We start from the raw sequence: 57,267 nt of genomic DNA on the forward strand, positions 1-57,267 counted from the left end.
GTACGTCCAGTACGGGGGCATCCGGCCGGCACGCCGAGAGCACGCACCGGACACCGCTCCTTCACCACGGACCTCCGTCAGACACCCCCTAGGCCACCGGCTCGGGAACCGGCGCCGGCTCCTGCGCGTCGGCCCCCTCGTGCTTGCCGTACCAGGCCACCGCCACCGCGCCGGTGACGGCCAGGACGAAGCCGAAGGCCGCCAGCCAGGCCAGGCCCGGGCGGGAGGCGTCGCCGAGCCAGAGCACGCCGATCGCACCCGGCAGGACCGTCTCGCCGACGACCAGGGCGGCGGTCGCGCCGTTCACCGAACCGATCTGGAGGGCGACCGTGTGCAGGTACATGCCGCCGAAGCCCGCCACGAGGATCGCGTACAGGGCCGGGTCGGTCAGGAAGGTGCCCAGGTCGAACGGGTCGACGCCGTCCAGGATCCGCACGCCGACGCCCAGCGCGCCGAAGCCCAGGCCCGACAGCAGGCCCGCCAGGATCGCCGCGCCCCCGCCGAGGAGGCGTACGGCCACCGTGCCGCCCACCATCAGCAGCAGGGTGATCCCCAGCAGCCACCAGTGCGTGGACATCGGGGCGTGGTGGCCGCCCTCGTGGCCCGCGGCCGTCGCCAGCAGCACCAGTGCCGTGCAGACGACGCCGATGGAGGTCCACTCCTTGCGGCTCAGCCGGATGCCCAGCATCTTGACGCTCAGCACGGCCGTGATCACCAGGTTGGCGCTGATCACCGTCTGGGACAGGAACAGCGGGAGCAGGCGGGCGGCCAGCGCGCCCAGCCCGAAGCCCACGAAGTCCAGGATCGTCCCGACGATGAACTCCCAGGTCATCGCCGCTTTCGCGGTGGACGCCAGGTTGGGGCCGCCGTGCGCCGTCACCCCGGCGGCGGACGGGGACATCCGGGCGGCGCGGCGCGATCCGACGGCTTGCAGGACAGATCCCGTCCCGTAGCAGATGGACGCCGCGACAGCGGTCAGCAGGCCTATGAGCACCGAAGGCTCCGTTCACGTCTGGCAGGTTTTGCGTACCTCTGCCAGACGTCGGAACGGGCCGGGAAGTTGCCTCCCGCCGTCAGGCCATTGCCAGGAGTGCGTCCGGGACCTCGTCCACCGAGTCCACCAGGGCGATCCGGGACTCCATGGCCCGGCCGCGCGCCAGCGCCTGGAGCAGGGGCCAGGCGGGCAGGTGCCCGGTCCAGTGCGCCCGGCCGACCAGGACCATCGGCGCGGGCTCGCCGCGTGAGGCGTAGTAGTTCGGCGTCGCGCTGTCGAAGACCTCCTGGACGGTGCCCGCCGCACCCGGCAGGAACACCACGCCCGCCGTGGAACGGGCCAGGAGCCCGTCCTCCCGGGTGGCGTTCGCGAAGTACTTGCCGATGTGCGCCGCGAAGGCGTTCGGCGGTTCGTGCCCGTAGAACCAGGTCGGGATGCCCACCGAGTCGCCGCCACCGGGCCACCGCTCCCGTACGGCGAAGGCCGCGCGCGCCCAGTCGGACACCGACGGGGCGAAGGACGGGGCCTTGGCCAGCAGCTCCACGGCTTCCGCGAGGGCCTCGTCGGGGGCGGGCGCCAGGTAGGCACCGAGGTTGGCGGCCTCCATCGCGCCGGGTCCGCCGCCGGTGGCCACCGTGAGCCCCGACCGGGTCAGCGCCCGGCCCAGCTCCGCCGCCCGGCGGTACTCCGTACCGCCGCGGGACAGGGCGTGGCCGCCCATGACGCCGACCACCCGGGCACCCTCCAGGTGCTCGTCGAGGGCGTCGGAGACGGCGTCGTCGTGGATGGAGCGGAGCATCGAGGAGAGTATGTCCCCGTCGGCCTTGGTCTCCTGGAACCAGGCGTACGTCCGGGCGTCCGGGGTGGCCTCGTATCCGTCGGGCAGCCCGGTGAACAGCTCCTCGGGCGTGTAGAGCAGGCCCCGGTACGGGTTGAACGGCAGGTCGGGCACCGGCGGGAAGACCAGCGCGCCGTCGGCGCGGACCTTCACCGAGGCGTCGGGCTCCATCGCGCAGCCCAGGAACACGGCGTCCGAGGTGTCGGCGGACAGCAGCGCGAAGGTCCGCTCCAGCAGGTTGACCGACTGGATGCGGTATCCGCTGAGCGAGCCGCGGGCCACGACCTGGTCGAATTCGGCGAGCGTCTCGATCTCGATGTCTGCGTTGACCATTCGGCCCACCCTAAGGGCTGCCCGCGTCAGCGGGTCAGGGCCAGTGACGTCAGCTGCGCCACACCCCAGCTGAGGGGTACGCACACGGCCACCAGCGCCGTGGCCCGCAAACTCGCCGCCGTCCGCAGGACCTTGGCCGGAGCCCCGAGATCGGCCAGGGCCTCGCGGCCGGCGGCGCGCACCTGGCGTGCCTCCACGGCGGATGTGAGAAGGGTCGCTGCGGCGCACCCGGCGACCAGGGCCGCGGCCGGTCCGGTCAGGGGTCCGAGCGGGAGGGGCGCACCGCCGCTGTCCCGCAGGGCGAGCGCCGTCAGGGCGGCTGCCCCGACGGCGCAGAGCACCCCCAGCGGCGGGCCGATCCGTGGCGCCTCCTCCTGGAGGGCCCGTCCGGCCAGCAGGCGCAGCGCCCCGGGGCGTACGGCCTGGACCAGCGTGCCGCAGGCGTAGGCCAGGCCGGGGCCGGCCAGTGCCAGGCCGACGGCGGTGAGCGACCAGCCGGCGAGCATCCCGGGCCCGCCCCGCCCGGCGTGGGCCTCGACCGCGAGTCCGCAGGCGGTGATGGCGATGCCCCAGGGCAGCCCGGTCTGCGGGGCAAGCGGCTTGCGGCGGGGCAGGGTCAGGACAGCGGCCGAGGCGGTCAGCGGGACCAGGACCAGGAGGGTGAGCGCGGCCGCCACGGGCAGCGGCTGGTCCGCGTGCAGCAGCCGGGCCCCGGCTCCGTCGAAGGGCAGCCCGGCCAGGTCCCCGCGCAGGTGGAGGAAGGCGGCGAGGGCCAGTGCGCTGCCCAGGGTGCACGCCACGGCGGTGGAGACCGCCGCGACCAGGCCGAGCCGTACGGCTCCCAGCCCGGCGGCGTCCAGCCCTGCGCGGGGCCGGGTGGCCGGATCGGCACGGGCCACGGCGACGGCGAACTGGACGGTGGCGGCCAGCGGCGCCAGCGCCCACAGCAGGCGGGGGAACGATCCGCCGGGGCTGGCCACCGCCCCGGCGAGCACGTAGAGGAGGAGGAAGCCGGTGCCGGCCGAGGCGGCGGCGACGAGCAGCCGCCGCAGCTGGACCAGCGGGCGGGCGCCGCGGGCTAGGCGGAGAGCGAGCACGCGGCCTGCCCCTCCGTGGTCTCGCCGGCCGGGGGCCCCGGCGGGTCCTCGGTGGCCCCGGCGGTGGCGGCGGGCCGTCCGTCGAGCAGGGCCAGTCGCCGGTCGGCGGCGGCCGCGGTCTCCTCGTCGTGGGTGGCCAGCACCACGGTGATCCCGTGCGAGCGGGCCGCAGTGGTGAGGGTGCGCAGCAGCAGGGCGCGCTCGGCGCGGTGCAGGGGGGCGGTGGGCTCGTCGCCGAAGATCACCGCGGGCTCGTTGACCAGCGCCCGGGCCAGCGCCACCCGCTGGGACTCGGCCCTGGTGAGGGCGCCGGGGCGCTTGCGGGCGAAAGCGCCGATGTCCAGGCGCTCCAGCCATTCGCAGGCGGCGTGCTTGGCACGGCGGTGCGAGGCTCCGGCGAGCAGCAGCGGCAGGGCCGCGTTCTCCCACACCTTCAGCTCGGGCAGCAGCTGCGGCTCGGGTCCGATCCAGCCGAACCGGTCGCGGCGCAGCCGTTCGCGGCCCAGGGCGCCCATGGTGTGCACGGGGACGCTGTTGAACCAGACCTCGCCCTGCTCGGGGCGCAGCTGTCCGGAGAGGCAGCGCAGCAGCGTGGTCTTGCCGCTGCCACGCGGGCCGGTGAGGGCGAGGATCTCGCCTTGGCGGACCCCTACGGAGACGCCGACGAGGCCGGGGGAGCCTCCTGCGGACTTCGTCCGGGGGGACTTCCCGTGGGAGTAGTGAAGGGACCGTGCCCACAGAACGTCGTTGTCGGGTGGGGCCGTGTCGGGTGGAGCCACCATGGCGTACACCTCCGTCCGGGGGAACGAAGCGGAACCGGTTCGGTCACTGGCGCCGCACTGAGATGTAAAGAGATGAACGTCTTGGATGGGGACAGCACGCGGCCCGGACACCCGAGTTCTCACTCGAACGGGGTATCCGGGCCGTGTGGTTGGCCTATTGCAGCGTTGGACGATTTACAGCTTGGTCCACGCCTCGGTGAGCACGGAGCGCAGGATGCCCTCGATCTCGTCGAAGGTCCCCTGGTCGGCGATCAGCGGCGGGGCCAGCTGGATGACCGGGTCGCCGCGGTCGTCGGCCCGGCAGTACAGGCCGTTCTCGAAGAGCGCCTTGGAGAGGAAGCCGTAGAGCACGCGCTCCGTCTCCTCGTCCGTGAAGGACTCCTTGGTGACCTTGTCCTTGACGAGCTCGATGCCGTAGAAGAAGCCGTTGCCGCGGACGTCGCCGACGATGGGCAGGTCGTGCAGCTTCTTCAGCGTCGAGAAGAAGGCGTCCTCGTTGTCCAGCACGTGCTGGTTGAGGCCTTCCTTGTCGAAGATGTCGAGGTTGGCCAGCGCGACCGCCGAGGAGACCGGGTGGCCGCCGAAGGTGTAGCCGTGCAGGAAGGTGTTGTCACCCTTGTAGAACGGCTCCGCGATGCGGTCCGAGACGATGCAGGCGCCGATCGGGGAGTAGCCCGAGGTCATGCCCTTGGCGCAGGTGATCATGTCCGGGACGTAGCCGAACTTGTCGCAGGCGAACATCGTGCCCAGGCGGCCGAAGGCGCAGATCGTCTCGTCGGAGACGAGCAGCACGTCGTACTCGTCGCAGATCTCGCGGACGCGCTGGAAGTACCCGGGCGGCGGCGGGAAGCAGCCGCCGGCGTTCTGCACCGGCTCCAGGAAGACGGCCGCGACGGTGTCGGCGCCCTCGAAGAGGATCTCCTGCTCGATCTGGTCGGCGCACCAGCGGCCGAAGGCCTCGGGGTCGTCGCCGTAGATCGGGGCGCGGTAGATGTTGGTGTTCGGCACCTTGTGCGCGCCGGGGACCAGCGGCTCGAAGGGGGCCTTCAGGGCCGGCAGGCCGGTGATGGACAGGGCGCCCTGCGGGGTGCCGTGGTAGGCGACCGCACGCGAGATGACCTTGTACTTGGTGTGCTTGCCCTGCAGCTTGTAGTACTGCTTGGCGAGCTTCCAGGCGGTCTCGACGGCCTCGCCGCCGCCGGTGGTGAAGAAGACCTTGTTCAGGTCGCCCGGGGCGTAGTCGGCCAGGCGCTCGGCCAGCTCGACGGCCTGGGGGTGCGCGTACGACCAGATGGGGAAGAACGCGAGTTCCTGTGCCTGCTTGTAGGCGACCTCGGCCAGCTCCTTGCGGCCGTGACCGGCGTTGACCACGAACAGGCCCGCGAGGCCGTCGAGGTAGCGCTTGCCCTTGTCGTCGAAGATGTAGGTGCCCTCACCACGCACGATGGTGGGCACGGGTGCGTTCTCGTAGGACGACATGCGGGTGAAGTGCATCCACAGGTGGTCGTACGCGGTTTTGGAGAGGTCCTGGCTCACGGGTTATCGAGTTCCCCACATGTAGGTCTGCTTCTTCAGCTTCAGGTAAACGAAGCTTTCGGTTGATCGCACGCCGGGGAGCGCGCGGATCTTCTTGTTGATCGTTTCGAGCAGGTGGTCGTCGTCCTCGCAGACGATCTCCACCATCAGGTCGAACGACCCTGCGGTCATCACCACGTACTCGCACTCGGCCATGGCGGTCAGGGCGTCCGCCACCGGGTCGAGGTCTCCCTCGACGTTGATGCCGACCATGGCCTGGCGCCGCAGGCCCACGGTGAGCGGGTCGGTGACGGCCACGATCTGCATGACGCCCTGGTCGAGCAGCTTCTGCACGCGCTGGCGCACAGCCGCCTCCGACAGGCCGACGGCCTTGCCGATCGCTGCGTAGGGACGGCGCCCGTCCTCCTGCAGTTGCTCGATGATCGCCAGGGACACAGCATCGACCGAAGGGGACGGTTGTCTGTTCCTGGAATCTGCGCTTCGACTGACCACGACCACACTGTGCACGAGGAGTCGTCTGTTCCGCAAGACGGAATCGATGAAATCCGTTGTTTGGCGACTCGGATCTCACTGATTTCGTAGGTGGTGGTGTCTGGCTCTGTCGAAAGCGTCCGCCGAGGGGCTACTCTTGGGAATCGTCTCAATCGTTGGACATGTGATCAGGAGAGTGGCTGTAGTGACCACCGAACTGCGTCGTCTGCGCAACTACATCGGCGGGGAGTTCAAGGACGCCGCCGACGGCCGGACCACCGAGGTGGTGAACCCGGCCACCGGCGATGCGTACGCCACCGCACCGCTCTCGGGTCAGGCCGATGTCGACGCCGCCATGGCCGCGGCCGCGGCCGCCTTCCCGGGCTGGCGCGACACCACGCCCGCCGAGCGCCAGAAGGCGCTGCTGAAGATCGCGGACGCCTTCGAGGCGCGCGCGGAGGAGCTCGTCGCCGCCGAGTCGGAGAACACCGGCAAGCCGCTGGGCCTCACGGCCAGCGAGGAGCTGCCGCCGATGGTGGACCAGATCCGCTTCTTCGCCGGCGCCGCCCGGCTGCTCGAGGGCCGCTCGGCCGGCGAGTACATGGAGGGCATGACCTCCATCATCCGTCGCGAGCCGGTGGGCGTCTGTGCCCAGGTCGCGCCGTGGAACTACCCGATGATGATGGCCGTGTGGAAGTTCGCCCCGGCCATCGCCGCGGGCAACACCGTGGTGCTCAAGCCCTCGGACACCACCCCGGCCTCCACCGTCCTGATGGCGGAGATCATCGACTCGATCCTGCCCAAGGGCGTCTTCAACGTCATCTGCGGTGATCGCGAGACCGGCAAGGCCATGGTCGAGCACTCCACCCCGGCGATGGCCTCCATCACCGGCTCGGTGCGCGCGGGCATGCAGGTGGCCGAGAGCGCCTCGAAGGACGTCAAGCGCGTCCACCTGGAGCTCGGCGGCAAGGCCCCGGTCGTGGTCTTCCAGGACGCCGACATCGCCAAGGCCGTCGAGGACATCGCGGTCGCCGGCTACTTCAACGCCGGCCAGGACTGCACCGCCGCCACCCGCGTGCTCGTGCACGAGTCGATCCACGACGAGTTCGTGTCCGCGCTCGCCAAGGCCGCCGCGGACACCAAGACCGGTCAGCCGGACGACGAGGACGTGCTCTACGGCCCGCTGAACAACCCGAACCAGCTCAAGCAGGTCGCGGGCTTCATCGAGCGCCTCCCCGCCCATGCCAAGGTCGAGGCGGGCGGCCACCAGGTCGGCGAGAAGGGCTACTTCTACGCCCCGACCGTGGTCTCCGGCCTCAAGCAGGACGACGAGATCATCCAGAACGAGGTCTTCGGCCCCGTCATCACCGTCCAGTCCTTCACGGACGAGGCCCAGGCCGTGGAGTACGCGAACGGCGTCGAGTTCGCCCTCGCCTCCTCCGTGTGGACCAAGGACCACGGCCGCGCGATGCGGATGTCCAAGAACCTTGACTTCGGCTGCGTGTGGATCAACACCCACATCCCGCTCGTCGCCGAGATGCCGCACGGCGGATTCAAGAAGTCCGGCTACGGCAAGGACCTCTCCGCCTACGGCTTCGAGGACTACACGCGCATCAAGCACGTGATGACCTCGCTCGACGGCTGACCGGTCGCACCGGTCGCAGGCTGTCGCAGGCTTTTGACGGGGCGGGCCGTGGACACCATGTCCATGGCCCGCCCCTTCGCGTTCGCCGAGGCCGAGCGCAGGTGGAACGCGATCGCCGGCATTGGATCACGGTCCGGACACGGAATTGAACATGTTCAGCAATATGGCTGAACGTGTTCAGAAAGCTGCGTACGCTTCTTTCCATGAGCGAGAGAAGCGCCCTTCAGCGGCGGATCCGTGCCTGGTTGATCCTGTTCCTCGTCTGTCTCGTGCTCAGCGGGCTCACCGCCTTTCCGCTGGTCAGCGAACTCCGATGGGCCAATGCCCTGATGGACAACGCATGGCTGCGGCGGGTGGGCGACGGGCTGGACCGGGCCGACGCCGAATACCCCTTCCTCCTCTACGGCACCGATTGGCTCGCCTTCGCGCACCTGGTCATCGCCGTCTTCTTCTACGGCGTATACCGCGACCCGGTGCGCAACGTATGGCTCGTCGAAGCCGGCATGATCGCCTGCGCCGGCATCATCCCGCTGGCCCTGATCTGCGGCCCGATCCGCGGGATCCCCTTCGGGTGGAGCGTCATCGACATGTCCTTCGGCGTCTTCGGAGTGATCCCCCTCCTGGTGCTCCGCCGCAAGATCAAGCGCCTCGAGGCCATGCCGGCCTAGCGAAGGGCGGCCGTCACGAGGGCGAGGCCACCCGGTTCGGGTCCTGCCCCTCGGCGTGGGTGGAGTAGGCCGCGCCCCGCGCCCCACGGCCGGACCCGGCCCGGGGCAGCACCCGGCCGGGTATCACCGGCCGAGCTCGGCGCGCACGGCGCTCAGCACGTCCACCCGGTTCGTGGTGACCGAGTCGACCCCGGCCCTGAGCAGCTTCCGCATCGTGCGCCTGGTGTCCGCGGTCCAGGCCGACACCAGCAGGCCGTCACGGTGCACGGCGTCCGTCAACTCCCGGCTGACCAGGCCGAAGCGGTAGTTGAGCCAGCGCGGGGCCACCGCGTCGATCAGCACCCGGCGCGGCGGCGACAGAGTGGTCCAGGTCAGCGCGATCTCCGCACCCGGATCGGCGGCGCGGACCGCCAGCATGGTGTTCGGCCCCGCGCAGTAGGAGGTGCGCTCGCGCGCCCCGCACTCGCGGACCTGGCCCACGACGGTCCGCACCGCCTCGTACGAGGCACCCGGCAGGTCGATCATCAGCGTTCCCGCCCCGGCCGCCGCCACCGCCTCGCGCAGGGTCGGAACCCCGCCCCCCGTCAGCTCCTTGAGCTGCGGGGCCGTGACGGCGTCGAGCCGCACGTCATGGCCCCACAACCGCTCGAGCGTTTCGTCGTGGAGCAGGACCGGCACCCCGTCGCGGGTCAGCCGTACGTCGATCTCGACCGCGTCCGCCCCGCGCGCGAACGCGGAGCGGATCGAGGCCAGGGTGTTCTCACGGACACGGTAGGGATCGCCGCGGTGGCCGACGGCAGTCAGGGTGCGCATGGTCCCCATTCTCAGGGCCCGGCGCGATCATCGGGAGGTCAGCGCGCGAGCCACTCGGCCGTGTAGGCGTCGATCTCCGCGCTCAGCTTCGCCTTGCCGGCCTCGTCCAGGAAGGAGGCCTCGACGGCGTTCTTGGCGAGCCCGGCCAGGCCGCGCTCGTCGAGGTCGAGGAGGCGCGCCGCCACCGCGTACTCGTTGTTGAGGTCGGAGCCGAACATCGGCGGGTCGTCGCTGTTGATGGTGACGAGCACGCCCGCGGCGACCATCTCCTTGACCGGGTGCAGGTCCAGCTCGGTCACCGCGCGGGTGGCGATGTTGGAGGTCGGGCAGACCTCCAGCGCGATGCGGTGCTCGGCCAGGTACGCGAGGAGCTCGGGGTCCTGGGTGGAGCTGGTGCCGTGGCCGATGCGCTCGGCGCGCAGCTCGCGGATGGCGTCCCAGACCGTCTCGGGGCCGGTGGTCTCGCCGGCGTGCGGCACGCTGTGCAGGCCGGCGGCGCGGGCCCGGTCGAAGTAGGGCTTGAACTGGGGGCGCGGGACGCCGATTTCGGGGCCGCCGAGGCCGAAGGAGACCAGGCCCTCGGGGCGCAGGTCGACGGCGAGGCGGGCGGTCTCGGCGGCGGCCTCCAAGCCGGCTTCGCCGGGGATGTCGAAGCACCAGCGCAGGATGACGCCGAGCTCGGTCTCGGCGGCCTTGCGGGCGTCCTCGATGGCCTCCATGAAGGCCTTCTCCTCGATGCCGCGACGGGTGGAGGAGTAAGGGGTGATGGTCAGTTCGGCGTAGCGGATGTTCTGCCGGGCCATGTCGCGGGCCACCTCGAAGGTGAGGTGGCGTACGTCGTCGGGGGTGCGGACGAGGTCCACGACCGACAGGTAGACCTCGATGAAGTGCGCGAAGTCGGTGAAGGTGAAGTAGTCGGCGAGCGCCTCGGGATCGGTCGGCACCTTCGAGTCGGGGTGCCGGGAGGCGAGCTCGGCCACGATGCGCGGTGACGCCGAGCCGACGTGGTGGACGTGGAGTTCCGCCTTGGGCAGCCCCGCGATGAAGGGGTGCAGGTCGGTCATGAAGGTGCCTCCGGGAGGGCGCGCATGCGATCAGGTCGGGCTTCATCGTAGGCACCCCGGTCACTGTCGGTGGCAGCGCTTAGCATGGCCGTACGAGAGGGGGGTGCCGCATGACCGACCAGAGCCCTGAGCCGAGGGACCCGTGGGCACCGCCGGAGCGCCCGGCGGTGGACCTGGGCAAGCAGCAGGCCGCGCCGGGAGTGCCGGGTCCGCCGTCCGTGCACGACCAGCAGACGGTCGCCGGGATGCCAGGGGCCGGTGCCGCAATCCCGCAGCCCGCCGCGACGCCTGCGCCGGCCCAGGTGCCGGCTTCCCCCGCCCCGCCGGCATACGGGTACGGGGCCCCGCCGGCCCCGGGCGGTTATGGGCATCCCACCGGCCAGGCCCCCCTCCCGGGCTACGGGTACCCCGGCGACGCGGGGTACCCCGGATACCCGGGATATCCCGGATACCCGGGCGCCGCCGCCTACCCGCCCTACGCGGCGCCCCCGAGCAACGGCTTCGGCATCACCGCCCTCGTCCTCGGCATCCTGTCCGTCGTCGGGTGCATCACCAGCTTCCTGGCCATCGGGATCGGGATCGCCGCGGTCGTCTTCGGCGCCCTCGGCAAGGGCAAGGCGACCCGGGGCGAGGCCGACAACGGCGGGATGGCGCTGGCCGGCATCATCCTGGGCGCGATCGGCATCGTGCTGGGAGCCCTGATGCTGGTCGCCATGTTCTCCCCGGTCCTGGACGGATGGGACGACGACTCCCGCTACGACAGCCCTTACTCGAACTCCCGGGAGCGCGAGAAGATATGAGCCCCGGGCCCAGGCCCGGAGCTCGTGTCCACGCTCGTCCGAGTGCTCGTCCCCGCGCTCAGGCGGGGGAGGCCCAGGGCCAGTCGGCGTCCTGGCCGCGCTCGATCAGGGACACCATGCGGAAGGCCGCGTCGCCGAGCCCGCCGAAGACGTGCCGGTGCGCGGAACCGGAGGGCGCGTGGCCCACCCGGTAGCCCGCCAGGTTCCAGGTGTAGACCGGCACCGTCTGCGGGACCTCGGCCGTCGGGTCACCGCCGTGGCCGTACGAGGCGCACTGCTCGTCGGTGACGATCAGCACCCGGTCGTGACCGCGGTAGTGCTGCCTGACGGCCTGGGCCGTGTGCGTCCCCCCGAGGTCGCCGAACCGCTCCAGCACCCTCAGTACGGACTCCCCCCGCACGTACGGGACCACCGCACTGGTCGTCCCGAACTGGACGAGGTCCGCCTGCTCGGCGCGCAGTGCGAGCGCCGCCCCGAACACCGCCGCCGCGTCCGCACGGTTGAGCTGCGAGCGGTCCGACAGCGGGGACCACATCGACCCCGACCGGTCCACGAGAACCAGCGTACGGCCCGGCAGCGCCGGTACGTTGGCCAGCGAGTGCCCGAGAGCCTGCTCGAGCGGGTACGCCCAGCGCAGCGAGGGCGCGTGCTGGTAGGCGGCCAGGTAGCGGAAGGGGAACTGCCGCGCCCGGGCGACGGTCTGCGGATCGGAGATCTTCGCCGCTACCGCCGCGGCCACCTCGTCCGACACCCCGGCCTGGTCGAAGTTGCGCAGGTTGCGCAGCAGGGCCATCGCACCCATGGACGGGATGACCGCCTCCCAGGCGGCCGCGTCCAGGGGCCCCTGCAGCCAGCCGGCCAGCGCCTCCCAGGTCATGCCCGCCCGGGCGAGGCGTTCGGCGCCGTCCGGTGCGGTGACCACGCCGCGCCGCTCGGACACCGGCAGCGCCATCAGCTCCCGGTGCGCGGCGAGGGTCCGGTCGCCGGCGGGGAGCTCGGCGTGCTCCGGGTGGTGCCGGCGGTCCAGCGCGTAGCGGAACAGCTCGCCCTGCCAGGGCTTGGCCGGGTCGGGGGAGGCGTGCACGAGGTTGAGGACGTCACCGAAGCGGTAGCTCTTGGAGTCGGTGTCGTACTTCAGGAGGGAGCTGCCGGAGTAGAGGCGGCGCACGGCGTCGGCGATGCCGCGCTTGACGGGCTTGGGCACGTTCCGCCCGTACGTCGCCGTCCAGTAGGCCAGCAGCTCACCGGGCTCGTCGGCGCGCTGCAGGACGCAGTCCACGACCTGGCGGTTCGCAGGACCGTCGGTGGCGCCCGCCTCGAGGCGTGCCTTCACGTACTCGGCGGCGCCGACGAGCGAGGCGGTGCGCATGTGGGCCTCCCCGCGGAGCCAGCCCAGCAGGCCGGCCGTCCACGCGGGGTCCTCGACCGCGAGGCGCCGCACGAGCGCCGCGAAGCGGTCGTCGCGGGCCTCGCCGCTCTCGTACGCGGTGCGCTGGGTCACGAAGTTGGCGACCGCGAGCAGGAACAGCTCGGAGCGCGGGTCGCGCAGGTGGCCGGCGCCGCCCTGGTGGGTGCGGCCGCGGCCGGCCGAGCGTACGGGCGACGTGGGCGGTACGGGCGCCGCCTTGGACGCGCGCAGGTTGAAACGAGCCATGTGAATCCCCCCGAATTCAAAGGAAAGCGGGGGAGGCGTGACATGGGGGACGCCCGAGATCAGAAGTCGGCGACGGACTGTGCCCGGCGAGCTACCACGCTGCTCCACCGGCCCGTTCCCTTGCGGGTGACGGGCCGGGTGGGATTCGAACCCACGACCTCCGGGTCCGGAAGGAGCCGTAGCCTGCGCACCGGGCGCCCCCCACGCGTGCCTCCCGAGATCAAGTCGGCGGCGGCCTGGTGTCTTTGGGAAAGAAGGAGCCGCAGCCCGCGCACCGGGAGGTGCGTGACGTAGGTGTCCAGAGATCGAGTTCGGCGAAACCACGTGGTGCTCTATCCGCTGAGCTACACCGGCCGAAGCCGATGACGGGATTCGAACCCGCGACCGCCCCATTAACAGTGGAAGTATGTCTCGCCTGCGCACCTGGACGAGGATCACGTTAGGCGCCGGGCCCGGGCTCCGCCAGGCAATTACTCGGCAGCGTCGGCACCATGACCGACTCGCCGGGTGCCACGTCCCCGCGGAAGCAGGGGCCGCGGTGCCGCTCGGACACCATGAGTACGCAGCCGTCCCGGATGATCACGGCGGCGACCCGGCGCCGCTCCGTCACGCCGGGCCCTGCCGCAGCCGCTCGCGGGCTTCCATCAGGGCGAACCCCAGCAGGTTCAGGCCCCGCCAGCGGGCCGGGTCCAGGGCGCGTTCGTCGTCGGCCGCCAGGCCGATGCCCCAGACGCGGTCCAGGGGGCTCGCCTCCACCAGGACCCGGTCCCCGGTGGTCAGCAGGTAGGAGCGCAGCGCGGGATCGGAGCCGAACTTGTGCACGCTGCCTTCCACGACCAGGGCGAACCGCTCCCGCTCCCATATCGCGTCGTCGAAGCCGCGCACGAGCCGTCCGGCCTTCTTCGCCTCGGCCGGGGTCCGGGCCGCAAGGGCCGCCCGCTCCGCCTCCGCGTCCCCGAACAGCCGCGCCTTCCCGGCCATCATCCAGTGCTCCGCCGTCGCGTACCGGACGTCACCCACCGTGAACTCGGACGGCCACCACTGGCTCAGGCAGCTCGGACCGAGGGTCCCGTCCGGCCTCGGGCGGTGCCCCCAGAACGGCAGGAACTTCACCCGCTCACCCCGGCTGACCTGCTTGATCAGTGCGTCGATCATCTCCATGCATGCGAGTGTGGCACCCGCCACGGACAACTCGTACGGGATTTCGGGCGCGCCTCGACACTTGGTCGACCGAATCCGTCGCGTAATCAAAAGGCAACAACGGAATCACTTGGACAGGGGGCATCCCTCTGTCAGGATCGGCACTCAATTCGAGCTGTAGCTCGAACTGTAGCTACGGAGAGCGTGAGAGCGTGATGGGCAACCGCTTCCAGGTCAAGGACCGCTTCGCAGACGGCGCGCAGTACATCGACGGGCAGCTCAGGTCCGGCACCTCGGGCAGGTCACACACCGTGGTCGACCCGGCCACCGGGGACGAGGTCCTCACCTACGAGCTCGCGGGCACGGCGGACGTGGACGAGGCCGTCGCCGCCGCCAAGCGGGCCTTCCCGGGCTGGGCGGGCGCCACCCCCGGGGAGCGGTCGGACGCGCTGCACCGGCTGGCCGCCGTACTGGCCGAGCAGGCCGAGGAGTTCGCGTACGCCGAGTCCCTCCAGTGCGGCAAGCCGATCAAGCTGTCCACGGAGTTCGACGTGCCGGGGACCATCGACAACACGGCCTTCTTCGCGGGGGCCGCGCGCCACCTCCAGGGGCAGGCGGCCGCCGAGTACTCCGGCGACCACACCTCCTGCGTGCGCCGCGAGGCCATCGGCGTGGTCGGCTCCATCGCCCCGTGGAACTATCCGCTCCAGATGGCCGCGTGGAAGATCCTCCCGGCCATCGCCGCGGGCAACACCATCGTCCTCAAGCCCGCCGAGCTGACCCCGCTGACCTCCCTGATGTTCGCGCAGGCCGCCAAGGACGCGGGCCTGCCCGACGGCGTGATCAACATCGTCACGGGCGCCGGCCGCGACGCCGGCGAGCACCTGGTCGGCCACCCCGACGTGGTCATGACCTCCTTCACCGGCTCCACCGCCGTGGGCAGGCGGGTCGCCGAGATCGCCACCGCCACCGTCAAGCGGCTCCACCTGGAGCTCGGCGGCAAGGCCCCCTTCCTGGTCTTCGACGACGCCGACCTGGAGGCCGCCGCGCACGGCGCCGTAGCCGCCTCCCTCATCAACACGGGCCAGGACTGCACCGCCGCCACCCGCGCCTACGTCCAGCGCCCCCTCCACGACGCCTTCGTCGCCCGCGTCGCGGAGCTGATGGAGACCGTCCGCCTCGGCGACCCCTTCGCCCCCACCACCGACCTCGGCCCGCTCGTCTCGCACGCCCAGCGCGACCGGGTCGCCGGTTTCGTCGAGCGGGCCCGTGCCTACGCCACCGTCGTCACCGGTGGGGAGGTCCCCGGCGGGGAGCTCGCCGACGGCGCGTACTACCGGCCCACCCTCATCACCGGCGCCGCCCAGGACAGCGAGGTGGTCCAGTCCGAGATCTTCGGGCCGGTGCTCGTCGTCCTTCCGTTCGACACCGACGACGAGGGCATCGCGCTGGCCAACGACACCCCCTACGGCCTCGCCGCCTCCGCCTGGAGCCGCGACGTCTACCGGGCGAACCGTGCCACCCGCGAGATCAAGGCGGGCTGCGTCTGGGTCAACGACCACATCCCGATCATCAGCGAGATGCCCCACGGCGGCTACAAGGCCAGCGGCTTCGGAAAGGACATGTCGGCCTACTCCTTCGAGGAGTACACGCAGGTCAAGCACGTGATGTACGACAACACCGCGGTGGCCGCGAAGGACTGGCACCGCACGATCTTCGGGGACCGATAAGAAATCCACCGCCTGACCAGCGGTACACCTCCCGAAAGGGCACAGCGCATGGAGCAGTTCGAGCCCGACCGCCTCTCGGCGGCGCAACTCGCCGCGATGCGGCGCAGCCTCACCAGCGGGCGCGGCGCCCTCACCCGCCGCTCGCTGCTGCGCGGATCCGGAGTCGGAGCGCTCACCCTCGCAGGCCTGTCCACCCTCGCCGGGTGCGGGATCCCGCCCGCCAAGCGCGAGGGCGACTCGGCGGTGGCCTCCGACGACCACTCGGCACAGGAGAAGGAGATCAACTTCTCCAACTGGACCGAGTACATGGACACCAGCGACGACGAAAAGACCCGGCCCACCCTGGAGGAGTTCACCAAGCGGACCGGGATCGAGGTCAAGTACACCGAGGACATCAACGACAACGTCGAGTTCTTCGGCAAGATCCGCCCGCAGCTCGCCGCCGGCCAGGACACCGGCCGCGACCTGATCGTCGTCACCGACTGGCTCGCCGCGCGCATCATCCGCCTCGGCTGGGCGCAGAAGCTGGACCCCACCCACCTGCCGCACGCCTACGCCAACCTGATCCCGCAGTTCCGCACCCCCGACTGGGACCCGGGCCGCGCGTACAGCTACCCGTGGACCGGCATCGACACCGTCATCGCCTACAACACCAAGGCCACCGACGGGAAGAAGGTCGACTCCGTCACGCAGATGCTCGACGACCCCACCCTCAAGGGCCGCGTCGGCTTCCTCACCGAGATGCGCGACAGCGTGGGCATGACCCTGCTCGACCAGGGCAAGGACCCGGCGAACTTCACCACCGCCGACTTCGACGGCGCGATCGGCCGCCTCCAGAAGGGCGTGGACTCCAAGCAGATCCGCCGCTTCACCGGCAACGACTACACCGCCGACCTCGACAAGGGCGACCTCGCCGCCTGTCTGGCCTGGGCGGGTGACGTGATCCAGCTCCAGGCGGGCAACCCGGACATCCAGTACGCCATCCCCGCCCCCGGCTACCTCACCTCCAGCGACAACCTGCTGGTCCCCGCCAAGGCCCGGCACAAGGCCAACGCGGAGAAGCTCATCGACTACTACTACGAGCCCCCGGTCGCCGCCCAGCTGGCCGCCTTCATCAGCTACGTCTGCCCGGTCGAGGGCGTCAAGGACGAACTCGCCAAGATCGACCCCGCGCTCGCGGACAACCCGCTGATCGTCCCGGACAAGGCCATGGCCGCCAAGGCCCACGCCTTCCGCTCGCTGACCAGCGAAGAAGAGACGGCGTACGAGGAGAAGTTCGCCAAGCTCATCGGAGCCTGACGCCTCGCGGCGAGCCGTGGAGGACCGGGACACCGCCCGCCGGACGACACCGGCGGCCGTGCACCCCGGCCGGCTCCGCCCAGCCCCTTGACCCTTCCCCGCACCCAACCCCGGGACCCACCCATGACTGACAAGACCGCGGGCGGCGACGTCCGCCTCGCCGGGATCAGCAAGCACTACGGCACCTTCACCGCCGTGCACCCGCTGGACCTCACCATTCCCCAGGGCTCCTTCTTCGCCCTGCTCGGCGCCTCGGGCTGCGGGAAGACCACCACCCTGCGCATGATCGCCGGCCTGGAGGAGCCCTCCACCGGCACGGTCAGCCTCGGCGACCGGGAGGTCACCGACCTGCCGCCGTACAAGCGCCCGGTCAACACGGTCTTCCAGAGCTACGCCCTCTTCCCGCACCTGAACATCTACGAGAACGTCGCCTTCGGCCTGCGCCGGCGCGGCATCAAGTCGGTCAAGAAGCAGGTCGACGACATGCTGGAGCTGGTCCAGCTCGGCGAGCAGGCCGGCAAGAAGCCCCACCAGCTGTCGGGCGGCCAGCAGCAGCGCGTCGCCGTCGCCCGCGCCCTGATCAACCACCCCCAGGTGCTCCTCCTCGACGAGCCGCTCGGCGCCCTCGACCTCAAGCTGCGCCGCCAGATGCAGCTGGAGCTCAAGCGCATCCAGACCGAGGTGGGGATCACCTTCGTGCACGTCACGCACGACCAGGAGGAGGCCATGACCATGGCCGACACGGTCGCCGTGATGAACGGCGGGCGCGTCGAGCAGCTGGGCGCCCCGGCCGAGCTGTACGAGAACCCGGGCACCACCTTCGTCGCCAACTTCCTCGGAACCTCCAACCTCATCGAGGCCGCGGTGGAGTCCGCCGGGTCCGAGGTGGCCGTCTCCGCCTCCGGCACCACGCTCCGGCTGCCCGCGGCCCGCTGCGCGACCACGCCCCGCAGCGGCGGGAAGCTGCTGGTCGGGGTGCGCCCGGAGAAGATCTCCCTGGTCCACGCCGACGAGGAGCACACCATCGCGGCCGGCCGCAACACGGTCCGCGGCCGCATCGCCGACTCCTCCTTCATCGGCGTCTCCACGCAGTACGTCATCGACAGCCCGGTCTGCTCCGAGCTGGAGGTGTACGCGCAGAACATCGAGCGGGACGGCCGCCTGGTCCCCGGCGCCGAGGTGGTCCTGCACTGGAACCCGGAGCACACCTTCGGACTGGACGCCGCCCAGGACATCGACGCGGGCATCGAGACGGTCGAGGAGAGCGCATGACCGCCCCGGCCGCGCTGCCGGAGGCCGCCGCCCCCGCCGAACCCCCGGTCCACAAGCCGTCCGCGCGCAAACGGCTGATCCCGTACTGGCTGCTGCTCCCCGGCATCCTGTGGCTGCTGGTCTTCTTCGTCCTGCCGATGGTCTACCAGGCCTCCACCTCGGTGCAGACCGGCTCGCTCGAAGAGGGCTTCGAGGTCACCTGGCACTTCGCGACCTACTGGGACGCCTTCACCGAGTACTACCCGCAGTTCCTGCGCTCCCTGCTCTACGCGGCCACCGCCACCGCGCTGTGCCTGCTGCTCGGGTACCCGCTGGCCTACCTGATCGCCTTCAAGGCGGGCCGGTGGCGCAACCTGCTGCTGGTCCTGGTCATCGCGCCGTTCTTCACCAGCTTCCTGATCCGCACGCTGGCCTGGAAGACGATCCTGGCCGACGGCGGCCCGGTGGTCGCGGTGCTCAACGGCATCGGCTTCCTCGACGTCACCAGCTGGATCGGCCTCACCGAGGGGGAGCGGGTGCTGGCCACGCCGCTCGCGGTGGTCTGCGGTCTGACCTACAACTTCCTCCCCTTCATGATCCTGCCGCTGTACACCTCGCTGGAGCGCATCGACACCCGCCTCCACGAGGCCGCCGGGGACCTGTACGCGCGCCCCGCGACGGTCTTCCGGAAGGTGACCTTCCCGCTCTCCATGCCGGGCGTGGTCTCCGGGACCCTGCTGACCTTCATCCCGGCGAGCGGCGACTACGTGAACGCCGAACTGCTCGGCTCCACGGACACCCGGATGATCGGCAACGTCATCCAGTCGCAGTACCTGCGGATCCTCGACTACCCGACGGCGGCCGCGCTGTCCTTCATCCTCATGGCCATCGTGCTGATCATGGTCACCATCTACATCCGCCGAGCGGGGACGGAGGACCTGGTCTGATGCGTTGGCTCCGCCGCAACCTCGTGGTGATCGCCGGTCTCGGCACGCTCGCCTACATGATCCTGCCGAACGTGGTCGTCACCGTCTTCTCCTTCAACAACCCCACCGGGCGGTTCAACTACGCCTGGCAGGAGTTCTCGCTCGACGCCTGGAAGGACCCCTGCGGGGTCGCCGACCTGTGCGGCTCCCTCGCGCTCTCGCTCCAGATCGCCCTGTGGGCCACCCTCGGGGCCACCGTCCTCGGTACGGCGATCGCCTTCGCACTCGTCCGCTACCGCTTCCGGGCGCGGGGCGCGGTCAACTCGCTGATCTTCCTGCCCATGGCCATGCCCGAGATCGTGATGGCGGCCTCGCTGCTCGCGCTCTTCCTCAACATGGGCATCCAGCTGGGCTTCTGGACGATCCTGATCGCCCACGTCATGTTCTGCCTCAGCTTCGTCGTCGCCGCCGTCAAGGCGCGGGTCCTGTCCATGGACCCGCGGCTGGAGGAGGCCGCCCGCGACCTCTACGCGGGCCCGGTGCAGACCTTCGTGCGGGTCACCCTGCCGATCGCGGCACCCGGCATCGCGGCGGGTGCGCTGCTCTCCTTCGCGCTCTCCTTCGACGACTTCATCATCACCAACTTCAACTCGGGCAACACCGTCACCTTCCCCATGTTCGTGTGGGGATCGGCCCAGCGCGGAACGCCCGTGCAGATCAACGTCATCGGCACGGCGATGTTCGTCATCGCCGTCCTGGTGGTCCTCGCCGGCCAGATGGCCGGCAACCGCCGCAAGAAGGCACAGCCGAAGTAGACCCCTGTAGGGAGTTGGAAGCCATGGCCCCAGTCGCCATGCGGAGTGTTGCGAAATCCCTTTCGGAAGCGAAGCCGGTCTCGTACTGGCTGGACGACCCCGGCAAGCCCGCCGCGCAGCCGGCGCTCACCACCGACGAGCGGTGCGACCTGCTGGTCATCGGCGGCGGTTACAGCGGGCTGTGGACCGCGCTGCTCGCCAAGGAGCGTGACCCCGGCCGGGACGTGGTCCTGATCGAGAGCAAGGAGGCGGGCTGGGCCGCCTCCGGCCGCAACGGCGGCTTCTGCGCCGCCTCGCTCACCCACGGGCTCGCCAACGGGCTGGCCCGCTGGCCCGGTGAGCTGGCCAAGCTGGAGGAGCTGGGCGCCCGCAACCTCGACGCCATCGAGGAGGCGGTCGCCCGCTACGGCATCGACTGCGACTTCGAGCGCACCGGCGAGATCGACGTGGCCACCGAGCCCCACCAGGTCGAGGAGCTGCGCGAACTCCATGAGGAGGCCCAGCGGCTCGGCCTCGCGGGCAGCTCCCAGTGGCTCGACGGGGAGGCGCTGCGCGCCGAGATCGACTCGCCGACCTTCCTCGCGGGCCTCTGGGACCGCGACGGCGTCGCCATGCTCCACCCGGCGAAGCTGGCCTGGGGCCTCAAGCGGGCCTGCCTGGACCTCGGGGTGCGGATCTACGAGAACACCCGCGGCCTGAAGCTGGCCCCGGCGGGCCGGGGGATGACCGTCCAGACCCCCTACGGCACGATCCTCGCGCGCCGGGTCGCCCTGGGCACGAACATCTTCCCTTCGCTGGTCCGCCGCATCCGCCCGTTCACCGTGCCGGTCTACGACTACGCGCTGATGAGCGAGCCGCTGGACGGGGCGCAGCTCGCCGCGATCGGCTGGAAGAACCGGCAGGGGCTGGGTGACAGCGCGAACCAGTTCCACTACTTCCGGATCACCAAGGACCACCGGATCCTGTGGGGCGGCTACGACGCGATCTACCCCTACCGCGGGAAGCTCGACTCCGAGTACGACCACCGTCCCGAGACCTACCTCAGGCTCGCGGAGCACTTCTTCACCGCCTTCCCGCAGCTGGAGGGGCTGAAGTTCAGCCACGCCTGGGGCGGCGCGATCGACACCTGCTCGCGCTTCTCCGCCTTCTTCGGCACCGCGCACTCCGGGAAGGTGGCCTACGCGGCCGGATACACCGGGCTCGGGGTGGGCGCCACCCGCTTCGGCGCGGACGTGATGCTCGACCTGCTCGACGGGGTCTCCACCGAGCGCACCCGGCTGGAGATGGTGAAGTCCAAGCCGATGCCGTTCCCGCCCGAGCCCTTCGCCTGGACCGGCATCACCCTCACCAAGTGGTCACTGGCCCGCGCCGACAGCCGCGGCGGCCACCGCAACCTCTGGCTGCGAACGCTCGACCGCCTCGGTCTCGGCTTCGACAGCTGACCGGCCGCGGGACGGCAGCACTCTCCTGCTCGAGGGACTCCGCGCACGCTCCGGCGCACCCCGCCGGTCGCCGCGTGGCGCGCTTCACCTCCATGGAGTAACGCAACCCGCGTCATAGCCGCGCCCGGCCGCGCTCTCTCCCGGTGAGAACCCTTCACCGCACGAGAGGAACGGAGGCCGGGCGATGACGACGCCGGCGGACAAGACGGCAGTGGAATGGCTCGTATCGGTGGCGCCGGACCCCGACGCCTGCCGGTGGGAGTGGGAGCGCAACCCCCTCGGGGTCGTGCTCCTGCCCGCCGGCCGGCGCTGGGACGTGCTGATCCTGCCCGGGGAGCTGGGGCAGGCCACCCTCGACGTACTGAACCTGCTCCTGGAGCGGCCCGGCCCGGTGCTCGCCGATTTCGGCGACGCGCGGCTGGGCTTCTTCGTGCCTGCGGGCACGGCCTCCCGCTGGATCGGCACGGGCGTGCGCGGAGCGGGCCGCGGGACCTGGATCGTGGTCCCGTACCCCGGCCGGGCGACCGGCGGGGTGCGCTGGCTGGTGCTCCCCGACGGGGAGGGGACGCTCAACGATCCGGCCGTGCTGGAGCTCGCGATGCACGAGGCGGCCGCGCGCGTGGTGGCGGGGGAGGGCCGCACGCCTTGACAAGAGGATGGGTCTGGACCACCTGGGCGCGCCGCTGACCCCCTCCATCCCCCCTGCCCGGAGGCAGTTGTACGAGACCTGGTCGATCCACTGGGACCGCTTCGGCGGAGGGGAGTTCAGCCGGAACGTCGACGCGTACGTCGCGGGCGCGGCCGGCTGACCCACCGCACGCCGAGCAGCAGCGGTGTGCACATCAGCAGGCTGGCCAGCACGTCCAGCGGCCAGTGCCACCCCCGCAGGACCAGCCCGGCGGCCGTCGCCGCCGTGAGGACGAGGGCGGCGGCCGTCGGCCATGCCCGGCGGGTGTACGGGCGCACGAGCAGGGCCGCGCCGAGGTACGCGACGGCCGCGGTGGCCGTGTGGCCCGAGGGGAAGTAGCCGGCGGCCCAGGGCTCCAGGGGGCCGGGGCGGGCGGTCCACTGCTTGAACGGGATGACCAGGGCCGGCACCAGCGCCATCGCCAGTGCGGCCGCACCGGCCGCGAGGCGCCGGCCGCGCCGGGCGGCGTAGGCCGCGGCCAGCAGCAGGACGGGCACGGCGACCGGGACGTTGCCCAGGTCCGCCAGGCGCTCGGTGACGGAGTCCGGGACCGAGCGCAGCAGGGCGCGGCTCAGCGCGTGATCCGGGGTCAGCAGCGGGCCGGAGACCAGCACCTGCCAGGTGATCAGGGAGAAGAGGAGGCCGCAGACGGCGGCGATCAGGAGCTCAGTGGCCGGCCGTCCCGGAACAGGGGGGATGGTTCCGGGACGGCCGCCCGGATCGGGTTGCCGCTCGCCCCGGGGGGTTTGGGGCGGTCGGCCGTCCGATCGGTGAGGAGTGTGCGCGAACGCATGCCCAATACGGCGCTGGGGAAGCCCGGTACTGGAATCGCCCCCGGTCGCCCGGGAGCGGGCTGTCTCACTCATCTGCAGAAACCGTACGGCAGCGAGAGGGGGGCCGACAGCAGGAACGCGCACCCGCCATCGGCCCCCCACACCTTCTTCACAGCCTCCGACCGTTACCGGCGGTAGAGGCCGGGCGCTGCGCTCGCACGTTCTAGCCCTTCGATCAGATGCCCGCGAAAGCGGCCTCGAGGATGTCCAGGCCCTCGTTCAGCAGGTCCTCGCCGATGACGATCGGCGGGAGGAAGCGCAGCACGTTGCCGTAGGTGCCGCAGGTGAGGACGAGCAGGCCCTCGGCGTGGCAGGCCTTGGCGAGCGCACCGGCCGCCTCCGGGAACGGGGTCTTGGACGCGGGGTCCTTGACCAGCTCGATCGCGATCATGGCGCCGCGGCCGCGGATGTCGCCGATGATCTCGTACTTCTCCTGCATGGCCGTCAGGCGGGCCTTCATGACGGACTCGATCTTCTTCGCCGCGGCGTTGAGGTCGAGCTCCTTCATGGTCTCGATGGAGCCGAGCGCACCGGCGCAGGCCACCGGGTTGCCGCCGTAGGTGCCGCCCAGGCCGCCCGCGTGTGCGGCGTCCATGATCTCGGCGCGGCCGGTCACGGCGGCGAGCGGCAGACCGCCCGCGATGCCCTTGGCGGTGGTGATCAGGTCCGGGACGATGCCCTCGTCCTCGCACGCGAACCACTGGCCGGTGCGGCAGAAGCCGGACTGGATCTCGTCGGCGACGAAGACGATGCCGTTGTCGTTGGCGAACTTCACGATCGCCGGGAGGAAGCCCTTCGCCGGCTCGATGAAGCCGCCCTCGCCGAGCACCGGCTCGATGATGATCGCGGCGACGTTGTCGGCGCCGATCTGCTTGGTGATCTGGTCGATCGCCTGGGCGGCGGCCTCGGGGCCGCAGTTCTCGGCGCCGGTGGGCCAGCGGTAGCCGTAGGCGACCGGGACGCGGTAGACCTCGGGGGCGAACGGACCGAAGCCCTGCTTGTACGGCATGTTCTTCGAGGTCAGCGCCATCGTGAGGTTCGTACGGCCGTGGTAGCCGTGGTCGAAGACGACGACGGCCTGGCGCTTGGTGTACGAACGGGCGATCTTGACGGCGTTCTCGACGGCCTCGGCGCCGGAGTTGAACAGCGCCGACTTCTTCGCGTGGTCACCGGGGGTGAGCTCGGCGAGGGCCTCGCAGACCTCCACGTAGCCCTCGTAGGGGGTGACCATGAAACAGGTGTGGGTGAAGTCCGCGAGCTGCGCGGAGGCGCGGCGCACCACGGCCTCGGCGGAGGCGCCGACCGAGGTCACGGCGATGCCGGAGCCGAAGTCGATCAGGCGGTTGCCGTCGACGTCCTCGATGATGCCGCCGCCCGCGCGGGCCGTGAAGACGGGGAGCACGGAGCCCACGCCGCCGGCCACCGTCTCGAGGCGGCGGGCCTGCAGCTCCTGCGACTTGGGGCCGGGGATCGCGGTGACGATGCGGCGCTCCTGCGGGACAGCGGTCATAGAGGGCTCCTGGGGGGTGTTTTCGGACGCACTTGTGTCTTTGTCCGCAGGCTAGGCCCGGCGGAGGGGGTACTGCATGCTCCGTTCGGGAGTGGTGCCCGCGTGTCCTTGTCCGTGACGGCCATAGGAAGGACCGAGGGGGAACACCGCAGGACTCCGCCGGGAGCCCGCCGGACGGCACGGCGAAACCCCGTGCGGGTACGGGCCGGTACGGGCCCATGGCCGCCGCCCGGCAACTACATTGAGCGGCGCAGCGCAGGAACGGTCAGGGGGCAGGGGTTTCATGGACACCGACGGCACGCACGAGACGCGCCCGCCCGGGACCGGGCAGATCCCCCGGCCGGCCGGCCCGCCGCCCCCGGGCCTTCCGCCCATGCCCTCCCACGCCCCCGCGGCCGGGCCGTCGCTGGGCGAATGGCTGCGCGTGCCGCGCGCCTCGGACGGGCCCGGCGTCTGGACGTACGGGCACGTACCGCGGGCCGCCGAGGAGCCCGAGGAAACCCCGACCCGCCAACTGGTCAGCGGAGCCCTGATCGCCCTGCTGGCCGGGCTGCTCCTGTGGTCCCTGCTGTGGAACGGCTACCTCGGCGGCTTCTGGCTCTGGCCCCTCTACATGTTCACGCCCGACTCGTGGGCCGGGACCCTCCCCTCGGTCGTGGCCGCGTACGTCTGGTACGCCGTCGTCGCCGGCATCCTGGCGACGGGCTTCGGCCGGCTCGGCCGCTGGGGAGAGCTGGCCCGCCGGATCCTCACCAGCCGCCCGGTCCGCGCCGTGCACGCGGTCGCCCCGGCCCGCCCCGAGGCGGGCGGCCCGGACGACCCCGCGCGCTGGCCGCAGCTGCGGGCGGCCGGGCTCGACGAGGCCGCCGACCGGCTCGAGGGAGAGGCCGGGGCCGGGCGGATGAACGACGTCGACTACACGCGGATCCGGCGGGCCTGGGACTCCGTGCGGGCCGACCCCTCCCGGCTGCGCGCCTTCGCCGAGGCCGTGCGGGACAAGGGCGCCGGGGCCTGCGCGCACCCGTCCGGGGCCCGGGACCTGCCGGTGCGCGCCGCCCGGCACGACCTGCTGGCCCGGCAGGTGCGGCTCGGCACCGTCGAGGACGGCCCGCGCAACCCCTACGTCCGCCGCGGCACGTCGCTCGCCCTGGACCCCGGCGTACTGGGCACCTCGCTGCTCGCCGTCGGGCCCTCGGGCTCGGGCAAGACCCGGCGACTGGTCCGGCCCGTCGTCGAGTCCCTCGCACTCCAGGCGCTCGCCGGCCAGGCCGCCGTCGTCGCCGTCGGCGCGGCCGGCGCCCAGCTCGGCCCCGACGCCGCCTACGACGTCGTGGTCCGCATCGGCGACCCCGCGTCCGTCTACGACCTCGACCTGTACGGCGGCACCACCGACCCCGACGAGGCCGCCACCCTCCTCGCCGAGGCCTTCGTCGGGGACGTCCCCGGTATGGAGGTGCGCCGGGCGGCGACCGCGCTCGCCCAGCTCCTCGGCCCGTTCCGGGCGGCGTACGGCCGCTTCCCCGCCGTGCCCGAGCTGCGCGAACTGCTCGACCCGCTCCCCGACGCCTTCGACGCGCTGCGCCGGGAGCTGGCCGACGCCGGACATCACGCGATGCTCCGCGAGCTCGACGCCCGGCAGCGGCAGCACCGGGCCCCCGGCGACCCCGGGCCGCTGCTGGCGGACCGGGTGGCGCTGCTCGACCGGCCCGCCTTCGCCCCCTTCTTCGACACCACCGGCCAAAGCCGGCCGTTCTCCCTGCGCACCCTCGAGCACCCGATCCGCGTCCGCGTCGACCTGCCCGAGCGCGGCCACGCCGACGCCTCCCGGATGCTGGCCAGGCTGCTGCTCGCCCAGTTCGGCGCCGCCGCGGCCGCCCGCAGCGACCGCTCCCTCTTCGCCTTCCTGGCCTTCGACGACGCCTCGCACACCCTGACCCCGCAGACCGTCCGGGGCGTACAGCGGCTGCGCTCGGCGAACGCCGGAGTCCTGCTCACGCTGCGCACGCTGGACGACGTACCGGAAGAGCTGCGGACGCCGCTGCTCGGCGCGGTCGGCTGCCGCATGGCGTTCTCCGGGGTCACCACCTGGGACGGCAGGCGCTTCGCCGAGGCCTGGGGCACCGAGTGGGTGGAGACGCGCGACGTCACCCACCGCACGGTCTTCGCCGACCAGCCGCTGACCCGGCTGATCCACGCCTTCCGCAAGCTCGTCACCGGCAAGGCCGTCACCACCGACGCGGTCACCGTGCGGCAGGTGGAGCGCGAGCGGTGGTCCGCCTCGGACCTGGCGCACGCGGTGCCGCCGGGCCACGCGGTGCTGTCGCTGACCTCCGTGCAGGGGGAGCGGGCGGCTCCGCTGCTGGTCCGGCTCGGGGGAACGGCCTGAGCGGACCCGTACGAGGTGGCAGAATCGAGGGGAGCCGTTCATACGACACGGCGAAATCGGGTGCGGCTCCCCTGATGCCCTGGTGCCGCACCTCCCGCCGTCCCGCCGTCCCGCCGTCCCCTCCGCTAAGGCCCCGGTAACCGATGCCGCTCACCCTCGCCTCGCTCGTCCAGCACTCGGCGCTCAAGCTCAGCGTCCGGGCGGGGGAGAGCCGCCTCGACACCCCCGTGCGCTGGGCCCACGTCAGCGAGCTCGCCGACCCCGTGCCCTACATGGAGGGCGGGGAGCTGCTCCTGATCACCGCGATGAAGCTGGACGCGCAGGACCCGCAGGAGATGGGCCGCTACGTGCGCCGCCTCGCCGCCGCCGGGGTCGTCGGCATCGGCTTCGCGGTCGGTGTCAACTACGAGGCGATCCCCGAGGCGCTGGTCGAGGCCGCCCGCAAGGAGGACATGCCGCTGCTGGAGGTGCCGCGGCGCACCCCCTTCCTCGCCATCAGCAAGGCCGTCTCCGCCGCCCTCGCCGCCGACCAGTACCGGGCCGTGACCGCCGGGTTCGAGGCGCAGCGGGAGCTGACGCGGGCCGCGCTCTCCGCCGACGGGCCCGCCGAGCTGCTGGCGAAGCTGGCGGCGCACGTGCACGGCTGGGCCGCGCTGTACGACGCCTCGGGCTCGGTCGTCGCGGCCGCCCCCGACTGGGCCGCCCGGCGCGCCGCCCGGCTCACCCCGGACGTGGAGCGGCTGCGGGAGCGGCCCGCGCCCGCGAGCGCCGTCGTCGGCGGCTCGGAGGACCGGGTCGAACTGCAGTCCCTGGGCACGGGCCGACGGGCGCGCGGCGCCCTGGCCGTGGGCACCGGGGCGCCTCTGGGCACGGCCGAGCGGTACGCCGTGCACTCCGCGGTCGCCCTGCTCACCCTCACCACCGAGCGCTCGCGCTCGCTGCACGACGCCGAGTCCCGGCTGGGGGCGGCGGTCCTGCGGATGCTGCTCGCCGGGGAGGCGGAGCACGCGCGGGCCGTCGCCGGGGACCTGTACGGGGCGCTGCTGGAGGTGCCGTTCCGGCTGATCACGGCCGAGGCGGCGCTGCCGGGCACCGCCCAGCCGGAGGGGCTGGCCCTGCTGGCCGACACGGTGGAGTCGGCGGCGTCCCGCACCGGGGAGCCGCTGCTGGTGGTCCCGGAGCCGGGCCGGCTCGTGGTCCTGGCCACCGACGGGGGAGCGGCCGTGCAGGCCTGCATGGACCACGCGGAGGCGCTGGAGGCCCGCCGCGGCCGGGACGCGGCCGGCCCGGAGCCCGACGAACTCGTGGTCGGCCTGTCCGCGCCGGCCGGTCCGGGCACCGTCGCAGCCGCCCTGAAACAGGCCGACCAGGCCCTGGCCGTGGCCCGGCGGCGGGGGCGGCCGATGGTGGAGCACGAGGAGATGGCCGCCGGCTCGGTCCTGCCGCTGCTGGCCGACGACGCCGTACGGGCCTTCGCGGACGGCACCCTGCGCGCGCTGCGGGAGCACGACGCGACCGGGCGCGGAGACCTGGTGGCCTCGTTGCAGGCCTGGCTCTCCCGGCACGGCCAGTGGGACGCGGCCGCCGCCGACCTCGGCGTGCACCGGCACACCCTGCGCTACCGGATGAAGCGGGTCGAGGAGATCCTCGGCCGCTCCCTGGACGACCCGGACGTCCGCATGGAGCTCTGGCTCGCCCTCAAGGCCTCCCCGCCTCCGTCGTAGCCGGTGCCGGTGCCCGTGCATGTGCCGAACGGGATGCCGGAGCGGAGCCCCAGCAGCGGACCCGCAGGGTGCGACAGTGACAAAGCGGCGCGCCCCGGACAGCGGGTACTACACCCCGGATAAACCACGAAACCCCGACGGAGTCCTACGGTGGTGGGGACAGGACCCACCGCACACATTCGAAGGGCCGGGATTCGCATGACTTCCACCCACGCCTTCTGGCTCGCCGGCCGCCTGGCCACCGGCGACGACAGCTTCGACGTCCACTCCCCGTGGGACGGCCGCCTGGTCGGCACGGTCAGCGTGCCCACCGACGCCCAGGTCGAAGAGGCCGTGGCCGCGGCGTACGCCGTGACGGCGGAGTTCTCGGCGACCCCCGCCCATGTGCGCGCCGCCGCCCTGGACCACGTGTCCAAGCGGCTCGCCGAGCGCACCGAGGAGATCGCCCAGCTGATCTCCGCCGAGAACGGCAAGCCGGTCAAGTGGGCGCGCGGTGAGGTCGGCCGTGCGGTGTCCGTGTTCCGCTTCGCCGCCGAAGAGGCCCGCCGCTTCAACGGCGGAGAGGCCCAGCGCCTGGACACCGACGCCGGTGGCGTCGGCCGTCTCGCGCTGACCCGCCGCTTCGTCAAGGGCCCCGTCCTCGGGATCGCGCCGTTCAACTTCCCGCTGAACCTGTGCGCCCACAAGGTGGCCCCGGCCATCGCCGTCGGCGCGCCGATCATCCTGAAGCCCGCCCCGGCCACGCCCCTGTCCGGGCTGATCCTGGGTGAGCTGCTCGCCGAGACCGACCTCCCGGCCGGTTCCTGGTCGGTGCTGCCGGTCGCGAACGAGAAGATGCCCGCCCTGGTCAAGGACGAGCGCCTCCCCGTCATCTCCTTCACCGGCTCCGACACCGTCGGCTACGCGATCCAGCAGTCGGTGCCCCACAAGCACTGCACGCTGGAGCTCGGCGGCAACGCCGCGGCCGTGGTCCTCGCCGACTGGTCCTCCGAGGCCGACCTCGACTGGGCCGCGACCCGCATCGCGACCTTCTCGAACTACCAGGCCGGCCAGTCCTGCATCTCCGTGCAGCGCGTGATCGCCGACGCCTCCGTCTACGACCGCCTCGTCGAGAAGGTCGTCGCGCAGGTCCAGGCCCAGGTCACCGGCGACCCCTCCGACTCCGCCACCGACGTCGGCCCCCTCGTCTCCGAGGACGCCGCCAAGCGCGTCGAGTCCTGGGTCGAGGAGGCCGTCTCCGCCGGGGCCAAGCTCCTCACCGGCGGCAAGCGCGAGGGCGCCTCGTACGAGCCGACCGTGCTCGCGGACGTCCCGGCGGGCGTCAAGCTCGCCACCGAAGAGGTCTTCGGGCCGGTCCTCACCCTCACGAAGGCGGAGGGCACCGACGAGGCCTTCGCCGCGGTGAACGACTCGAAGTTCGGTCTGCAGACCGGCGTCTTCACCCGCGACATCCAGGTCGCCTTCCGCGCCCACCGCGAGCTCGAGGTCGGCGGCGTGGTCATCGGCGACGCGCCGTCCTACCGCGCCGACCAGATGCCCTACGGCGGCGTCAAGCAGTCCGGTGTGGGCCGCGAGGGTGTCCGCTACGCGATGGACGACTACACGTACGAGCGGGTCCTGGTCCTGACCGGCCTCGACATCTGATCTCGTACGGCCCACAAGCCGACGGCCGGAGCCTACTGTGCGGGGGCTCCGGCCGTCCTTCTTTTCACCCCTGTGACCTGCGGAAACAGTCAGATCTTGGCTGGCTCCCGGGAGTAACGGGAACACGGGGTCCGCTCTCGCGGCCATGATGGGCTCAGGCAGCCAGCGCCCCAGTACCGACGGCGAACTCCCGAAGCCCCGCACTCGCGCGGACCCGTTCAGCAGATCCGACGTCAGCGCCCGCAGCGCTGGACGTCGCACCTCAACGGGGGACCGTCAAGCGGCTCACCATGCCGTGAGGAGCTCCTCGGGTGTGAGGTGGGTGACGCCGTCGGCGGTGCAGCCGCTGCGGGCGATCGCGAGTAGGGGAGTGTCATCGTCCGCGCCTGGGAGCTGGGAGCGGTGGGTGATCAGACGGGCCAGGTCTCGGTGGTCGAAGGGCTTGTTCTCCAGCCACTTGATCGACCCGACGACGGTGATCTTCTTGGCGATGGGTGCGCGGTCGGCACCGATGATGTCGATCTCCGGGTCGTTCGTACGGGTCCAGTAGCCACCGACGACGTCGGTTCCCTCCGGGAGACGGTCGTCGGCCAGCCGCCACAAGCTCTCGCGGATGACCGGTTCGATGGCTCTGCCGCGCCAGGACGTCCAGCTGGCACGGATGGAGTCCAGGACCCGGTCACCACGGCCTCGTTCGACGGCCGGGATACCAGGGCCGATGAAGGAGAGCCAGAAACGCAGGTACGGGTCTTCGATCCGGTAGCGGGTCTCGCGACTTGGACGGGTCGACAGGGGCAGGTCGGCGGCGACCGTGCGGCGACCGGTGAGGAGGTCAAGGGAACGGGTCAGTGAGCCGGGGTTGAGGCCGCCCGCGGCCCGCCCGATCAGCGTGAACGTGCGCTCGCCGAGGCCGATGGCTCCCAGGACGGTCCGGGCCTGTGCCTCGGTCGGGAACTCGGCGGCCAGCGTGCGCTCGCCACTCACCAGCAGGGCCGAGGTCGGCCTTTGCAGCGCCAGGCCCAGGTAGTCCCACAGGCCCGCGCCCTGTGGCCATTCCTCAAGGATCAGCGGGAGTCCGCCGCTGACGAGGTAGGCGTCGAAGGCGTCGGCGGACGGCAGATCCAGCATCCGTGCGACGTCCGCCGGGGTCAGCGGGGGGACGACCATCTCGGTGCCGCGCTGGTAGAAGGGCCGCCCGTAGGTGTTGAGCTGCTCCATCATGGCGATGTCCGAGCCGATCAGCACGAGGAGGACCGGCAGCTTGGACAAAGTCCGGTCGAAGGCCTTTTGCAGGGCACCCTCGAAGCTGGGGTCCTCGCGCACGAGGTAGGGCATCTCATCCATGACAACGATGCTGGGCACATCGGCGGGCAGCGCGGAAGCAAGCAGACTGAAGGCGGCGTCCCAGGTCTGGGGGGCCGCAAAGTCGGCGAAATGGCCTGCCTCGGGGAGGCTGGAAGCGGCCACCTCGGCCGTGAAGCCGGCCAGGTCCCCGTCCCTCGAACCGCCAACCGCGGTGAAGAAGACGTGCGCGAGCCCGGCACGCTCCACGAACTCCTCCACCAGCCGGGACTTGCCCACCCGCCGGCGTCCTCGGATCAGCACCGCCCGGCCAGGCCGACCGCTGCGCCCACCTGTCCTCACCGACGCCAGCAGATCGTCCAGGAGACCCAGCTCGGTACCACGACCGATGAACCCGTGCATGGCGCCCCACCTCCACAGAAAGAGAGACTTGCTTCAAAGATACTTTCATCAATGAAAGTCCACTACCAAGTGGGGCGCGGATCAGCGCCTCGTCCAGCACCGGGCGGAACGCGTCCTCCTCATCGCCTCTGACCAGCGGAACAGCCGGATCCCGGCTGGTTCCCCGGACGCGTCACGTCTGCCGGGTCAGGAGGCGCAGCAAGGCGTGGACCGCCGCTTCGTCCAGGACGGAGGCCGTGCCGGGGATCAGCCGGGCCAGCAGCGATGCGAAGCGGACGTCCGGCTGCCGGAGCAAGGGCTCGCCGCCCTCCCAGAACGCCGCACGGAGCCGTTGCGCCGTGAGCTGCCCGTCGCCCGCCGACGTGGTGACGAGGAACCGGGCGAGGCGCCGGTCCAGGTGGGTCGGCGTCCAACGGCCCGCGGTCAGGTCGTCGGCCAGGTCCTGGGCCAGTTCACCGACGCAGACGGCGGGTTCGGCGAGGTCGGCGTGGGTGGTGTGGTCGGTGGGGGTCGTCATGGGGTGGTGCCATGGCCTTCCGTGAGTGCCGGTCCGCGGCAGGGCCACGGCGGATGGTGCGGGGCGAAGTCCCCGCCGGGAATGCGAAGTCCCCGCCGGGAACGCGAAGTGGGCGCGTGTTCCGCCGTCGCCGGCCGAACACGCGCCCACGGCACCGGAGGCGGTGCGGATCGCCGCGGCGGGGGTGTGCGCGACGTCCGCTCCCGAGTCCCGCCCTCAGCGCGAGGGCAGGACCGGGACCACGCTTCGGTGGTCGGGAGGGGTCAGCTCGCAGCCGCGGTCCGGCGGCCGGTGACGGCGCGGAGGATCACGGCGAGAGCCACCAGGACGATGCCGAACCAGATGACGCTCGAGACGCCCACGTGGTCCGCGAACAGGCCGCCGATGAGGGCGCCCAGGGCGATGCAGGTGTTGTAGGCCATGGTGTTGAGCGACATCGCGGCCTCGAAGGTCTCGGGAGCCGCCGAGAGCGTCATGTTGATCTGGCTGAGCTGGACGACACCGAAGGCGAGGCCCCACAGGACCATGGCGGCGATCACGCCGATGTTGTTCGTGCCGGTGGTCAGCAGCATGACGAGTGCGGCGATCAGAATCAGGCCGCCCACGATGAAGCTGCCCCGCAGGCTCTTGTTGACGGTCTGGCCGCCGATGAAGTTGCCGATCGCGCCGCCGATACCGAAGACGATGAGGACGACGGTGATGAAGCCGACGGTGGCGGACGCACTTTCCTCCAGGTAGGGACGGACGAAGGTGTAGGCACCGAAGTGGCCGAGGACGAAGAAGACGACCATGACCAGGACCACGCGCAGCGGCACGTTCTTGACGGGCAGTCCGAAGACCTCGCGGACCGAGACCGCGTTGGCCGAGGGCAGCGACGGAATCGTGAAGGCGACCGCGAGGAACACCAGGGCGCTGAGGCCGGCCCAGATGAGGAAGGTGGCGCGCCAGTCGCTGGCGCTCTCCAGCAGGGTGCCGAGCGGGATGCCGACGACGGTGGCGATCGAAATGCCGGACATCACGACGGCGGCGGCCCGGTTGGCGTGCTTCTCGGGGACGATGCGCATGGCCATGCTGACGCCGATGGCCCAGAAGACGCCGCTGGCGAAGCCCATGATCAGGCGGGTGCCCAGGATCAGCGGGTAGTTCGGGGCGATCGAGGTGATCAGGTTGCCGACGGCCAGGACGGCCAGCAGCGTGGTCAGCAGCCGGCGCCGGTTGACGCGCCGGGTCCATGCCACGATGAACGGCACGCCGAGACCGGCTGCGACACCCTGCGCCGTGACCATGAGGCCGGCCGCGCCCACGGAGACGTGCAGGCTCTCGCTGAGCGGGGTGAGCAGGCCGATCGGCATCAGTTCGGTGGTGAGGAAGACGAACAGACTGGCGGTGATGGCAGCCACACCCAGCCATCCCCGGGTCGGGGACACCTGCTTCTGTGGCGCGACGGGGGTGCTTGTCTCTTCTTGAATGGTCATGTCATCTCTCCGGATGTGGTCAGGCGTGGTACGCGCATGCCTCGTGGCGCTGGGGTCCAGCGGGGAAGTCACGGCGTGGGGAGGTGCGCCCGCCGTTATCCGCTGCGTTCCTGTTCCAGAGCGGGGTGGTCGGGGAGGTGCGAGTCGGTGGTGCGGGGCGGAGCCGAGGGGGTCTCCTCGGACTTCGGTTTGGGTGGGCGCGGTTGGCCGAGCACGACCGCCAGGAGGATGACGGCCATGCCGACGATCTGCAGGGCGGACAGCGTCTGGTCCTTGACGAAGTAGCCCAGCAGGGTCGCCACGACCGGGCTGCCCAGCGCGAGGAAGGAGACCGCCACGGCCGGCAGGCGTTCGATGCCCCGGAACCAGACGATGTAGCTCAGGACCGCGCCCAGGGTGATGAGGTAGGTGAACCCGATGACGTTGGACCCGGTGAGACCGTTGGGAAGGTCTTCCAGCGAGAGCCAGAACGGCAGCAGGACCAGGCCGCCCGCCGTGAGTTGCCACCCGGTGAACGTGAGCAGGCTGACGCCCTCCGGCCTGCCCCACCGTTTGGTCAGTGTGATGCCCGAGGCCATGCACAGGGCCCCGCCGACCGCGGCGAGGACTCCGATGGCGTCGAGGGACGCCGCGCCTTTGAAGACGAGCAGTACCACGCCCCCGGTGCCCATCGCGCAGGCCAGGGCGTGGACGGCTCTGATCCTGTCACCGAGGAAGAGGGCGGCGAGGATCACGACGAACATGGGCTGTGCCGACATGATCATGGCGGCGATGCCGCCCGGAAGCCGGTAGGCCGCGACGAAGAGCAAGAAGTTGAAGGCGCCGATGTTCAGTACGCCCAGCACCAGCGCTCGCCACCACCAGATGCCGGCGGGCAGCTTGCGACCGAGGGCCAGCAGGAACAGGCCGCCCGGCAGGGCCCGCATGGTGGTTGCCAGGAGCGGGCGGTCCGGTGGCAGCAGCTCGGTGGTGACCAGGTAGGTGCTGCCCCAGATGGCCGGAGCCAGGCCGGTCAGGGCCGCCGTGAGTCCGTTCTGTCTGCTCTTCATCTTGCCTCAAATCCCGTGGGAATCACCGTGGTTCGCGATGTCCGTCCGCCGTCCGGCTCAGTCGAAGATCGGGTCGCGGTCGCGGCCGCGCTTCAGCTCGAAGAAGCCGTCGGTGCTCGCCACGGCAAGCACGCCGTCCCAGAGCGTTCCGGCGGCTTCGCCACGGGGGGCGGGGGTGAGCACGGGGCCGAAGAACGCCAGCGGCTTTCCGTCGGGGCCGGGCACGTGGATCACGGGGGTGCCGACCTCCGAACCGACCGGGTCCATCCCCTCGTGGTGCTCGGCCCGCAACGGCTCGTCCCAGGAGGTGTCGTCCGCGGCCTCGATCAGGTCGGCGGGCAGACCCGCCTCCTCCAGGGCGGCGCGGATCATGTCGTGGCCGAGCCCGGCCTTCTCCTGGTGGATCAGCCGGCCCATGGCGTTGTAGAGGGGGCGCAGCACCTCGTTGCCGTGCCGCTCCTGTGCCGCGATGCACACGCGCACGCAGGCCCAGCCGTCGATCATGCCCTGGCGGTACTTCTCCGGGACCTCGCGGCCCTGGTTGAGGACCGACAGGCTCATGATGTGGAAACGGGTCTCCAGCGGCCGGACCTGCTCCACCTCCAGCATCCAGCGCGAGGTGATCCACGCCCAGGGGCAGCGGGGGTCCACCCATATGTCGGCGACGGTCGTCTCGGTACGGGATGGTGCGGTGCTCATGGCGGTCGCTCGTCCTTTCGGTGTCACGGGCGCGAGGGCGCGCCAAGGCATGCCTCGGCGGTGTGCGCCCAGATGCGAGAGGTAGGGGGAGACAGCAGCGGAAGCGCGGCCCCGGCATGCCGGAGGAGCCCCGATCGGGGCCCCGCCCGGCGCAGTTGGCCCGAGGACGTTCCCGACGTCTGCGTTGTCACCAGTGTCGGGCCGGGGGCATCAATGAGTCCAACACATGCTTGTCACGTGATGGATCTCGTATCACGATGGATCCATGGAGCTCCAGCAGATGCGGTACGTGATCGCCGTGGCCGAGACGAACAGCTTCACGAGGGCTGCCCAGCGCTGCCTGGTGGTCCAGTCGGCGCTCAGCCACCAGATCGCGCGCCTGGAGAAGGAATTGGGTGCGAGGCTCTTCGAACGCACCAGCCGCCGGGTCCGGTTGACCCCGGCGGGCGCCGCGTTCCTGCCCGCCGCCCGCCAGTGCCTGGACGCGGCGGAGCGGGCCGCCGCCGAAGTCGCGGCGGCCGTGGGGGAGGTGCGCGGACGCCTCGCGGTGGGGCTCATCCCCACCGTCGCAGCCGTGGACATCCCCCACGTCCTCAAGGACTTCCACCAGCGCCATCCGAAGGCCCGGATCAGTCTCAGTGTGGGAGCGAGCGACGAGCTCGTCGAGCGGGTCAGGCAGGGTGAGCTCGAGGTGGCCTTCCTCGGCATCCCGGTCACGGCCCGTCCCCGGGGCGTCATGGCCCGGGAGATGGCCCGGGAGCGGCTGGTCGCCGTGGTCTCCCCGGACCACCCGCTCGCCGGCGAGACCTCCGTCGACCTGCGCAGGCTGTCCTCGGAGGTGTTCGTGGACCTCCCGGCGAAGACCGCCGGCCGCGCCCAGTCCGATCTGGCCTTCACCGCCGCCGGCCTCACCCGCGAGGTCGCCTTCGAGGTGACCAACGCGGACTACCTGGCCCGTCTGGTCGGCGCGGGCCTCGGCGTGGCCCTGCTCCCGCCCGCGTACGTGGCGGGCCTGACCGGGATGGCCACGATCGAGGTGACGGACGCGCCGTCACGCGCCGAGTACGTGATCTGGGGCCGGGAGAGCCGTACGCCGGCGGCCGCGGCCTTCCTGGAGCTGTTGGGCATCGAGGAGGAGTGAACGGGCGCGCGGACGAGCCGGGGGCGGCTCCCGCCCGTTTCGGGTGGGAGCCGCCCCCGGCTCGTCTTCGACCGCCCCGGCAGGGGCTCAGGCCCGGACCGCCAGGGCGCGTTCGGCCAGGCCGGAGCCGAGCAGCGCGCGGTGGATCTCCGAGGTCGCGGTGGACCGGTTGAGCGTGATGTAGTGCAGGCCGGGAGCGCCTTCGGCCAGCAGCCGCTCGGCCATCGCCACCGCATGGTCGACGCCGATCCGCCGCCCCGCCGATCCGCCGCCCGAGGCCTCCAGTTGCCGGGCCAGCGCCTCGGGGAACGTGGCCCCGCTCAGCTCGGCGAACCGGGCGATCTGACGGGCGTCCGTGGCCGGCATGATCGCGGGGATGATCGGGATGTCGCACCCCGCCGCCACGACCCGGTCCCGCAGCCGCAGGTAGTCCTCGGCCCGGAAGAACATCTGGGTGACGGCGTAGTCCGCGCCCGCCCGGCACTTGGCCACGAAGTGCCGGACGTCGGACTCCCAGTCGGGGGAGCGCGGGTGGCGCTCGGGGAACGCGGCCACGCCGACGCTGAACTCCCCCGATTCGCGCACCAGCCGCACCAGCTCCCAGGCGTGGGAGAAGCCGCGCGGGTGCGGGATCCAGGGCGCGTTCGGGTCGCCCGGCGGGTCCCCCCGCAGAGCCAGGACGTCCCGGACACCGGCGTCCGCGTACTGGCCGATCACGTGTCGCAGTTCGGAGACCGAGTGCGCCACCGCCGTCAGGTGGGCCACCGGGCGCAGTGTCGTCTCCGCGGCGATCCGCTTCGTCAGTTCGACGGTGCGGTCACGGGAGGACCCCCCGGCCCCGTAGGTGACCGAGACGAAGCTCGGGGCGAACGCCTCGATGCGGCGGATCGCCTGCCACAGGCCGGCCGTGCCCGCCTCCGTCCGGGGCGGAAAGAACTCGAAGGAGAACGAGGGCGCCCCGGTGGAGAGGAGTTCGCGCAGCCCCGTCACGCCGGCTCCCCCGGCCACGCGCCGATCTCCGCCGCAGCCTCGGCCCCGTACGCCCGGTGCAGCCGCTCCGACAGGTCCCACGCAAGCAGCTTGTACTCCTGGGTGCCGAAGGACTCCAGGACGATCGTGGCCACGGCGCAGCCCAGTTGGGCCGCCCGGCGGTGCGGCAGCCCCCGGGAGAGGCCCGCGAGGAAGCCGGCCCGGAAGGCGTCGCCCACCCCGGTGGGGTCCGTGGCCCGGTCCGTCGCGACGGCGGGCACGTGCTCGGCCGGCCCGTCGGCGGTCAGGATCGAGACCCCGTCCGCGCCCCGGGTGACGATCCACACGCCCACCCGCGACAGCACCTCGGCCTCGCTCCACCCGGCCCGCTGTTGCAGCAGCGCGCTCTCGTACGCGTTGGTGAAGAGGAACCGGGCCCCGTCCACGAGCAGCCGGACCGACTCCTGGTCGAGGCGCGCCAGTTGCTGCGAGGGATCGGCCGCGACCGGGATGCCGGCGGCGTGCGCCGCCCTGGTGTGGCGGACCATCGCCTCCGGCACGTCGGGGGCGACCAGGACGAGGTCCAGGGCGCCGACGCGGTCCACGACCTCGGCCAGGTCGATCTCCTGGGCCTCCACCATGGCACCCGGGTAGAACGAGGCGATCTGGTTGTGGTCGACATCGGTCGTGCACATGAAGCGGGCGGTATGGCGCCTGGGGCTGAGCCTGACCGATCCGGTGTCCACGCCGGAGGCGCGCAACTGGACGTCGTACTCGGCGAAGTCCGTGCCGGCCGCGCCGACCAGCACCGGGGCCAGCCCGAGCTGGCCCAGCCCGAAGCAGATGTTCGCGGCCACGCCGCCCCGGCGCACCTGGAGGTCGTCCACGAGGAACGACAGGGAGATCGTTGCCAGGCTCTCGGGGATGATCTGCTCGGCGAAACGCCCCGGGAAGGTCGCCAGGTGGTCGGTGGCGATGGATCCGGTGACGGCGATGTCCATGATCACATCCCAGCGGCCGCGCGGAGGGCCTGGGCGCGGTCGGTGCGCTCCCAGGTGAAGTCCGGCAGCTCGCGGCCGAAGTGGCCGTAGGCGGCGGTCTGGGCGTAGATCGGGCGCAGCAGGTCGAGGTCGCGGATGATGGCGGCCGGGCGGAGGTCGAAGACCTCGGCGATGGCGTCCTCGATCTTGTGGGTGTCGACCTTGGCGGTGCCGAAGGTCTCGACGAACAGGCCGACGGGCTCGGCCTTGCCGATCGCGTAGGCGACCTGGACCTCGCAGCGCGAGGCGAGGCCGGCGGCGACGACGTTCTTGGCGACCCAGCGCATCGCGTAGGCGGCCGAGCGGTCGACCTTGGAGGGGTCCTTGCCGGAGAAGGCGCCGCCGCCGTGGCGGGCCATGCCGCCGTACGTGTCGATGATGATCTTGCGGCCGGTCAGGCCGGCGTCGCCCATCGGGCCGCCGATCTCGAAGCGGCCGGTCGGGTTCACGAGCAGGCGGTAGCCCTCGGTGTTCAGCTTGATGCCGTCCTCGGCCAGCTGGGCCAGCACGTGCTCGACCACGTGCCGTCGGATGTCCGGGGCCAGCAGGGCGTCGAGGTCGATGCCGCTCGCGTGCTGCGAGGAGACGACCACCGTGTCCAGACGGACCGGGGTCTCCCCGTCGTACTCGATGGTGACCTGGGTCTTCCCGTCGGGACGCAGGTACGGGATCGTCCCGTTCTTGCGCACCTCGGACAGCCGGCGCGACAGCCGGTGCGCCACCTCGATCGGCAGCGGCATCAGGTTGGGGGTCTCGTCGGTGGCGTAGCCGAACATCAGGCCCTGGTCGCCGGCGCCCTGCTTGTCGAGCTCGTCGCCCTCCTCACCTGCGGCGGCACCCTCGACCCGGCTCTCGTAGGCGGTGTCGACGCCCTGCGCGATGTCCGGGGACTGCGCGCCGATGGACACCGAGACCCCGCAGGAGGCGCCGTCGAAACCCTTGGCGGAGGAGTCGTAGCCGATCTCCAGGACGGCCTCGCGCACCAGCGCAGGAATGTCGGCCCAGGCGGAGGTGGTCACCTCGCCTGCCACATGCACCTGGCCGGTGGTGATGAGGGTTTCCACCGCCACCCGGGACCGCGGGTCTTGGGCGAGCAGGGCGTCGAGGACGGTGTCGCTGATCCGGTCGGCGATCTTGTCGGGATGACCCTCGGTCACCGATTCGGAGGTGAACAGACGGTGGGACACGGGGTGGCGCTCCTGTCGTACGGACGGGCGTGGATGGGAACCGGCGGGGCACGTGCCCCCGGGCCGGGGCCTCCCGCTGGGGAGGCCCCGGTGGGTGTCCGGGATCAGGACAGGCGGTGCACGGTGAACTCGACCGGTACGTCGAAGACGGGCCGGGTGGTGGAGAAGACCACCTCGTGGCCGAAGCCCTCGTCGGCCACCAGCTTTTCGAAGTACTCCACGTCGCCCATGGTGCTGAAGAAGAGGATCATGCGACCCTTCTCCGTCAGGTGGGCGCGGGCCTCGCGGAAGAAGCGGGTCAGCGCCTGGTAGCCGGCATCGGTACCCGCTACGTCCGCGTAGTCGTTGGCGGCGAACCACTGGAACGGCGGGTTGAAGACGATCAGGTCGAAGCGGCCTTCGACCGCATTGAAGACATCGCTCTCGCGCGCCTCGACGCGGTCGGCGACCCCGTTCAGCTCCGCGTTGACACGGACGGCGGCCACGGCGTGCGGGTTGAGGTCCACCGCCAGGACCTCGGCGCCCTTCTTGGCGGCGATCAGGGCCAGCGAACCGCTGCCGGTGCCCATGTCGAGGACCCGGTCACCCGGTTCGACCTCGGCGAAGACCGCGCCGCCGAGCATCGGGGACACCGGGCAGGGCGTCATGACCTGCGAGGGGACCCGCAGGGTCAGGCCCAGGAACGGGTGGGTCTGCTCGCCCTCCTCGCCGCCGCCGTACGCGGCCATGGCCTGGCGCAGTTCCTTGATCTCCTTCACCCGTTCCTCGGATACGAGCGGGCGGTAGGACTCGGCTTCGGACGTGGACTGCTGGTCGAGCTTCGTCATGGTGACGTATCCATTCGTGTGTGGTGCGAGAGGAAACGCGTGCGGTGGGTAGAGGGGGGTGCGGGGAGGGCGTCTGTCAGCCGGACAGGGACCCGGCCCGGAGCCGGGCGTGCGCCGCGGCCAGCCGGCCGCCGACCTCGGCCGTGCTGATGAGCACGGCCATGTTGGCCTTGGACGAGCGGCCTCCCGTGGCCGCGTCCACCGCACGCATCAGGTACTTCGTGATCGCCTGGCCCCGGATGCCGTCCCGGTCGGCTGCGGCCATGGCCTCGGTGATCGCGGCGTCGACCTCGTCGCTGTCGATCGCCTCCTCCGGCCGGACCGGCGTGGTGATCAGGAACGAGCTGTTGTTGCCGAGCGCCCAGTGGTTCTCGATCGACCGGGCGATCACCTCGTCGTCGTCCAGCCGCAACGGGCTGCGGAAACCGCTGGACACGCAGTAGAACGCGGGGAAGTCGTCCGACCGGTACGAGACCACCGGTACGCACTGGGTCTCCAGGTACTCCAGCGTCAGGCCGAGGTCCAGGATCTTCTTCCCGCCGGCGCACACCATCGCGACCTTGGAGCGGGTGAACTGGATCAGGTCGGAGGACACGTCCATGGTCTTGTCCGCGCCCCGGTGCACCCCGCCGATGCCGGCCGAGGAGAGGAACGCGATCCCCGCCAGTTCGGCCGCCACCAGGGTGGAGGCGACCGTCAGCGCGCCCATCCGGCCCTGTGCCAGGACGACGGGCATGTCCCGGCTGCTGACCTTGGGGATGCCCGGAGTCGAGGCGAACCGGTCTATGTCCGCGTCGGTCATGCCGACCACGATCTTGCCGCCTTCGACGGCGATCGTGGCCGGGACCGAGCCGCCCGCCCGGACGGCCTCCTCGACCTTGCGGGCGGTCGCGGCGTTGTCCGGGTACGGCAGGCCGTGGGTGATGACGTTGGACTCCAGCGCCACCACCGGGCGGCCTTCGTGGAGCGCGTCGGCCACCTCGGCACTGAAGGCGAGGGGGATGTCCTTGTGGGGAAGCGAGGTCGTGGTTTTCACAGCCGTCTCTCAGTCGGTGTCGGGGCCGTAGTTCGGTACCTTCCCGAGGATGTGTCTGCGGTTGACGATCTCCGGGATGTAGACCTCCTCGTTCCAGAGCTCCTTGTCGACCGACTCGACCGCGATCGACACCACTCCCTCGTCGCAGCCGAAGGCGTTGGTGACCGCCTTGGTCACCGCCGCCACCAGCTCGGACTGCTGCTCGTCGCTGAGTGCCATCGGAAAGTGCTTGATGTTGACGTGCGGCATGACGGTGTCCTTCCGGATGTTCAGGCGCCGGCGGATGGCCGTCGCGAGCTCGTCGATGTCCGGCGCCCTGAGCAGGGAGTAGTGGTCGGCCTCCAACTCGACGACGGTCGGCGGGGCGGAGGAGTAACCGCTGCTGCCGTCGAGGAACGAGTACTCGTCCCCCTGCGCCTTGAAGATGGTGATGGGCGCCGAGATCCGTCGCTCCCGCAGTTCGCGGAAGGTGTAGCTGAACTCGAAGGTCGTCCCGACGACACGGATGATCCGGCGCACCAGGCCGGCGTCGAGGTCGGGGAGGTTCTCGCTGATGAAGCGGACGAAACCCTCGTCGTCCTTGACCACGGCGAGGCACTTCTCCAGCAGGGGACCGCTGATCGTGCCCGTGAAGACGGAGAAGAGGATCGTCACGTAGGCCCTGTTGGCATAGGTGGCGACACGCTCCTCGCCGGCCGCGCCGTCCGTGCGGACCTTGGGCGAGCCGGGGGCGATCAGGAAGACGTGGTCGACGGTGTGGCCGGCCTGCTCCAGCCGGTACGCGGCCTCGAAGGCGACCCTGGCTCCGAAGGAGTAGCCCCACAAGGTGTAGGGCCCCTCCGGCTGCCGGCTCGTGATGGCCTTCACGTCCTCGGCCGCCATTTCCCGGATCGTCTCGTACGGCATCTCGCCCGGGTTGATCCCGTACGCCTGCACCCCGAGGAACGGCCGGTCCTTGCCCATCCGCTCGCCCAGGAGCCGCAGGTTCATCGGATAGCCGCCCAGACCGGGCCAGCAGTGGACGGGGCGTCCGGAGCCCTCCGCTTGCAAGGGGACCAGGCGCGAGGTGTCGCTCGTCGACTCGCCCGTGATCCGGCGGGCCAGCCCCTCCACGGTCGGCGAGGTGAAGATGACCTCGAGCGGAAGGTCGGCCCCGAACGTCCGGTTGATCCGGTTGATCAGGCTGACGGCGAGCAGCGAGTTGCCGCCGCAGGCGAAGAAGTCGTCCTGCACGGAGACGCTCTCCTGCTTCATCGCCTGCTTCCACAGCGCGACCACCCGGCGTTCGGTCTCGTTGCGCGGAGCCACGAAGGGACGGTCGGCCGCCCCCACCTCGACCTTGTCGGAGACGGCCAGCGCCTTGAGGTCGATCTTGCCGTTGGCGGTGGTCGGCAGCGCGTCGAGGATGACGACCTTGTTCGGGATCATGTAGTCCGGCAGGTAGTTGACGAGGTCGTCGCGGATCAGCTCCGCGGGCCCCCGCATGTGGACCACGTCCTCCCGCATGCCTTCGTGCCGCCGCTGCTCCTGGCTCACCCGGCCGCCGACGAAGAAGTACGAGGCGCCGCCGGGCCGGCCGAGCTCGCGCAGCACGCCGTCGATCCGCCGGGCGCTGGGCAGGTCGTCGCCGCCCTGCGAGCTGTAGCCCGAGGACATGAAGCCGATGTCGAGGTCGTTCATCGACAGGCGCTGGAGCGTGCGGCCGAGGTCGATGTAGCGCCGCCACTCCTGTGGGCTGCGGCTGATCACCGAGATACCGAAGCCCGCCCGGTCGTAGACCGCCTGGTTGATCGCGATGACGTGCTTGCGCAGGATCAGGTCCGGGGAGACGAAGCGCAGCCGGTCGCCCTCGTAGACGTACTGCCCCGACGGCCGGTCCAGCCCCCTGCCGGGATGGATCTGCACGTACAGGTCGATGTCCTCGTCCGTGCGGGGCCCCCGGTAGGGCACCCAGTCGAAGGCGCCGAGGTAGTGGTCCTTGCGGGAGACCCGCAGCGCGGCCTTGACCTCCGGGACGAACGGGGCGGCTTCGATGTCGAGGCCGTACTGCGGCAGGACCTCCTCGAGGAGTCCGACCATGTGGCCGGCCTCGATCTCCAGGACCTCCCGGATGTTCTTCTTGTAGACGGGTTCGATGGCATCGCGCCGGCCCAGGAAGTGGGCCCGGATCCGGGGGCCCGCGGCTGCGTCCCGCGCCTCGGGGGTCTCGGGGGTCTCGGAGATCAGCACCAGCTGGTGGTTGACCGGGTGGTGGTAGTGGATGCCCGAGCGGATTCCCGGGAAGCCGCTGATCTCCAGGTACAGCTGGGTGGCATAGAGGGAACCGGGTGAGGCGTAGGCGTACTTGGGAAGCAGCCGCTCCGGGCTCAGGTGCTGCCCGAGGTTCCGCAGGATCGCGCCGAGTCCGTCGCTGTCCAGCTCCGCGAGGTCCCGCCCGCGTACGGCGGCGGGGCGGCGGGCCAGCAGCTTCAGCAGGTCGGCCTCCGTCACCGGGGCGCCGCCCTCGTAGAAGCGGTAGGTCTTGCGGGCGAAGGCGAGGCTGCGCTGCTCCGGCGTGGGCGTGCGACCGGGCAGGTCGAGGACGGGGAGGCCGGCGAGCTCGGCTGCGGACCGTATGCCCGGGTTCGACAGCTGGGCCTTGACCTGGAGCTTGCTCTCCTTGGACTGGTGGTGCGCGCCGTGGCTCCCCTGGTCCATCAGGGCGGCTTCCTTCGGGTCGAGTTCGACGCACGCGATCAGGTTCTGGAAGCCCGTCCTCGGGTCGTCCTTGACCAGCACGGCCGCGTGCCGGACCCAGTCGTGCGTCTCGATGGCGAGCCTGATCTCGTCGAGCTCCACACGGAACCCGCGCAGCTTGACCTGGTTGTCGGCCCGGCCGGTGAACTGGAGGGTGCCGTCGGCGTTCCAGTAGGCCAGGTCGCCGGTCCGGAAGAGCCGTCCGGAACCGAACGGGTTGTCCGTGAAACGCTGCTCGGTCAGATCGGGCCGGTGCAGGTAGCCGCGTGCGACCTGGATGCCGCCGATGTACAGCTCGCCGATCTCGCCCACGGCCAGTTCGGTCAGGCCGGGGCCGAGGACGTGGTACTCGGTGGCGTCGACCGGGGAGCCGATGGAGATCGAGTTGGGCCCCTCGCCGACGGTGGACTTGGCCACGGTGAAGGACGACGAGTTGATCGTGCACTCGGTCGGCCCGTAGAGGTTGACCAGCTCGCACCCGGGGAGGGTCTCCAGGAAGGTGCGCGCCAAGGGCTTCGAGAGGGCCTCGCCGCCGGTGAAGACCTGCTCCAGCGAGCCGCAGGAGTCGAACTCCTGCGTGTCCAGAAGGGCTTGGAGCAGCGTCGGGACGCACTGGAGCGTGGTCACGGAGTGGGTCTTGACCGCGTGCACCAGCCGTTCGGCGTCCCGGTGGATGCCGGTTCCGCCCATGACGACGAGGGAGCCGACGGCCGGGGCGAGGATCTCCCACTGGGCGGCGTCGAAGCTGATCGGCGTCTTCTGCAGGATGACCCGGGTGCCGTCGATGCCGTGGGCCGCCCGCAGCCAGGACATCTGGCTGGCGATGCTCCGGTGCTCGATCATGACGCCCTTGGGCCGGCCGGTGCTGCCCGAGGTGTAGATGACGTAGGCCAGCGAGTCGGGGGCGATGTCGACGTCCGTGCCGGGGGCTGCCTCGCGGGCTTCCTCGACCCGGACGATCACCGTGTCCGCAGGGGCCAGAGCGGACAGGCGCTCGACGAGGTGGCCCTGGGCGACGATCACCTTCGTGCCCGAGTGCTCGATCATGTAGCGCAGGCGCTCTTCCGGGTACTCCGGGGCGAGCGGCAGATAGGCGCCGCCGGCGAACAGGATGCCCCACACCCCGATCATCAGGTCGGACGAGGGCTCGATGAACAGCCCGACGCAGTGGTCGGCGCCCACGCCGAGGTCCCGTAGGTGCCCTGCCAGTCCTCGGCTTCTGCCCACCAGCCCGGCGTAGGTCACGCGCTCGTCGCCGCTGATCACCGCCGTGTCGTCGGGGCGTTCGGCGGCGGTGCGCAGGAGCAGTTCGGGCAGCGACGGGCGGGTGGCCGGGGTCCGGTCAGACGCGTCGGTGGTCATGTGAGTCCCCCTGGGTGTGCGTGTGTGCCGTGTGGTGGGCGGGCTTGGGTGGTCACCCGCCCGTGACGAACACTCGGCCGGCGCGCGGACCGGCCGGGTGTTCCGGGGCCGTACCGAGGCACTGACCGGTGATCACCGGTCGGCGTCGGCCGCCCGGCCCCTTCGCAGTGCGTCGGCGACCTCGAGCATGCGGCGGGTCTGGTGGGCGATGGCGGCGAGGTTGTCCTCGGTGACGTTCTCCGCCAGCCGGCCGGCGATCGCCTGCCGGCCCGAGACGGAGCTGACGCCGTACGGGTTGCCGTTGCTGGGCGCCGTCATGATGTCGTCGGTGATGCCGGGCGGCACGATGATCCCGCCCCAGTGGTAGAAGACGGTGTTCAGCGACAGGATCGTCGCCTCCTGGCCGCCGTGCGGGGCGCCCGTCGAGGTGAACGACGACATGACCTTGCCCGACAGGCCCCCGCGCGCGTTGAGGGGCCAGGCGAGGTCGATGAAGTGCTTGAGCGGCGCGGGGATCATGCCGAACCGGCCGGGGCCGCCCAGCAGGATCGCGTCGGCCCAGTCGAGGTCGTCGGCGGTGGCGGTGGGGATGTGCGCGATGGCCTCGGCGTTCTCCCGCCACGCCTCGGTCCACTCGGTGAACTCGGGGGCCAGGGACGCGTCGACGTACTCGGCGACCCGGCGCAGCCGGACCTCGGCGCCCGTCTTCGCGGCGGCCTCCTCGGCGGCCACGGCGAGTTTGTGGATGTTGCCGGTGCCCGAGTAGTAGACGATCGAAATCTTCGTCGTCGACGGGGATGTGTCGGCGCTGGACACGGGAGTGTGCTCCTTAGTGCGGTGGTCGAAGGGCCGGAGCGGCGGGGTTCCGGGGGTCCGGAACCCGGCCCGCTCCGACAGGGACGGCGCTCACGCCGGGGTGTCGGTCCCGAAGTAGCGATCGCCGAAGTCACCGATGCCGGGAAGCATGAACGCGTGCTCGTTGAGGCGCTCCTCGATGGAGGAGGTCACGATCCGCACCTCGGGGTGACGGTCGTGGACGACCTTGATCCCCTCGGGGGCCGAGAGCAGGTTCACGAAGACGATGTGCTCCTCGGGAACGCCGTGGTCGAGCAGCACGCCGATCGCGGCCAGCGCGGTGCCGCCGGTGGCGAGCATGGGGTCGAGGAGCAGCACGTGGCCCCGGTCGATGCCGGCGGGCAGCGCCGCGTAGTGCAGGTGCGGGAGTTTGGTGACCTTGTCCCGCTGGATCAGGATCTTGCCCAGGCGGGTCTCGGGCGCCATCACGCGCAGCTCGGACTCCATGCTGTCGCCGGCCCGGGCGATGGAGACGCCGTAGACCTGCGAGGCCAGGGACAGGCCGTGGTAGGTCCGGCCGACCGGAGTGCGGACGTCGCGGGGCTCGTAGGGGAGCAGGTCCAGCGCGGCGTCCAGGAGCCCGCGGATGATCCGGTTGGCGGCGGGCACGAAGTCCTCCCGCTTGGCCTGGTGGTCGCGGACGACCGCGTGCAGGGCGCGCAGCCGGTTGGTCTGGGGCAGCAGGTGGACCACGCCCCGCAGCGGCTCGGTTCGCGTGGTCATCAGGACCCGTTCCGCCCGTCCTCGGCGGCGACCCGGGCGAAGGCGGCGCGGGCCTCCTGGACGAAGGTGCGCACCTTCTGGCGGTCCTTGCGCCGGGTGGCGGGGTCCTCCAGGCCGGTGTGCGCGTCCACGGCGGCGGGGCGGACGGCCTCGATGGCAGCCGCGACGTTCTCCGGGGTGAGCCCGCCGGCCAGCATCAGGGGCTTCGGGGAGATCCGGACGAGTTCGGCGCTGACGCCCCAGTCGTGGGTCAGCCCGGTCGCCCCCTTGGCGCCGGTGGCCGGGTTGAAGCTGTCGGTGATGAACATGTCGACCCACTCGGCGGAGGTCTCGACGATCTCGCGGAGCTCGTCGATGTTGTCCGTCTTCACGACGAGGCTCTTGAGGACGTAGAGGTCCGGGGCCAGCGTGCGCAGCCGGCGCAGCTCGGCGGGGGTCACGTCGCCGTGGAGCTGGATCGCACCGACGCCCATGTCGGCGCAGAAGCCGGCGATCTCGTCGGCATCGGTCAGGTAGGTGATGATGACGCCCTTGTTTTCGGGCTGGATCGCCTTGACGATGGCGGCGGCCTCGGCCTCCGACAGGTCCTCGTTCTTGGCGGGAAGGCGCAGGGCGAAGCCGAGCCAGTCCGCGCCCTCCTCGATGATGAGGTCGGCCTCGGACTGGTCGATGACGCCCGCGACCTGGATCAAGCCGTACATGTCTGCCTCCTTGGGCCCCGGCGGTGCGAGTCGGGGCCGGTCTGCGATGGGATTCGTCCGGTGACGACGGCGGTGGAACCGGGGACCGCCTCAGCGGGCGGCGGCGGCCCGTGCGAGCTCGGCGACGACGAGCCGCGCCAAGGGGGCGGCGGAGGCGGGGTTCTGCCCCGTCATGACCCGGCCGTCGCTCTCGGTGTGGGCCTCGTACATGGGTGCCTTGGCGTGCAGCGCCCCGGTCTCCTTCAGCCGGTCCTCGAGGAGGAAGGGCATGACCTCGACGAGACCCAGCGAGTTCTCCTCCTCGTTGCTGAAGGAGGCGACGCGCTTGCCGCGCACGAGCGGGGTTCCGTCCGGCAGGCGCAGGTTGAGGAGCGCGGCCGGGCCGTGGCAGACGGCGGAGACGACGCCGCCCCGGCCGTGGATGTCCATGGCGATGCGGGCCAGGTCGGGAGAGTCGGGAAAGTCCCACATGGCGCCGTGGCCGCCGACGTAGAAGATCGCGGAGTACTCCGAGGGGTCCACGTCGGCCGCTCGGCGGGTCGCCACGAGCTTGGCCTTGACGGTCTCGTCGGCCAGGAAGCCGATGATCTCCGGGTCGTTCTCCTCGCCGTCGAAGACGACGGCCGGCGGCTCGCCGCCGCGCACGGAGACGAAGTCGACCTCGTGCCCGGCGCCGATGAAGACGTTGTAGGGGTGGGCCGCCTCGGAGACGCTGTATCCCGTCCGGTTGCCGGTGTCCCCCAGGGTCTCGTGGCTGCTGACGGCGAGCAGGATCTTGGCCATGCTTCCTCCTGGAATCGCTGCGGAGTGCTCCGCGGGTGGTCGGGTGCGATCGCCGGGCGGCGGGGCGGCGCCCGGGACGGTGGTGAGGGGCCGGATCGTGCCCGGCGGGTGTCAGGCCTTGTGAATGAAGTCCTGGACGAGCTTCACGAACTCGACCGGCTTCTCGAAGATCACCATGTGGCCGCTGTCGATCTCGGTGTAGGACGAGTTCGGGATGGCGGCGGCCAGTTCGCGGGAGTGCTCGGCCGGCACTGCGGCGTCCGGGTACGGGGCCAGGACGAGGGTTTCGGCCTCGACCTTCCCGACCAGGTCGCGGATGTCCACCTGGACGAGCAGTTCGAGCTGGCGGATACGGCCGCTGGAGGGGCTCAGCTCGGCGCCGAGGTTCTCGACGTCGCTCAGGCTGGGCTGGCTGCGGATGAAGCGCGGGCTGAAGGCGGTGGTGCTGAGCACACGGCCGAAGGCCTTCGCGTCGTGCTTCTGGCTCAGGGTCAGACCGATCAGGTTCTGGATGTAGAGGTCCGACTTGACCAGGCCGCCGACGGGGACCAGGCGGCGGACGAGCGCGGGGTGACGGGCGGCGGTGGCGGCGACGATGGCCCCGCCGAGCGAGAAGCCCACCAGGTCCACCGGGCCGAGACCGGCGTGCTCGATCACGGCGGCGACCTCGTCGGCGAGCTGCTCGACGGTCAGCGGCGAGCCGTCGTCCGTCGCCGTCTCGCTGCCGGACAGCTCGGGAAGGATGACGGTGTTGCGGCGGGCGAACTCCTCGAGGAGGTGGCCGAAGGTGACTTGGCCGCCCTTGCCCACGCCGTGCACCAGCAGCAGGGCCGGGCCCTCGCCGGTCACGGTGTAGTGGATGCGCGAGTTACCGACGGAGATCGTGGGCATGACAGATCGCCTCCTGTGACGACGTGAGAAAAGAAATGCGCGGGCGCGCGAAATCGGAAAGCGGGACGGAAGGGCGCGCGGCGGATTACGTCGGCCCAAAGCGGATGGGAGTGGACGCGTGCCGCCGTGTTCCGCCGGATGCAGATGCACGGGAAATTCGACAAACGCCGTCCGGCTTCGCCGGGAGGAAGTCGGACGGATGGTGCGGGGACCGGATGGCGGCCGGCCGTAACACCCGGGAGATCCGGCGTTGTTGCACCGGTCTTCGGGCGGAGCGCGGCGCAGTAGCGCCGCGGACGCGATGTGTTCGGAGACCGGGGAGGAGGCGTCCCCGAGCTTGCGCCCCCTCCCTGATCACCTGAAGATGAATTTATCTACTTCCGCTGATCCAGTCAAGCTCCTGGATCGCTCGAGGACGGCTCGAGAACGGCTCGATGCGCCGCTGCTCCCCGAGGGGTGTGCGACGGCCCCGGAGGGAGATCGGCGAACATGGGAAAAATCGTGACAGGCGAGGCGCAGTGCGGGCGGCATAACCGAGTGCGGGCGCGCTCTGGTGATGTTCACGAACGTATGCCGATATCTCGGATGTCAAGACCTTCCCCTGGCGGGGCACTAGAATCCCTTGAACCCTCACCTTGTGGAGCATGCCTATGCCCGACCGTGTCTTCGACGGCGGTAAGTTGCGTGACCGTCGTGTCATCAAACGCCTGTCGCAGGCCGCTCTGGCCGAGGGGCTTCATGTGAAGGTGAACGCCGTCTATCGCTGGGAGAACGGCCTGGCGGCTCCTCCGCCGGAGCGATTGTCGGCGATCGCCGCATTCCTGGATGCCGATCTGGATGAACTCTTTCCCCGCAGTGAATCGCCGAATCTCGCCGATCTCAGGTGCGACGCGGGGATGACCCAGTCGGACACGGCGCGGTACACCAACACCTCGTCACCGATGCCGGTACGGGCCGCGGAACAGGGCAAGCGGCCGCTGTCCGACCAGGCGGTGACGGCGCTGGCCGCCGCCTACAACGTGACCCGCGCCGAACTGCTCGCCGCGCAGCGGCGTTCCTTCGGGCAGCCCGAAGAGCCGCAGGAGGCGCCCTCGGCCGACGGCGCGCGCGTGGCCCGCAAGTTGGAGTCGCTGCGCACCGAGGTCTACGGAGGGGCGGCGCCCTCGGACGCGCACCTCGCGTCCGAGGGGAACCGGAAGAGCGGTTCCACGGCGCTCACCGAGGCGATGGTCCGGGCCCTGCGTGCCGGCGAGGTCGCCGAACCGCAGGACGACGCTCTCGATGCCCTGGCGCTCGCCTTCGACGTGCCGCCGGTCTACTTCCGGCAGGACGAGCCGGAGGTCGACGCCCTGATCCTGTCGGCCCGGGCCGTGCGCAACAAGTTCACCGTGATGGTCGCGCGCGGTGCGGGCAGGGAGATGCCCAAGGAATCCTGGGACCAGCTCCGCGACTTCATCGGCGAGACGATGGGGGAGATCCTGGCCGATGACGCGGACGGACGCTCGGCGTAACCGGCTCGGCCGGCGGCTGCCGGGATTCACGGCCGGGCAGGGGCTCCGCCACTGTGCGGCGCGGCGCGCGGCGGCCGGCCCCCGCTGAAGGACGGGGGCGTTAGCCTCTGGCCGATGAGCCGTGCCACGTGGTCGGCGCGCAGTTCGATGAGCGCGTCGTGGTCCGAGGGCCCGGTCGTCGAGAGCCCACCGTCCGGCGCCACCAGGCGTGCCCGCAGAACGTCGGGCGATCTGACGATGCCGGTGTTGTCCCCGGCCCAGAGGTGCACCAGCTGGTGCACCTTTAACTCGAGTTCGTCGGACGGCGAGCGGCCCTTGGGGTGGAGGATCAGGTCGACCGGACGTGTGTCGTGCCGGACGAGGAGCCCGCACACGCCGTCGAGTCCGGTCAGGTGGTCGGGGATCGGTTTCATGACGACCTGCCGGCCGCTGGCCTCCGCGATGTTCGCGACCAGCTGGTCGAAGTCGAAGGGGTCCGGGAGCGGCATCGAAGCGAGCAGACGCTCACTTTCCTGTTCGGCTTGAAAGTGCAGTCGGTTGGCGCGCGGATGGGGGTAGAATCCGGTTACGCTTCCGGTTTTTGGATTGGGGCGGCGGCTTCGATTCATTCCGTGGATCCGGCCCCCATGGACTGCCGCCGACCGTCGATCCCTCTTGCCGGTCTCCGGCGCCAGGTTTGTGATCGGCTTACCTTGGGCATGGTGCATTCCCCCTCTGTGCACGGCTGCTTGCGGCGTCGTACGGGCGCGCGAGCGTAGTTTCCTCACGTTGTCGACGTGGTGGCAACCTAGATGTCGCATGCGTCGGTGACGTGAGCATTGGTTCCAGGTGAACGAATTGCCGGCCCGTCCGAGGCGGGCATGACCGGAGCAGGGCTCACGAATTCCGTCGCGGACGTGTGGTGAGCGCGGCGTGATGGCGGAAACCCCGTCGCGGCAGCTCATGGTCGAACCTTCGGGCGGCGAAGTTCGCTTACGGCCTGGCTATCGGCGCGGGAGTCCCCGCATCTCGCGCCTGTTGGGCGCGAGGCGTCCCAGACCGGCATGGCGAGTAAGTCGTGGTGGTGCCCCCGTTGGTACACACGCTAGATCGCTCCCCCCTGAGTGTGCCGGCCGACCTCGCTTCGGCGCGTACACCGAGGTTCGATCTTGCCGCAGCCACGATAAATGTCAGACATCCGCTGTGGAGAGACGTTCGGAAATTTGTCCGAAACTGACCAGGTGTCGAGCGGCGAAGTTCGGCGTCGGCCCGCCGGCCCGTGTCGGAATCGGCCACATCGCGTCCGGGCGCCGCCCGGCAGGCCGCAGGGAGCCGGCCGGGCTGCGGCGCGGGGAACGACGCCGCCGGTGCTCCCGGCCCCGTTCCCACGGCAGGACGGGTGAGGGAGGATGCGGCGAGAGGGGGCCGGGTGGGTGAAGATGTCGGCCGAAATCACCGTACGTTTCTGCAGGTGAGAGAAAAACCGCAGGTCAGGGGCGGCTGTCGGGGGTCCGTCGGGCAGGGGCTGCGGCCGTCCCCTTTTCCGTCCCGCCCACATTGGGTACGACTCCCAGGTAGCACCGGCTGGTAATCCGGTGAACCCACCCGACTCGGCGGCGAGGTGAGTCCCCCCATGTCCGCAACACAGCCCGCACAGCAGCCCAAGGTGACCGAGCGCGAGGCACGGCAGGTCGCGGAAGCGGCCCGGGAATCGGACTGGCGCAAGCCCAGCTTCGCCAAGGAGCTCTTCCTCGGCAGACTGCGCCTCGACCTGATCCACCCCCACCCGCTCCCCGCGGACGAGGACGTCCGGCGCGGCGAGGCGTTCCTGGCCCGGCTGCGGGCCTTCTGCGAGACGCAGATCGACGGAGCGCGCATCGAGCGCGAGGCGAAGATCCCCGACGAGACCGTGCGCGGGCTCAAGGAGCTCGGCGCGCTCGGCATGAAGATCGACCCGAAGTACGGCGGCCTCGGCCTCACCCAGGTCTACTACAACAAGGCGCTCGCCCTCGTCGGCTCCGTCAGCCCCGCCATCGGCGCCCTGCTCTCCGCCCACCAGTCCATCGGCGTTCCGCAGCCGCTGAAGATCTTCGGCACGCAGGAGCAGAAGGACGCCTACCTGCCGCGCTGCGCCACCACCGCCATCAGCGCCTTCCTGCTCACCGAGCCCGACGTGGGCTCCGACCCGGCGCGGCTGGCCACCACGGCGGTCCCGGACGGGGAGGACGCGTACGTCCTCGACGGGGTGAAGCTGTGGACCACGAACGGGGTGGTCGCCGACCTGCTCGTGGTGATGGCCCGGGTGCCCAGGAGCGAGGACCACCGCGGCGGGATCACCGCGTTCGTCGTCGAGGCCGACTCGCCGGGGATCACCGTCGAGCACCGCAACGCCTTCATGGGCCTGCGCGGTCTGGAGAACGGCGTCACCCGCTTCCACCGGGTCCGGGTCCCCGCGGCGCAGCGCATCGGCGCCGAGGGCGCCGGCCTCAAGATCGCCCTGACCACGCTCAACACCGGACGGCTGTCGCTGCCCGCGATGTGCGTCGGCGCCGGCAAGTGGTGTCTGAAGATCGCCCGCGAGTGGTCGGGGGTGCGCGAGCAGTGGGGCCGGCCGGTGGCACGCCACGAGGCCGTGGGCGCCAAGATCTCCTTCATCGCCGCCACCACCTTCGCCCTCGAGTCCGTCGTCGACCTGGCCTCGCAGATGGCCGACGAGGACCGCAACGACATCCGCATCGAGGCGGCCCTCGCCAAGCTGTACGGCTCGGAGATGGCCTGCCTGATGGCCGACGAGCTGGTCCAGATTCGCGGCGGCCGCGGGTTCGAGACCGCCGAATCCCTCGCCGCCCGCGGCGAACGCGCCGTACCGGCCGAGCAGATGCTCCGCGACCTGCGCATCAACCGGATCTTCGAGGGCTCGACCGAGATCATGCACCTGCTGATCGCCCGCGAGGCCGTCGACGCCCACCTTTCCGTCGCGGGCGACCTGATCGACCCCGACAAGGACCTCGGCGACAAGGCCCGGGCGGGCGCCCGCGCCGCCGGGTTCTACGCCCGCTGGCTGCCCAGGCTGGCCACCGGCGCCGGCCAGGTGCCCGGGACGTACCGGGCCTTCCACCCCGCGGGCCACCCGGACCTCGCCACCCACCTGCGCTACGTCGAGCGGGGCGCCCGCCGGCTGGCCCGGTCGACGTTCTACGCCATGTCCCGCTGGCAGGGCCGGATGGAGACCAAGCAGGGCTTCCTCGGCCGGATCGTCGACATCGGCGCCGAGTTCTTCGCGATGAGCGCGGCCTGCGTCCGCGCGGAGCACCTGCGCGCCACCGGCGACCACGGCCGCGAGGCGTACCAGCTGGCCGACGCCTTCTGCCGGCAGTCCAGGATCCGGGTCGAGGAGCTCTTCGGCCGGCTGTGGACCAACACCGACGCCGTCGACGGCAAGGTCGTCGAGGGCGTGCTGAGCGGCACCTACACCTGGCTGGAGGAGGGCGTCCTCGACCCCTCCGGCGACGGCCCCTGGATCGCGGACGCCTCTCCCGGCCCCTCGTCCCGGGAAAACGTGCACCGCCCCCTCCGCTGACCTGCGATCATCGACAGTAGTCGGACTGCTGTACGGGTACGGGTACGAGCGCGAGGCGGGCTGCGATGTCGACGGCCGTGGAAGACCGCAACAGCCGGCGGCTGGCCTGGTGCGTGGCGCACGTCCTGCGCCACGCACCGGACCACGTGGCCGCCGGGCTCCTGGACCGTCTGGAGCGCCACGATCCGGCGGCGCGCAAGTACCTGTGCCGCGACGAATGGCTGCCCGCCTCGGCCGTCACCCTCCTGCTGCGCGACGGCAGCCCGCAGGACCGGCACTTCATCGCCCGCAACCCCCGCGTGGTCGGACGGCCGCTGCCCGGCCTGCCCGGCCCCGCGCGGTACGCGGCCCGCCCGGGGCCCTCCCCCGAGCTGCTGGCGGAGGTCGGACCCGGACCCTTCGGCCAAGGCGAGCTGGTCGCGCTGCTGCGCCGGCACGGCCGCCGCCCGCGGATCCCCCTCACCCTGCTGCGCATGCCGCACGACCCCCTCGACCGGGAGCTGCTGCTGCGCGAGCACGCCCGCGCGCCGCTGCCGCCCGGAGCCGTCGAGGCCCTGCTGCTGGCCGGCGGCCTGCCCCGGGAGACCTGCCAGGCGCTGCTGGACACCCGCACGCAGGACACCCGCGGGCGCTCCTGGCACCGGCCCGCCGTACGGGCCGTCCGCATGGGGCTGCTCACCTTCCAGGAGCTCGTCACCCACGTCGCGCCCGCGCACCGGACCCTGCTGCTCGCGTCCCTCCACGAGACCAGCGGCCTGCGCTGGACCCTGCCCGAACGGGCGGGCATGCAGACCGCCGTGATACGGGCCCTGCGCCCGCTGGGCGACGATCCCCGGCTCTGGGCGGAGCTGCTGCGGCACGCCCACGCCTTCCGCGGCGCCCTGCCCGAGCTCGTGACCGGGGTCGTCTGCGACACCCTGGCCGAGCCCGCTGCCGGACCGCCGGTTCCCGGGCTCGCCGCTGCCGTGGGCCGGCTGGCCCCGAAGGCCGCCGAGCCGTTCGGGGGCGTGGAGCGCGAGCTGGCCCTGGCGAGCCTCGGAGTGCCGATGGAATCCGTCCAGGAGGACGTCCGGTGGGTGCGGGACTGCCTGGCCCGCGGGCTGCTCACCGGCGAGGACGTGATCCGCCACAAGCTGCCCGCCTGCTGGGCCCTGGACGAGGACCACTGGCTGGGGGAGGTGGACCACCCCGACCGCCACGACCGGCCGGAGCCGGTGCTCGCCGCCCGGGCCGAAGCCGACCGGCTGTTCGCGGTGGCCCTCGGCGAGGACCCCGAAGCCTGGTGGCGCGTCGCCCGTACCCTCCCCGACTTCGGCGGAACGCTTCCGCACCTCCTGCTGCGCGTCACGGAAGGGGGCTCCGTGTCGGGCCGCTCCTGAGTTGCGGCAACAATGGGGGGATGAGCGACAGTCCAGCCCCCCTCGCCGATCCGCACCTCCTCTTCGACCCCGCGGCCGGCCCCCGGGACATCGTCATCCTCGGGTCCACCGGGTCCATCGGCACCCAGGCCATCGACCTCGCCCTGCGCAACCCGGACCGGTTCCGGGTGACCGCGCTGTCCGCCGCCGGCGGACGCGTCGACCTGCTGGCCGAGCAGGCCCGGCGGCTCGGGGTCACGACGGTGGCCGTCGCCCGCGAGGACGTCGTACCGGCACTGAAGGAGGCGCTGAGCGCGCGCTACGGGGCGTCCGAGCCCCTGCCCGAGATCCTGGCCGGCCCCGACGCCGCGGCCGAGCTGGCAGCCTCCGAGTGCCACACCGTCCTCAACGGCATCACCGGTTCCATCGGCCTCGCGCCCACCCTCGCCGCGCTGCGGGCGGGCCGCACCCTGGCCCTCGCCAACAAGGAGTCGCTGATCGTCGGCGGGCCCCTGGTGAAGGCCCTGGCGCAGCCCGGCCAGATCATCCCCGTGGACTCCGAGCACGCGGCGCTCTTCCAGGCGCTCGCCGCCGGGACCCGGGCCGACGTGCGCAAGCTCGTGGTCACGGCCTCCGGCGGGCCCTTCCGCGGCCGCACCCGCGCCGAACTGGCCGCCGTCACCGTGCAGGACGCGCTCGCGCACCCGACCTGGGCCATGGGGCCGGTGATCACGGTCAACAGCGCCACGCTGGTCAACAAGGGGCTCGAGGTCATCGAGGCGCACCTGCTCTACGACATCCCCTTCGACCGCATCGAGGTCGTGGTCCACCCGCAGTCCTACGTGCACTCGATGGTCGAGTTCACCGACGGCTCCACGCTCGCCCAGGCCACCCCGCCGGACATGCGCGGCCCCATCGCGATCGGCCTCGGCTGGCCCCAGCGGGTCCCGGACGCCGCCCCCGCCTTCGACTGGAGCAAGGCCTCCACCTGGGAGTTCTTCCCGCTGGACACCGAGGCCTTCCCCGCCGTGGGCCTGGCCCGGCACGTGGGCACCCTCGGC

48 protein-coding genes and 1 tRNA gene (1 of these 49 only partly in view) are annotated in these 57,267 nt (G+C 71.4%); 18 read left to right on the forward strand and 31 right to left on the reverse strand.

Annotated elements, in window-relative coordinates; genetic code table 11:
* Nucleotides 1-88: 88 nt before the first annotated feature.
* The 6 genes from AB0D44_RS14150 to AB0D44_RS14175 all read right to left on the reverse strand — a co-directional run bounded on the left by AB0D44_RS14150 (nt 89) and on the right by AB0D44_RS14175 (nt 6,087).
* Nucleotides 89-994, reverse strand: coding sequence for a hypothetical protein (locus AB0D44_RS14150; protein WP_362589413.1), 906 nt, complete (start codon nt 992-994; stop codon nt 89-91).
* Between the two features lie 79 nt (nt 995-1,073).
* Nucleotides 1,074-2,165, reverse strand: a complete 1,092-nt coding sequence (locus tag AB0D44_RS14155; protein ID WP_362589416.1) for a Rossmann fold nucleotide-binding protein — start codon at nt 2,163-2,165, stop codon at nt 1,074-1,076.
* A 26-nt stretch (nt 2,166-2,191) separates the two neighbouring features.
* Nucleotides 2,192-3,262 carry a hypothetical protein gene (locus tag AB0D44_RS14160; protein ID WP_362589419.1) on the reverse strand — a complete coding sequence of 357 codons (1,071 nt, stop codon included), beginning with the start codon at nt 3,260-3,262 and terminating at the stop codon, nt 2,192-2,194.
* Entirely contained in the window at nt 3,244-4,044 is an 801-nt protein-coding gene (locus AB0D44_RS14165; protein WP_362589422.1) for an ATP-binding cassette domain-containing protein, read from the reverse strand. The genes AB0D44_RS14160 and AB0D44_RS14165 overlap by 19 nt, the downstream gene beginning before the upstream one ends.
* A gap of 174 nt (nt 4,045-4,218) precedes the next feature.
* Nucleotides 4,219-5,580, reverse strand: a complete 1,362-nt coding sequence (locus AB0D44_RS14170; protein ID WP_362589425.1) for an aspartate aminotransferase family protein — start codon at nt 5,578-5,580, stop codon at nt 4,219-4,221.
* A 3-nt stretch (nt 5,581-5,583) separates the two neighbouring features.
* Nucleotides 5,584-6,087 carry an Lrp/AsnC family transcriptional regulator gene (locus AB0D44_RS14175; RefSeq protein ID WP_069922162.1) on the reverse strand — a complete coding sequence of 168 codons (504 nt, stop codon included), beginning with the start codon at nt 6,085-6,087 and terminating at the stop codon, nt 5,584-5,586.
* Between the two features lie 169 nt (nt 6,088-6,256).
* Here AB0D44_RS14175 and AB0D44_RS14180 point away from each other — a divergent pair, with 169 nt between their 5' ends.
* Together AB0D44_RS14180 and AB0D44_RS14185 are read left to right on the forward strand one after the other, a co-directional pair.
* Nucleotides 6,257-7,696, forward strand: coding sequence for a gamma-aminobutyraldehyde dehydrogenase (locus AB0D44_RS14180; protein ID WP_362589428.1), 1,440 nt, complete (start codon nt 6,257-6,259; stop codon nt 7,694-7,696).
* A gap of 203 nt (nt 7,697-7,899) precedes the next feature.
* The gene (locus AB0D44_RS14185) at nt 7,900-8,364 is read left to right on the forward strand and encodes a hypothetical protein (protein WP_362589431.1); all 465 of its coding nucleotides are present in this window, start codon (nt 7,900-7,902) and stop codon (nt 8,362-8,364) included.
* Between the two features lie 123 nt (nt 8,365-8,487).
* Here the strand turns inward: AB0D44_RS14185 and AB0D44_RS14190 are convergent, their stop codons facing one another.
* On the reverse strand, nt 8,488-9,186 hold the full coding sequence (locus tag AB0D44_RS14190; RefSeq protein ID WP_362589434.1) for a glycerophosphodiester phosphodiesterase: 699 nt from the start codon (nt 9,184-9,186) through the stop codon (nt 8,488-8,490).
* A 29-nt stretch (nt 9,187-9,215) separates the two neighbouring features.
* On the reverse strand, nt 9,216-10,241 hold the full coding sequence (locus tag AB0D44_RS14195) for an adenosine deaminase (protein ID WP_362589437.1): 1,026 nt from the start codon (nt 10,239-10,241) through the stop codon (nt 9,216-9,218).
* A gap of 110 nt (nt 10,242-10,351) precedes the next feature.
* Between AB0D44_RS14195 and AB0D44_RS14200 the strand changes: the two genes are divergently transcribed.
* Complete coding sequence (locus AB0D44_RS14200; protein WP_362589439.1) at nt 10,352-11,041, forward strand: DUF4190 domain-containing protein; 690 nt, start codon at nt 10,352-10,354, stop codon at nt 11,039-11,041.
* 58 nt (nt 11,042-11,099) lie between these two features.
* On the opposite strand, the gene AB0D44_RS14205 is transcribed toward AB0D44_RS14200, so the two are convergent.
* The 4 genes from AB0D44_RS14205 to AB0D44_RS14220 all read right to left on the reverse strand — a co-directional run bounded on the left by AB0D44_RS14205 (nt 11,100) and on the right by AB0D44_RS14220 (nt 13,856).
* Nucleotides 11,100-12,695 (reverse strand): TROVE domain-containing protein, encoded by a 1,596-nt coding sequence (locus AB0D44_RS14205; protein ID WP_362589442.1) that lies wholly within the window; start codon nt 12,693-12,695, stop codon nt 11,100-11,102.
* 360 nt (nt 12,696-13,055) lie between these two features.
* Nucleotides 13,056-13,118, reverse strand: a tRNA-OTHER gene (locus AB0D44_RS14210).
* A gap of 16 nt (nt 13,119-13,134) precedes the next feature.
* Nucleotides 13,135-13,305, reverse strand: a complete 171-nt coding sequence (locus tag AB0D44_RS14215) for a hypothetical protein (protein ID WP_362589445.1) — start codon at nt 13,303-13,305, stop codon at nt 13,135-13,137.
* Nucleotides 13,302-13,856 (reverse strand): NADAR family protein, encoded by a 555-nt coding sequence (locus AB0D44_RS14220; RefSeq protein ID WP_362589448.1) that lies wholly within the window; start codon nt 13,854-13,856, stop codon nt 13,302-13,304. The genes AB0D44_RS14215 and AB0D44_RS14220 overlap by 4 nt, the downstream gene beginning before the upstream one ends.
* A 194-nt stretch (nt 13,857-14,050) precedes the next feature.
* On the opposite strand from AB0D44_RS14220, the gene AB0D44_RS14225 reads away from it, so the two are divergent.
* The 7 genes from AB0D44_RS14225 (at nt 14,051) to AB0D44_RS14255 (ending at nt 21,947) form a co-directional block, all read left to right on the forward strand.
* Nucleotides 14,051-15,565 (forward strand): gamma-aminobutyraldehyde dehydrogenase, encoded by a 1,515-nt coding sequence (locus AB0D44_RS14225; protein WP_362589635.1) that lies wholly within the window; start codon nt 14,051-14,053, stop codon nt 15,563-15,565.
* A gap of 48 nt (nt 15,566-15,613) precedes the next feature.
* Nucleotides 15,614-16,864 carry a spermidine/putrescine ABC transporter substrate-binding protein gene (locus AB0D44_RS14230; protein WP_362589451.1) on the forward strand — a complete coding sequence of 417 codons (1,251 nt, stop codon included), beginning with the start codon at nt 15,614-15,616 and terminating at the stop codon, nt 16,862-16,864.
* Nucleotides 16,865-16,987: 123 nt separating this feature from the next.
* A complete protein-coding gene (locus AB0D44_RS14235) occupies nt 16,988-18,136 on the forward strand; it encodes an ABC transporter ATP-binding protein (RefSeq protein ID WP_362589454.1) in 1,149 nt (382 codons plus the stop codon).
* Entirely contained in the window at nt 18,133-19,062 is a 930-nt protein-coding gene (locus AB0D44_RS14240; RefSeq protein WP_362589457.1) for an ABC transporter permease, read from the forward strand. The genes AB0D44_RS14235 and AB0D44_RS14240 overlap by 4 nt, the downstream gene beginning before the upstream one ends.
* Nucleotides 19,062-19,856, forward strand: a complete 795-nt coding sequence (locus AB0D44_RS14245) for an ABC transporter permease (RefSeq protein WP_362589460.1) — start codon at nt 19,062-19,064, stop codon at nt 19,854-19,856. Before AB0D44_RS14240 ends, AB0D44_RS14245 begins: the two co-directional genes overlap by 1 nt.
* Nucleotides 19,857-19,879: 23 nt before the next feature.
* The gene (locus tag AB0D44_RS14250; protein ID WP_362589463.1) at nt 19,880-21,298 is read left to right on the forward strand and encodes an FAD-dependent oxidoreductase; all 1,419 of its coding nucleotides are present in this window, start codon (nt 19,880-19,882) and stop codon (nt 21,296-21,298) included.
* 184 nt (nt 21,299-21,482) lie between these two features.
* Nucleotides 21,483-21,947, forward strand: coding sequence for a hypothetical protein (locus AB0D44_RS14255; protein ID WP_362589466.1), 465 nt, complete (start codon nt 21,483-21,485; stop codon nt 21,945-21,947).
* A gap of 116 nt (nt 21,948-22,063) precedes the next feature.
* On the opposite strand, the gene AB0D44_RS14260 is transcribed toward AB0D44_RS14255, so the two are convergent.
* Both AB0D44_RS14260 and gabT read right to left on the reverse strand, forming a co-directional pair.
* Nucleotides 22,064-22,600 (reverse strand): phosphatase PAP2 family protein, encoded by a 537-nt coding sequence (locus AB0D44_RS14260; protein ID WP_362589469.1) that lies wholly within the window; start codon nt 22,598-22,600, stop codon nt 22,064-22,066.
* A 394-nt stretch (nt 22,601-22,994) separates the two neighbouring features.
* Nucleotides 22,995-24,329, reverse strand: a complete 1,335-nt coding sequence (gabT, locus tag AB0D44_RS14265; protein WP_362589472.1) for a 4-aminobutyrate--2-oxoglutarate transaminase — start codon at nt 24,327-24,329, stop codon at nt 22,995-22,997.
* A gap of 283 nt (nt 24,330-24,612) precedes the next feature.
* Here gabT and AB0D44_RS14270 point away from each other — a divergent pair, with 283 nt between their 5' ends.
* From AB0D44_RS14270 to AB0D44_RS14280, 3 genes are all read left to right on the forward strand, one after another.
* The gene (locus AB0D44_RS14270; RefSeq protein WP_362589474.1) at nt 24,613-26,715 is read left to right on the forward strand and encodes an ATP-binding protein; all 2,103 of its coding nucleotides are present in this window, start codon (nt 24,613-24,615) and stop codon (nt 26,713-26,715) included.
* 143 nt (nt 26,716-26,858) lie between these two features.
* Entirely contained in the window at nt 26,859-28,439 is a 1,581-nt protein-coding gene (locus tag AB0D44_RS14275) for a PucR family transcriptional regulator (protein ID WP_362589477.1), read from the forward strand.
* Between the two features lie 198 nt (nt 28,440-28,637).
* Nucleotides 28,638-30,083, forward strand: a complete 1,446-nt coding sequence (locus tag AB0D44_RS14280; protein ID WP_362589480.1) for an aldehyde dehydrogenase family protein — start codon at nt 28,638-28,640, stop codon at nt 30,081-30,083.
* Nucleotides 30,084-30,368: 285 nt separating this feature from the next.
* On the opposite strand, the gene AB0D44_RS14285 is transcribed toward AB0D44_RS14280, so the two are convergent.
* From AB0D44_RS14285 to AB0D44_RS14305, 5 genes are all read right to left on the reverse strand, one after another.
* Nucleotides 30,369-31,787 (reverse strand): DUF234 domain-containing protein, encoded by a 1,419-nt coding sequence (locus AB0D44_RS14285; protein WP_362589483.1) that lies wholly within the window; start codon nt 31,785-31,787, stop codon nt 30,369-30,371.
* Nucleotides 31,788-31,959: 172 nt separating this feature from the next.
* Nucleotides 31,960-32,304: a hypothetical protein gene (locus AB0D44_RS14290; protein WP_362589486.1), complete on the reverse strand. Its 345-nt coding sequence runs from the start codon at nt 32,302-32,304 to the stop codon at nt 31,960-31,962.
* Nucleotides 32,305-32,567: 263 nt separating this feature from the next.
* Complete coding sequence (locus tag AB0D44_RS14295; protein WP_362589489.1) at nt 32,568-33,704, reverse strand: MFS transporter; 1,137 nt, start codon at nt 33,702-33,704, stop codon at nt 32,568-32,570.
* Between the two features lie 170 nt (nt 33,705-33,874).
* Nucleotides 33,875-34,828 (reverse strand): EamA family transporter, encoded by a 954-nt coding sequence (locus AB0D44_RS14300; RefSeq protein ID WP_362589492.1) that lies wholly within the window; start codon nt 34,826-34,828, stop codon nt 33,875-33,877.
* 57 nt (nt 34,829-34,885) lie between these two features.
* Complete coding sequence (locus tag AB0D44_RS14305) at nt 34,886-35,527, reverse strand: disulfide bond formation protein DsbA (protein WP_362589495.1); 642 nt, start codon at nt 35,525-35,527, stop codon at nt 34,886-34,888.
* A 265-nt stretch (nt 35,528-35,792) separates the two neighbouring features.
* Between AB0D44_RS14305 and AB0D44_RS14310 the strand changes: the two genes are divergently transcribed.
* Complete coding sequence (locus AB0D44_RS14310; protein WP_362589498.1) at nt 35,793-36,668, forward strand: LysR family transcriptional regulator; 876 nt, start codon at nt 35,793-35,795, stop codon at nt 36,666-36,668.
* Nucleotides 36,669-36,755: 87 nt separating this feature from the next.
* Here AB0D44_RS14310 and metF read toward each other — a convergent pair whose 3' ends face one another.
* From metF to AB0D44_RS14365, 11 genes are all read right to left on the reverse strand, one after another.
* Nucleotides 36,756-37,658, reverse strand: a complete 903-nt coding sequence (metF, locus tag AB0D44_RS14315; RefSeq protein WP_362589638.1) for a methylenetetrahydrofolate reductase [NAD(P)H] — start codon at nt 37,656-37,658, stop codon at nt 36,756-36,758.
* The gene (locus tag AB0D44_RS14320; protein WP_362589501.1) at nt 37,655-38,638 is read right to left on the reverse strand and encodes a carbohydrate kinase family protein; all 984 of its coding nucleotides are present in this window, start codon (nt 38,636-38,638) and stop codon (nt 37,655-37,657) included. The genes metF and AB0D44_RS14320 overlap by 4 nt, the downstream gene beginning before the upstream one ends.
* A gap of 2 nt (nt 38,639-38,640) precedes the next feature.
* Nucleotides 38,641-39,864, reverse strand: a complete 1,224-nt coding sequence (gene metK, locus AB0D44_RS14325) for a methionine adenosyltransferase (protein ID WP_362589504.1) — start codon at nt 39,862-39,864, stop codon at nt 38,641-38,643.
* Nucleotides 39,865-39,968: 104 nt separating this feature from the next.
* Entirely contained in the window at nt 39,969-40,691 is a 723-nt protein-coding gene (locus tag AB0D44_RS14330; protein ID WP_362589507.1) for a HemK2/MTQ2 family protein methyltransferase, read from the reverse strand.
* A 76-nt stretch (nt 40,692-40,767) separates the two neighbouring features.
* Complete coding sequence (locus AB0D44_RS14335) at nt 40,768-41,727, reverse strand: pseudouridine-5'-phosphate glycosidase (protein WP_362589510.1); 960 nt, start codon at nt 41,725-41,727, stop codon at nt 40,768-40,770.
* 9 nt (nt 41,728-41,736) lie between these two features.
* On the reverse strand, nt 41,737-45,825 hold the full coding sequence (locus tag AB0D44_RS14340) for an amino acid adenylation domain-containing protein (RefSeq protein WP_362589513.1): 4,089 nt from the start codon (nt 45,823-45,825) through the stop codon (nt 41,737-41,739).
* 132 nt (nt 45,826-45,957) lie between these two features.
* Nucleotides 45,958-46,641, reverse strand: coding sequence for an NAD(P)H-dependent oxidoreductase (locus tag AB0D44_RS14345; RefSeq protein WP_362589515.1), 684 nt, complete (start codon nt 46,639-46,641; stop codon nt 45,958-45,960).
* A 90-nt stretch (nt 46,642-46,731) separates the two neighbouring features.
* On the reverse strand, nt 46,732-47,403 hold the full coding sequence (gene upp, locus AB0D44_RS14350; RefSeq protein WP_362589517.1) for a uracil phosphoribosyltransferase: 672 nt from the start codon (nt 47,401-47,403) through the stop codon (nt 46,732-46,734).
* Nucleotides 47,403-48,104 carry a phosphoribosylanthranilate isomerase gene (locus AB0D44_RS14355; protein ID WP_362589520.1) on the reverse strand — a complete coding sequence of 234 codons (702 nt, stop codon included), beginning with the start codon at nt 48,102-48,104 and terminating at the stop codon, nt 47,403-47,405. The genes upp and AB0D44_RS14355 overlap by 1 nt, the downstream gene beginning before the upstream one ends.
* Before the next feature lie 90 nt (nt 48,105-48,194).
* Nucleotides 48,195-48,887 carry a type 1 glutamine amidotransferase domain-containing protein gene (locus AB0D44_RS14360; RefSeq protein WP_362589523.1) on the reverse strand — a complete coding sequence of 231 codons (693 nt, stop codon included), beginning with the start codon at nt 48,885-48,887 and terminating at the stop codon, nt 48,195-48,197.
* A 111-nt stretch (nt 48,888-48,998) separates the two neighbouring features.
* Nucleotides 48,999-49,778, reverse strand: a complete 780-nt coding sequence (locus AB0D44_RS14365; protein ID WP_362589526.1) for an alpha/beta hydrolase — start codon at nt 49,776-49,778, stop codon at nt 48,999-49,001.
* Between the two features lie 650 nt (nt 49,779-50,428).
* Between AB0D44_RS14365 and AB0D44_RS14370 the strand changes: the two genes are divergently transcribed.
* Nucleotides 50,429-51,289 carry a helix-turn-helix transcriptional regulator gene (locus AB0D44_RS14370; RefSeq protein ID WP_362589529.1) on the forward strand — a complete coding sequence of 287 codons (861 nt, stop codon included), beginning with the start codon at nt 50,429-50,431 and terminating at the stop codon, nt 51,287-51,289.
* A 26-nt stretch (nt 51,290-51,315) separates the two neighbouring features.
* On the opposite strand, the gene AB0D44_RS14375 is transcribed toward AB0D44_RS14370, so the two are convergent.
* Nucleotides 51,316-51,777, reverse strand: coding sequence for a hypothetical protein (locus tag AB0D44_RS14375; protein WP_362589532.1), 462 nt, complete (start codon nt 51,775-51,777; stop codon nt 51,316-51,318).
* 1,124 nt (nt 51,778-52,901) lie between these two features.
* Here AB0D44_RS14375 and AB0D44_RS14380 point away from each other — a divergent pair.
* From AB0D44_RS14380 to dxr, 3 genes are all read left to right on the forward strand, one after another.
* The gene (locus AB0D44_RS14380; RefSeq protein ID WP_362589535.1) at nt 52,902-54,848 is read left to right on the forward strand and encodes an acyl-CoA dehydrogenase family protein; all 1,947 of its coding nucleotides are present in this window, start codon (nt 52,902-52,904) and stop codon (nt 54,846-54,848) included.
* A gap of 65 nt (nt 54,849-54,913) precedes the next feature.
* On the forward strand, nt 54,914-56,227 hold the full coding sequence (locus AB0D44_RS14385) for a hypothetical protein (protein WP_362589537.1): 1,314 nt from the start codon (nt 54,914-54,916) through the stop codon (nt 56,225-56,227).
* A 20-nt stretch (nt 56,228-56,247) separates the two neighbouring features.
* Nucleotides 56,248-57,267: the 5' portion of a 1-deoxy-D-xylulose-5-phosphate reductoisomerase gene (gene dxr / locus AB0D44_RS14390; protein WP_362589539.1), read on the forward strand. 234 nt of this gene lie beyond the right edge of the window; only the first 1,020 of its 1,254 coding nucleotides appear in the window; its start codon is at nt 56,248-56,250; its stop codon lies beyond the right edge, outside the window.

The organism is Streptomyces sp. NPDC048349, from assembly GCF_040651925.1.
Lineage (GTDB): Bacteria > Actinomycetota > Actinomycetes > Streptomycetales > Streptomycetaceae > Streptomyces.

Excerpts from the sequence above, each read along its gene's own strand:
- AB0D44_RS14155 (WP_362589416.1), bottom strand. The coding sequence starts at position 2,165 with ATGGTCAACGCAGACATCGAGATCGAGACGCTCGCCGAATTCGACCAG.
- AB0D44_RS14165 (WP_362589422.1), bottom strand. The coding sequence starts at position 4,044 with ATGGTGGCTCCACCCGACACGGCCCCACCCGACAACGACGTTCTGTGG.
- AB0D44_RS14185 (WP_362589431.1), top strand. The coding sequence starts at position 7,900 with ATGAGCGAGAGAAGCGCCCTTCAGCGGCGGATCCGTGCCTGGTTGATC.
- AB0D44_RS14190 (WP_362589434.1), bottom strand. The coding sequence starts at position 9,186 with ATGGGGACCATGCGCACCCTGACTGCCGTCGGCCACCGCGGCGATCCC.
- AB0D44_RS14195 (WP_362589437.1), bottom strand. The coding sequence starts at position 10,241 with ATGACCGACCTGCACCCCTTCATCGCGGGGCTGCCCAAGGCGGAACTC.
- AB0D44_RS14200 (WP_362589439.1), top strand. The coding sequence starts at position 10,352 with ATGACCGACCAGAGCCCTGAGCCGAGGGACCCGTGGGCACCGCCGGAG.
- AB0D44_RS14205 (WP_362589442.1), bottom strand. The coding sequence starts at position 12,695 with ATGGCTCGTTTCAACCTGCGCGCGTCCAAGGCGGCGCCCGTACCGCCC.
- AB0D44_RS14220 (WP_362589448.1), bottom strand. The coding sequence starts at position 13,856 with ATGGAGATGATCGACGCACTGATCAAGCAGGTCAGCCGGGGTGAGCGG.
- AB0D44_RS14225 (WP_362589635.1), top strand. The coding sequence starts at position 14,051 with ATGGGCAACCGCTTCCAGGTCAAGGACCGCTTCGCAGACGGCGCGCAG.
- AB0D44_RS14230 (WP_362589451.1), top strand. The coding sequence starts at position 15,614 with ATGGAGCAGTTCGAGCCCGACCGCCTCTCGGCGGCGCAACTCGCCGCG.
- AB0D44_RS14235 (WP_362589454.1), top strand. The coding sequence starts at position 16,988 with ATGACTGACAAGACCGCGGGCGGCGACGTCCGCCTCGCCGGGATCAGC.
- AB0D44_RS14240 (WP_362589457.1), top strand. The coding sequence starts at position 18,133 with ATGACCGCCCCGGCCGCGCTGCCGGAGGCCGCCGCCCCCGCCGAACCC.
- AB0D44_RS14245 (WP_362589460.1), top strand. The coding sequence starts at position 19,062 with ATGCGTTGGCTCCGCCGCAACCTCGTGGTGATCGCCGGTCTCGGCACG.
- AB0D44_RS14250 (WP_362589463.1), top strand. The coding sequence starts at position 19,880 with ATGGCCCCAGTCGCCATGCGGAGTGTTGCGAAATCCCTTTCGGAAGCG.
- AB0D44_RS14255 (WP_362589466.1), top strand. The coding sequence starts at position 21,483 with ATGACGACGCCGGCGGACAAGACGGCAGTGGAATGGCTCGTATCGGTG.
- gabT (WP_362589472.1), bottom strand. The coding sequence starts at position 24,329 with ATGACCGCTGTCCCGCAGGAGCGCCGCATCGTCACCGCGATCCCCGGC.
- AB0D44_RS14270 (WP_362589474.1), top strand. The coding sequence starts at position 24,613 with ATGGACACCGACGGCACGCACGAGACGCGCCCGCCCGGGACCGGGCAG.
- AB0D44_RS14275 (WP_362589477.1), top strand. The coding sequence starts at position 26,859 with ATGCCGCTCACCCTCGCCTCGCTCGTCCAGCACTCGGCGCTCAAGCTC.
- AB0D44_RS14280 (WP_362589480.1), top strand. The coding sequence starts at position 28,638 with ATGACTTCCACCCACGCCTTCTGGCTCGCCGGCCGCCTGGCCACCGGC.
- AB0D44_RS14285 (WP_362589483.1), bottom strand. The coding sequence starts at position 31,787 with ATGCACGGGTTCATCGGTCGTGGTACCGAGCTGGGTCTCCTGGACGAT.
- AB0D44_RS14290 (WP_362589486.1), bottom strand. The coding sequence starts at position 32,304 with ATGACGACCCCCACCGACCACACCACCCACGCCGACCTCGCCGAACCC.
- AB0D44_RS14300 (WP_362589492.1), bottom strand. The coding sequence starts at position 34,828 with ATGAAGAGCAGACAGAACGGACTCACGGCGGCCCTGACCGGCCTGGCT.
- AB0D44_RS14305 (WP_362589495.1), bottom strand. The coding sequence starts at position 35,527 with ATGAGCACCGCACCATCCCGTACCGAGACGACCGTCGCCGACATATGG.
- AB0D44_RS14310 (WP_362589498.1), top strand. The coding sequence starts at position 35,793 with ATGGAGCTCCAGCAGATGCGGTACGTGATCGCCGTGGCCGAGACGAAC.
- AB0D44_RS14320 (WP_362589501.1), bottom strand. The coding sequence starts at position 38,638 with ATGGACATCGCCGTCACCGGATCCATCGCCACCGACCACCTGGCGACC.
- AB0D44_RS14330 (WP_362589507.1), bottom strand. The coding sequence starts at position 40,691 with ATGACGAAGCTCGACCAGCAGTCCACGTCCGAAGCCGAGTCCTACCGC.
- AB0D44_RS14340 (WP_362589513.1), bottom strand. The coding sequence starts at position 45,825 with ATGACCACCGACGCGTCTGACCGGACCCCGGCCACCCGCCCGTCGCTG.
- upp (WP_362589517.1), bottom strand. The coding sequence starts at position 47,403 with ATGACCACGCGAACCGAGCCGCTGCGGGGCGTGGTCCACCTGCTGCCC.
- AB0D44_RS14355 (WP_362589520.1), bottom strand. The coding sequence starts at position 48,104 with ATGTACGGCTTGATCCAGGTCGCGGGCGTCATCGACCAGTCCGAGGCC.
- AB0D44_RS14360 (WP_362589523.1), bottom strand. The coding sequence starts at position 48,887 with ATGGCCAAGATCCTGCTCGCCGTCAGCAGCCACGAGACCCTGGGGGAC.
- AB0D44_RS14365 (WP_362589526.1), bottom strand. The coding sequence starts at position 49,778 with ATGCCCACGATCTCCGTCGGTAACTCGCGCATCCACTACACCGTGACC.
- AB0D44_RS14370 (WP_362589529.1), top strand. The coding sequence starts at position 50,429 with ATGCCCGACCGTGTCTTCGACGGCGGTAAGTTGCGTGACCGTCGTGTC.
- AB0D44_RS14375 (WP_362589532.1), bottom strand. The coding sequence starts at position 51,777 with ATGCCGCTCCCGGACCCCTTCGACTTCGACCAGCTGGTCGCGAACATC.
- AB0D44_RS14380 (WP_362589535.1), top strand. The coding sequence starts at position 52,902 with ATGTCCGCAACACAGCCCGCACAGCAGCCCAAGGTGACCGAGCGCGAG.
- AB0D44_RS14385 (WP_362589537.1), top strand. The coding sequence starts at position 54,914 with ATGTCGACGGCCGTGGAAGACCGCAACAGCCGGCGGCTGGCCTGGTGC.